At 51.2% G+C, this 48,002-nt stretch carries 40 protein-coding genes and 6 tRNA genes (1 of these 46 running past the window's edge); 37 read left to right on the top strand and 9 right to left on the bottom strand.

Annotated features, from left to right (window positions below):
• Positions 1-341 precede the first annotated feature (341 nt).
• Together pgm and seqA are read right to left on the bottom strand one after the other, a co-directional pair.
• Positions 342-1,985, bottom strand: coding sequence for a phosphoglucomutase (alpha-D-glucose-1,6-bisphosphate-dependent) (gene pgm / locus ACQKDS_RS02810; protein ID WP_399665530.1), 1,644 nt, complete (start codon positions 1,983-1,985; stop codon positions 342-344).
• Positions 1,986-2,061: 76 nt separating this feature from the next.
• The gene (gene seqA / locus ACQKDS_RS02805; protein WP_399665527.1) at positions 2,062-2,598 is read right to left on the bottom strand and encodes a replication initiation negative regulator SeqA; all 537 of its coding nucleotides are present in this window, start codon (positions 2,596-2,598) and stop codon (positions 2,062-2,064) included.
• A gap of 274 nt (positions 2,599-2,872) precedes the next feature.
• Between seqA and ybfF the strand changes: the two genes are divergently transcribed.
• The 4 genes from ybfF (at position 2,873) to fur (ending at position 5,736) form a co-directional block, all read left to right on the top strand.
• On the top strand, positions 2,873-3,655 hold the full coding sequence (gene ybfF, locus ACQKDS_RS02800) for an esterase (protein WP_399666219.1): 783 nt from the start codon (positions 2,873-2,875) through the stop codon (positions 3,653-3,655).
• A gap of 250 nt (positions 3,656-3,905) precedes the next feature.
• Entirely contained in the window at positions 3,906-4,193 is a 288-nt protein-coding gene (gene ybfE / locus ACQKDS_RS02795) for a LexA regulated protein (protein WP_399665524.1), read from the top strand.
• Between the two features lie 228 nt (positions 4,194-4,421).
• Positions 4,422-4,961, top strand: a complete 540-nt coding sequence (fldA, locus tag ACQKDS_RS02790) for a flavodoxin FldA (protein WP_399665521.1) — start codon at positions 4,422-4,424, stop codon at positions 4,959-4,961.
• Between the two features lie 328 nt (positions 4,962-5,289).
• Entirely contained in the window at positions 5,290-5,736 is a 447-nt protein-coding gene (fur, locus tag ACQKDS_RS02785; protein WP_399665518.1) for a ferric iron uptake transcriptional regulator, read from the top strand.
• Between the two features lie 199 nt (positions 5,737-5,935).
• Here the strand turns inward: fur and ACQKDS_RS02780 are convergent, their stop codons facing one another.
• From ACQKDS_RS02780 to nagE, 5 genes are all read right to left on the bottom strand, one after another.
• Positions 5,936-8,599 carry a beta-N-acetylhexosaminidase gene (locus ACQKDS_RS02780; protein ID WP_399665515.1) on the bottom strand — a complete coding sequence of 888 codons (2,664 nt, stop codon included), beginning with the start codon at positions 8,597-8,599 and terminating at the stop codon, positions 5,936-5,938.
• An 18-nt stretch (positions 8,600-8,617) separates the two neighbouring features.
• Positions 8,618-8,944, bottom strand: a complete 327-nt coding sequence (chiQ, locus tag ACQKDS_RS02775) for a ChiQ/YbfN family lipoprotein (protein WP_399665512.1) — start codon at positions 8,942-8,944, stop codon at positions 8,618-8,620.
• A gap of 47 nt (positions 8,945-8,991) precedes the next feature.
• Positions 8,992-10,398 (bottom strand): chitoporin ChiP, encoded by a 1,407-nt coding sequence (chiP, locus tag ACQKDS_RS02770; RefSeq protein WP_399665509.1) that lies wholly within the window; start codon positions 10,396-10,398, stop codon positions 8,992-8,994.
• A gap of 737 nt (positions 10,399-11,135) precedes the next feature.
• Positions 11,136-12,803 carry a glutamine--tRNA ligase gene (gene glnS, locus ACQKDS_RS02765; protein WP_399665506.1) on the bottom strand — a complete coding sequence of 556 codons (1,668 nt, stop codon included), beginning with the start codon at positions 12,801-12,803 and terminating at the stop codon, positions 11,136-11,138.
• A gap of 248 nt (positions 12,804-13,051) precedes the next feature.
• Positions 13,052-15,088 (bottom strand): N-acetylglucosamine-specific PTS transporter subunit IIBC, encoded by a 2,037-nt coding sequence (nagE, locus tag ACQKDS_RS02760; RefSeq protein WP_399665503.1) that lies wholly within the window; start codon positions 15,086-15,088, stop codon positions 13,052-13,054.
• A gap of 333 nt (positions 15,089-15,421) precedes the next feature.
• Between nagE and nagB the strand changes: the two genes are divergently transcribed.
• The 12 genes from nagB (at position 15,422) to ACQKDS_RS02700 (ending at position 24,001) form a co-directional block, all read left to right on the top strand.
• Positions 15,422-16,222 carry a glucosamine-6-phosphate deaminase gene (gene nagB, locus ACQKDS_RS02755; protein ID WP_399666216.1) on the top strand — a complete coding sequence of 267 codons (801 nt, stop codon included), beginning with the start codon at positions 15,422-15,424 and terminating at the stop codon, positions 16,220-16,222.
• 17 nt (positions 16,223-16,239) lie between these two features.
• Entirely contained in the window at positions 16,240-17,379 is a 1,140-nt protein-coding gene (gene nagA / locus ACQKDS_RS02750) for an N-acetylglucosamine-6-phosphate deacetylase (RefSeq protein ID WP_399665500.1), read from the top strand.
• Between the two features lie 26 nt (positions 17,380-17,405).
• Positions 17,406-18,626 carry a DNA-binding transcriptional regulator NagC gene (nagC, locus tag ACQKDS_RS02745; RefSeq protein WP_399665497.1) on the top strand — a complete coding sequence of 407 codons (1,221 nt, stop codon included), beginning with the start codon at positions 17,406-17,408 and terminating at the stop codon, positions 18,624-18,626.
• 62 nt (positions 18,627-18,688) lie between these two features.
• Complete coding sequence (locus ACQKDS_RS02740) at positions 18,689-19,441, top strand: HAD-IIA family hydrolase (protein WP_399665494.1); 753 nt, start codon at positions 18,689-18,691, stop codon at positions 19,439-19,441.
• A gap of 324 nt (positions 19,442-19,765) precedes the next feature.
• Positions 19,766-21,211: a carbohydrate-binding protein gene (locus tag ACQKDS_RS02735; protein WP_399665491.1), complete on the top strand. Its 1,446-nt coding sequence runs from the start codon at positions 19,766-19,768 to the stop codon at positions 21,209-21,211.
• A gap of 303 nt (positions 21,212-21,514) precedes the next feature.
• A complete protein-coding gene (asnB, locus tag ACQKDS_RS02730; protein ID WP_399665488.1) occupies positions 21,515-23,179 on the top strand; it encodes an asparagine synthase B in 1,665 nt (554 codons plus the stop codon).
• A 219-nt stretch (positions 23,180-23,398) separates the two neighbouring features.
• Positions 23,399-23,475: transfer RNA gene (locus ACQKDS_RS02725), tRNA-Met, on the top strand.
• 11 nt (positions 23,476-23,486) lie between these two features.
• Positions 23,487-23,571, top strand: a tRNA-Leu gene (locus ACQKDS_RS02720).
• Positions 23,572-23,599: 28 nt separating this feature from the next.
• A tRNA-Gln gene (locus ACQKDS_RS02715) sits at positions 23,600-23,674 on the top strand.
• Positions 23,675-23,720: 46 nt separating this feature from the next.
• A tRNA-Gln gene (locus ACQKDS_RS02710) sits at positions 23,721-23,795 on the top strand.
• Between the two features lie 38 nt (positions 23,796-23,833).
• Positions 23,834-23,910 (top strand) — tRNA-Met (locus ACQKDS_RS02705).
• Between the two features lie 16 nt (positions 23,911-23,926).
• A tRNA-Gln gene (locus ACQKDS_RS02700) sits at positions 23,927-24,001 on the top strand.
• A 102-nt stretch (positions 24,002-24,103) separates the two neighbouring features.
• On the opposite strand, the gene ubiF is transcribed toward ACQKDS_RS02700, so the two are convergent.
• Complete coding sequence (gene ubiF, locus ACQKDS_RS02695) at positions 24,104-25,285, bottom strand: 3-demethoxyubiquinol 3-hydroxylase (RefSeq protein WP_399665485.1); 1,182 nt, start codon at positions 25,283-25,285, stop codon at positions 24,104-24,106.
• Positions 25,286-25,482: 197 nt separating this feature from the next.
• Here ubiF and miaB point away from each other — a divergent pair, with 197 nt between their 5' ends.
• From miaB to rihA, 11 genes are all read left to right on the top strand, one after another.
• Positions 25,483-26,919 carry a tRNA (N6-isopentenyl adenosine(37)-C2)-methylthiotransferase MiaB gene (gene miaB, locus ACQKDS_RS02690; protein WP_399665482.1) on the top strand — a complete coding sequence of 479 codons (1,437 nt, stop codon included), beginning with the start codon at positions 25,483-25,485 and terminating at the stop codon, positions 26,917-26,919.
• A gap of 94 nt (positions 26,920-27,013) precedes the next feature.
• Positions 27,014-27,349 carry a zinc ribbon domain-containing protein YjdM gene (locus ACQKDS_RS02685; RefSeq protein ID WP_399665479.1) on the top strand — a complete coding sequence of 112 codons (336 nt, stop codon included), beginning with the start codon at positions 27,014-27,016 and terminating at the stop codon, positions 27,347-27,349.
• A gap of 451 nt (positions 27,350-27,800) precedes the next feature.
• Positions 27,801-28,856, top strand: a complete 1,056-nt coding sequence (locus tag ACQKDS_RS02680) for a PhoH family protein (protein ID WP_399665476.1) — start codon at positions 27,801-27,803, stop codon at positions 28,854-28,856.
• Positions 28,853-29,326, top strand: coding sequence for an rRNA maturation RNase YbeY (ybeY, locus tag ACQKDS_RS02675; protein WP_399665473.1), 474 nt, complete (start codon positions 28,853-28,855; stop codon positions 29,324-29,326). Before ACQKDS_RS02680 ends, ybeY begins: the two co-directional genes overlap by 4 nt.
• Before the next feature lie 90 nt (positions 29,327-29,416).
• A complete protein-coding gene (gene corC / locus ACQKDS_RS02670; protein ID WP_399665470.1) occupies positions 29,417-30,295 on the top strand; it encodes a CNNM family magnesium/cobalt transport protein CorC in 879 nt (292 codons plus the stop codon).
• 7 nt (positions 30,296-30,302) lie between these two features.
• A complete protein-coding gene (lnt, locus tag ACQKDS_RS02665; protein ID WP_399665467.1) occupies positions 30,303-31,832 on the top strand; it encodes an apolipoprotein N-acyltransferase in 1,530 nt (509 codons plus the stop codon).
• Between the two features lie 371 nt (positions 31,833-32,203).
• Positions 32,204-33,100 (top strand): amino acid ABC transporter substrate-binding protein, encoded by an 897-nt coding sequence (locus ACQKDS_RS02660; protein WP_399665464.1) that lies wholly within the window; start codon positions 32,204-32,206, stop codon positions 33,098-33,100.
• Between the two features lie 343 nt (positions 33,101-33,443).
• Complete coding sequence (locus ACQKDS_RS02655; RefSeq protein ID WP_399665461.1) at positions 33,444-34,184, top strand: amino acid ABC transporter permease; 741 nt, start codon at positions 33,444-33,446, stop codon at positions 34,182-34,184.
• The gene (gene gltK, locus ACQKDS_RS02650) at positions 34,184-34,858 is read left to right on the top strand and encodes a glutamate/aspartate ABC transporter permease GltK (protein WP_399665458.1); all 675 of its coding nucleotides are present in this window, start codon (positions 34,184-34,186) and stop codon (positions 34,856-34,858) included. The genes ACQKDS_RS02655 and gltK overlap by 1 nt, the downstream gene beginning before the upstream one ends.
• Complete coding sequence (locus tag ACQKDS_RS02645) at positions 34,858-35,583, top strand: amino acid ABC transporter ATP-binding protein (protein ID WP_399665455.1); 726 nt, start codon at positions 34,858-34,860, stop codon at positions 35,581-35,583. The genes gltK and ACQKDS_RS02645 overlap by 1 nt, the downstream gene beginning before the upstream one ends.
• Positions 35,584-35,683: 100 nt before the next feature.
• Entirely contained in the window at positions 35,684-36,616 is a 933-nt protein-coding gene (gene rihA / locus ACQKDS_RS02640) for a pyrimidine-specific ribonucleoside hydrolase RihA (RefSeq protein WP_399665452.1), read from the top strand.
• Between the two features lie 88 nt (positions 36,617-36,704).
• On the opposite strand, the gene ACQKDS_RS02635 is transcribed toward rihA, so the two are convergent.
• Positions 36,705-37,187, bottom strand: coding sequence for a zinc ribbon-containing protein (locus tag ACQKDS_RS02635; RefSeq protein ID WP_399665449.1), 483 nt, complete (start codon positions 37,185-37,187; stop codon positions 36,705-36,707).
• Between the two features lie 453 nt (positions 37,188-37,640).
• Between ACQKDS_RS02635 and leuS the strand changes: the two genes are divergently transcribed.
• The 10 genes from leuS to dacA all read left to right on the top strand — a co-directional run.
• Positions 37,641-40,223 carry a leucine--tRNA ligase gene (leuS, locus tag ACQKDS_RS02630; protein WP_399666213.1) on the top strand — a complete coding sequence of 861 codons (2,583 nt, stop codon included), beginning with the start codon at positions 37,641-37,643 and terminating at the stop codon, positions 40,221-40,223.
• Between the two features lie 14 nt (positions 40,224-40,237).
• A complete protein-coding gene (gene lptE / locus ACQKDS_RS02625) occupies positions 40,238-40,798 on the top strand; it encodes an LPS assembly lipoprotein LptE (protein ID WP_399665446.1) in 561 nt (186 codons plus the stop codon).
• The gene (gene holA, locus ACQKDS_RS02620) at positions 40,795-41,829 is read left to right on the top strand and encodes a DNA polymerase III subunit delta (protein WP_399665443.1); all 1,035 of its coding nucleotides are present in this window, start codon (positions 40,795-40,797) and stop codon (positions 41,827-41,829) included. Before lptE ends, holA begins: the two co-directional genes overlap by 4 nt.
• Positions 41,819-42,481 carry a nicotinate-nucleotide adenylyltransferase gene (nadD, locus tag ACQKDS_RS02615; protein WP_399665440.1) on the top strand — a complete coding sequence of 221 codons (663 nt, stop codon included), beginning with the start codon at positions 41,819-41,821 and terminating at the stop codon, positions 42,479-42,481. The genes holA and nadD overlap by 11 nt, the downstream gene beginning before the upstream one ends.
• 83 nt (positions 42,482-42,564) lie before the next feature.
• Positions 42,565-42,882 (top strand): ribosome silencing factor, encoded by a 318-nt coding sequence (gene rsfS, locus ACQKDS_RS02610; protein WP_399665437.1) that lies wholly within the window; start codon positions 42,565-42,567, stop codon positions 42,880-42,882.
• A gap of 3 nt (positions 42,883-42,885) precedes the next feature.
• The gene (gene rlmH, locus ACQKDS_RS02605; protein ID WP_399665435.1) at positions 42,886-43,356 is read left to right on the top strand and encodes a 23S rRNA (pseudouridine(1915)-N(3))-methyltransferase RlmH; all 471 of its coding nucleotides are present in this window, start codon (positions 42,886-42,888) and stop codon (positions 43,354-43,356) included.
• Between the two features lie 36 nt (positions 43,357-43,392).
• Positions 43,393-45,288 (top strand): peptidoglycan DD-transpeptidase MrdA, encoded by a 1,896-nt coding sequence (gene mrdA, locus ACQKDS_RS02600; protein WP_399665432.1) that lies wholly within the window; start codon positions 43,393-43,395, stop codon positions 45,286-45,288.
• Between the two features lie 6 nt (positions 45,289-45,294).
• Complete coding sequence (gene mrdB / locus ACQKDS_RS02595; RefSeq protein ID WP_399665429.1) at positions 45,295-46,407, top strand: peptidoglycan glycosyltransferase MrdB; 1,113 nt, start codon at positions 45,295-45,297, stop codon at positions 46,405-46,407.
• A 13-nt stretch (positions 46,408-46,420) separates the two neighbouring features.
• Positions 46,421-47,485 (top strand): endolytic peptidoglycan transglycosylase RlpA, encoded by a 1,065-nt coding sequence (gene rlpA, locus ACQKDS_RS02590; protein ID WP_399666210.1) that lies wholly within the window; start codon positions 46,421-46,423, stop codon positions 47,483-47,485.
• Between the two features lie 167 nt (positions 47,486-47,652).
• Positions 47,653-48,002, top strand: partial view of a D-alanyl-D-alanine carboxypeptidase DacA gene (gene dacA / locus ACQKDS_RS02585; protein ID WP_399665426.1) — the 5' portion only. Its footprint extends 862 nt past the window's final position; only the first 350 of its 1,212 coding nucleotides appear in the window; its start codon is at positions 47,653-47,655; its stop codon lies beyond the right edge, outside the window.

Raw genomic sequence — 48,002 nt, 5'->3', positions numbered from 1 at the left:
CTTAATGTATAACGCTAAGACGGCGTGATCATCAACCGCAGATCAGGCATGCCTGACCCCTACGACATCAGCCAATGTTGACGTAATCAGTGCCCGTCGTTTCCTACTGACGGTTGGAGCAAAAGCAGGCTGAATGTATAACGCTAAGACGGCGTGATCATCAACCCTAGGTCAGGCATGCCTGACCACTACGGCGTCAGCCAATGTTGACGTAATCAGTGCCCGTCGTTTCCTACTGGCGGTTGGAGCAAGAGCAGACTGAATGGATAACGCTAAGACGTTGTGATCATCACCCTCAAGCGCTGCAAAAAACAGCGCTTGAGGGGTAGCCGGTCAGTGTATTATTTCGCTGAGGCTAACACTTCACTGACGATCTCAACCGCCTCTTGCTCGATCTTGGCGCGGTGTTCCGCCCCCAAGAAGCTCTCGCAATAAATCTTATAGGCTTCTTCGGTACCCGAAGGACGCGCGGCGAACCAACCATTGTCGGTCATGACTTTCAACCCGCCGATCGAAGCACCATTGCCCGGCGCGGCGGTTAGACGCGCGGTAATCTCATCCCCCGCTAGCGTGCTGGCTTTGACCATTTCTGGCGACAACTTAGCTAACGCCGCTTTTTGCGCATGTGTCGCCGGCGCCTGAATACGGTTGTAACTTGGCGCTCCGAAACGTGCGGCTAACTCATCATAATGGTGCTGCGGATTTTCGCCGGTCACGGCCGTGATTTCCGCCGCTAACAGGCACATGATGATGCCATCTTTATCCGTAGACCACGGCTGACCGTCGAAACGCAGGAACGAGGCACCCGCGCTTTCTTCCCCGCCAAAACCGAAGCTGCCATCGTACAAACCGTCAACAAACCATTTGAACCCGACCGGCACTTCCACCAGCTTGCGCCCCAAATCGGCCACAACGCGGTCAATCATCGCGCTAGAAACTAATGTTTTACCCACGGCGACGTCAGCCCCCCATTGTGGACGATGCTGGAACAGGTAGTTGATCGCCACCGCCAGATAATGGTTGGGGTTCATTAGGCCTTTCGGCGTGACAATACCATGTCGGTCGTAGTCGGGGTCGTTAGCAAAGGCCAGATCAAACTTGTCACGAAGTGCCAGTAATCCCGCCATGGCAGATTCTGACGAGCAATCCATACGGATAATGCCATCATGATCCAAATGCATAAAACGGAAGGTTTGATCGATAGCATCGTTAACCAGCGTCAAATCCAGCTTGTAGTGCTCGCCAATACGCTGCCAATAGGCGATACCGGAACCGCCGAGCGGATCCACGCCCAGTTTCAGCCCCGCACGTTGAATAGCAGGCATATCGACGATCTCCGCCAGCCCCTCAACATACGGTTGCACCAAATCCTGCGCATGCAGATGGCCGCTGTTCCGGGCTTTATCCAGTGACTGACGTTGTACCCCTTGCAACTGAACAGCCAGTAACGCATTAGCGCGCTTTTCAATTACTGATGTCAGGTTAGTATCTGCCGGGCCGCCGTTAGGTGGATTGTATTTGATACCACCGTCTTCTGGCGGATTATGCGAAGGCGTGATGACAATGCCATCGGCTTGCGCGCCGCCTTTGCGGTTGTAGGTGAGGATCGCGTGCGAAATGGCCGGGGTCGGAGTGAAACCGTTGTTTTCTTGAATAACCACATCGACACCGTTCGCCGTCAACACCTCCAAGACGGAAATGAAGGCAGGCTCAGACAGCGCGTGAGTATCTTTACCAACGTAACATGGGCCCGTGGTGCCCTGTTGCTGGCGCACTTCTGCAATCGCCTGGGCGATGGCCAGAATATGTGCTTCATTGAAACTGTGGCGCAAAGCGCTGCCTCGGTGGCCTGAGGTACCGAATTTCACCGCATGGGCGGCATTGCCCGTTTCCGGTTGCAACACATAGTACTGCGACGTTAACTGCGCCACATTAATCAAATCACTTTGCTGAGCCCGTTGCCCGGCACGTGGATTATTCGCCATCAACCTATCTCCCTTTCCCCGATCTAGGACCGGGCGATAGATAGCGCACGGCCACAGTAACGGGCTGTTCGCTAAATCAGATAGTACCGCAGACTTTTTCAGTCAGTTCCGTCGGGAACTGCATAGCCAGCATGATATGTTCGATCATGCTGCGTTTGCGGCCAGTATTGGTATTGGTGATCACCCAATAAGGGGTGCCCGGAACGTGTTTCGGTTTAGTATGCGTGCCGTTTGCCAACAGAGTTTGTTGGTCGCCAGCAAAATACGTGCGGGTACGGCCGTGTAATGCCTCGGTCGCGGCAGCAAATGCCGATGCATCCAAGGTATACAGCGTGGAAAGTACCAGCATAAAACGATTTACGGCTTTGTTCTGCTCAGCGTACTCATCCGAAAGCAGCAGTTCACGCATGGCGCGTACGCGATCGCGCGGGCGTGGCGCGGCGGCCTTTTCCGGCTCCACGCTAGAGGCGGCGGAGCTCACTGCGGCACGCAACGGCTGGCCCGCGGTAAACTTCAACATACGCCGTAAAATATCGGACGCACTTTCCCCAATATGTTGCGTGTGGCTGGCAATATAACGGTAAAGTTCTTCGTCGACTTCAATAGTTTTCATCTTTATCCAGTACTGTATTTTTCTACGTAGAACCTGAAACCAGGCTCTGCATTCAAGCCATGGGATTATAAGGTTAAAGTGTCAAGGCTGACATAACAATGTGCCTTAACATGGCAAAAGCAGACTAATTCCCTTTCGCTGGCACACGTCAAACGATACCGGCGCACCGTTGTTGGTTGCCCAGCCCATGATTAACACATTTTATTTGGCTAACGCAGCGGCACTCACCCATCATCCGAATGTGTATGATACCCTAACAGAATGTCTCTCGGTCATGAACTTCGCCATGAAATTACATTATCAAATGTCAGCCGCACCGGCTGAACACTCGACCGCCCTGCCTATCGTGCTGATCCACGGTTTATTCGGCAATCTGGACAACCTTGGCGTGTTGGCGCGCGATTTGAGTCTGCAACATCCGCTAATCAAAGTAGATCTGCGCAACCACGGCCTGTCGCCACACTCGCCGGAAATGAATTATCCGGCAATGGCGCAGGACTTGCTGACGTTGCTGAACGATCTGAAGATTAAAAAAGCGCTTGTCATTGGGCATTCGATGGGCGGCAAAGCCGCGATGGCGTTAACCGCGATAGCGCCATCGCGTATTGAAAAGCTGGTGGTGATTGATATAGCGCCGGTGAATTACACAACCCGCCGCCACGATAGAATTTTTGCCGCGCTCAACGCGGTCAGCGCCGCAGGTATCATACAGCGTCAACAGGCAGCCGAGCTGATGCGGAACACGCTGGATGAAGAAGGGGTGATCCAATTTTTACTGAAATCATTCCACCAGGGAGAATGGCGTTTCAACCTGCCGGTCCTCATTGAGCATTATGAAACCATTCTTGGCTGGCAAGAGGTGCCTGCTTGGCCACATCCGATTCTGTTTATCCGCGGCGGGCTTTCGCCTTATGTGCAGAACAGCTATCGCGATGCTATCGCCCGCCAGTTCCCACTGGCGCGTGCACACGAAATTGCGGGCACCGGTCATTGGGTACATGCGGAAAAACCGCAGGCCGTACTGCGCGCTATTCATCGTTTTCTTAACGACGTCTGAGCATCAATTGGTGGAAAATCGCGCTTAAGAGCGCAGCTTAGCCCCTTTGCACCGCAGTTAAGCATTGTCGTTGCTCTACCTGCTGGGGTAATATGGCGCGCTATAATTTTGCCGCCATACCCAGCGTGCTGTCAGACGCTAGGTTGGGGGTGAATTTGGGTTAGGTTGTATCGACCTGAACTGTATTAACCGAACCGTCCTGAAGCGTGAAACGCTTTTTGATGCAAACTCCCTTGCAGTACCGCTACCTATGGCAAAAGAACAAACGGATCGCACGACGCTAGATCTGTTCGCAGATGAACGCCGTCCGGGGCGCCCGAAAACCAATCCGTTATCCCGCGATGAACAGCTTAGAATCAATAAGCGGAATCAATTACGGCGCGATAAAGTACGTGGATTGCGGCGTGTGGAACTGAAAATCAACGCGGATGCGGTGGACGCTCTGAACAAACTGGCGGAACAGCGTAATATCAGCCGCAGCGAGCTTATCGAGCAAATGCTGCTGGCGAAGCTGGCCGAAGAACAGCCAGAACTTTGATCTTATGAGCCGCACACGCGGCATGGCGTTAAGGATGACGCCGGATCATCTCCGCATCATTCTCTTCGGGCATCGCATAAACGCGATAAAACCCCAGAGTATATTTCTGGCATGATACGCCTTTATTGATAAGACTTGGGTCTTTATCATACGGTTGTTTTAAACAGTATCGGTGCAAGCGTCAGGCATCAAAATTGTAATTAATTGAATTTAAAGGTTATATTCGATATGGCTAACGTAGGCATTTTCTTTGGCAGCGACACCGGCAATACCGAAAACATTGCAAAGATGATCCAAAAAATTCTTCGCCAGCAGTTTGGTGACGATGTGGCTGAAGTTCACGATATTGCCAAAAGCAGCAAAGAAGATCTGGACGCATTCGACATTCTGCTCCTCGGTATTCCAACTTGGTATTACGGTGAAGCACAATGTGACTGGGACGATTTTTTCCCAACTTTGGAAGAGATAGACTTCAACGGCAAACTGGTGGCGCTATTCGGCTGTGGCGATCAGGAAGATTACGCAGAGTACTTCTGTGATGCAATGGGCACCATTCGTGACATCATTGAGCCGCGCGGTGCCGCGATCGTTGGCCACTGGCCAACTAAAGGCTATCACTTTGAAGCCTCGAAAGGTTTGGCAGACGATAACCACTTTATCGGTTTAGCCATTGACGAAGATCGTCAGCCAGAATTGACCGACGAACGCGTAAGCGCTTGGGTCAAACAGATTAGTGAAGAACTGAGCCTGGCTGATATCATCGGCTAAACCGCTTTGTAACCAAAACGGTTTTATCCAGGCCCTGCAAACGCATCACGAGCGCAGGGCCGTTATCGGCATCGCAAACTGAAGCAATAGAAGCTACAAAATTGTAACTTCTTCCCTCATCAAGGTAGACTAGCGTTACGGTTTATCCCGCCCATCAAGATGTTGCATGTGTGACATGTAACGGTGTGAATATATCTTTGTTAACAACCGGCGGTTTCTATTTAGCTCAACCGGTTCTATAATGAGACGCAATTAATTCTTTGTGCCGACCGATGCCATAGGCAAAAATGCCTCAACTTGATTAGCATAGTAACAGGACTGAATCCGCATGACTGACAACAACACCGCGTTAAAGAAGGCCGGCTTAAAAGTCACGCTTCCGCGACTCAAAATCCTGGAAGTACTGCAAGATCCGACTTGCCATCACGTCAGCGCGGAAGATTTGTATAAAAAACTGATAGATATGGGTGAAGAAATTGGTCTTGCGACAGTTTATCGCGTACTGAACCAATTCGACGACGCAGGAATTGTGACACGCCATAACTTTGAAGGTGGAAAATCCGTCTTCGAACTGACACAACAGCATCACCACGATCACCTGATTTGCCTGGATTGTGGCAAAGTTATCGAATTTAGTGATGAGTCAATCGAAGCGCGTCAGCGAGACATTGCCAAGCAACACGGCATCAAACTCACCAACCATAGCCTATACCTCTACGGCCACTGCGCTATTGGGGATTGCCGTGAAGACGACACGCTGCACAACATAAAATAACGCTAATTTATCTATCGCAAGGAACCGCCCAACGGCGGTTTTTTTATGTCTTTTTTTGGGTAAAAAAATCCCCGGACGCGCCGGGGGAAATCATGTCAAAAGATAACAATTGCAGCGACACTTCGACCCATACGGCCTTACTGCTCTCACTCACCACACTCCGCCCCACCCGCCGACACGCTGGTGAGGCGTTACTCACTTACGCCTTCACTGACTCTATCCGGCTGAATCGCTTGCCATCAGGGCTGACCGCACGAATGTGTACTTCACCGGCCACGGCTGGCTTGGCACTGTTGTCATAACGCAACCACTGCTGCCCCCCGTCGGTGGAATACTCGATAGCCAATCCAGGCAGGGCAATATTGGCCTCCAATGTGCCATCTACAATACGTGCGCCAGGCACCGGTAAACGATAACTCACACCGCCTTTATCCAACTTGGCCAACTCACGTTGCCCCAATAGGTTGGCGAAATGCAGCCAATCCCGATCCAGTTTTTTCGTATCGACAAGCTGAGTTTCCCCACCTTTATACTCGCGACCGGCCTTATAATCCTGTTCCCAACTGGCGCGGTGCCAGGCGCGTTCAGCTACCGACAACGTACGCGGGAAGATCATGTATTCCATTTGTGTATCGGTACGCACGATCTCACTCCACAGCTGGATGGAAACACCATACGCACCCGGCCATGGTTTATCGCTCTTGGCAGTAAAATAGTTACCATCACGATCGACAGACGTTTCGGCGTTTTGCGGCATGTTATCCGGCGCGAAGCTGAACATTTTACGCTCATCGCTGAATCGAGTCCCCCAGTAGTAGCCACTCTCGTTTGGATTCACTTCATACGGGAAATCTAAATACACGTAGTCCGGGTTTGAAACCACGACTTCATATCCCTTGTTTGCCCAATCATTCACCGAATCGAAACCGCCCCAATAGAGGGTATCCCAGAAGTTGACGCCGACGCGCGAAGTGGCAAAGGATTTGGCACTCTCAGCATCTTTCAGACCATCCTGCCAAGCCTGCATTCTGTCAATGCCGTGGGCTTTAACCAGCTTGCTGACTTCCTGACCAAAGTAGCTTGGCAAGTGTTCCAAATCGGCAACCTTGCCTTCCTTAATGATGTTTTGGCAAACCTGCGATTTTGCCCACGGTTTATCTTCTTTACTTTGATCGAGAATGCCTTTGCCCGGCTCTGGGTTCTTAACGTCGGTATAGCCTGCCCCCAAACGGATATTCTTCGCTTCGTCACCACCGAAATGCCAGGTTTTCAGCGGTTGACCCGCCTCTTTGTGCATCTGCGCGATTTCGCCAATCACTTTATCAACGAAACGGTTGGAGGAATCCAAGCAAGGATTCAAGTAGCTCTGGCGATTAAAGAACTGTACCGACGTGGTGTTTGAGGTATCCGTTGGATCAACCAAACGGAACTCCTCGGCTTCTTTCTCTTTACCCTGCGCATGTAATTTCTTATAGCGTGCCTCCATCGATACTACAGCGGCACGAGCATGAGCAGGCATATCGATCTCTGGGATCACTTCTATCTGGCGCGCCTGCGCATATTTAATGATATCGATGTAATCTTGACGTGAGAAGAAACCGCCGTACACATCCGGCCCCTGACCATACTGTGGCAACAAACAGGTGGTTTCGCTTAGGTCGTGACAACGTTGGCTCCCGACCTCCGTCAGCTCGGGTAAACCTGGGATTTCAATTCGCCAACCTTCATCATCCGTTAGGTGGAAATGGAATTTGTTCAGCTTGTAGGCAGCCATCTGATCTAACAGACGCAACACGGCATCTTTCTGATGGAAGTTACGTGCAACATCGAGGAACACCCCGCGATACTGGAAGCGCGGCGCATCTTTGGCTTCAAGCGTAGCGATATTTTTACTACCGTCACTCGGTATCAGCGACAGAATGGATTGCAGACCGTAAAACACTCCGCTCTGATCAAAACCGGTAATGACCGCCTGCTTAGGTCCTATTTTCAACTCATAGGCTCCCGGCACCGCCAGTTTATCTTTAAATACATTCGGCTTGATATCCGTCTTGATGCGGTAGCCGCCTTCAGCCTCAGCAACGCCAAGTAAGGCGAACCGGGCGCTAACCACGTCAGCGACCGGTTTACTTAACGCACTCAGATCCAATGCAACGCCTTTGCTCAAATCGGCGTCTTGCTGATGAATTTTAACCTCCAGCGGCGTAGGGATGATTTGCCCACGTAACGCGCTAGCCGGTAAGGTTTCTAACTCGGCGTTCTTAACAAAACGTGACGCGGGCGTCATCAGGATATTTTTATCATCCTTGGTACGCTTCCACTGGTCACCGGTAAAAGGAGCGACAAACTGATCCAGATCTTCGGTATCCGTATTGGCCAGCATCTTAGGTTGCGCATCACCCGATGTCGCATACCAGCGTGGCAAAAAGTCCGTTTTGAACAATTGCCAATATTCAGCGACGATCGGTATTTCAACCGCTTTGTTGGCCGGGAAACCGCTAAAACTGTCGGTTGGCTCCAGCTTATACAAATCGCCGGTCAAGTGTGTAATGGTGAACTGCTCGTTATCTACTTTTAGCGTCTGGCGCGGGCTGTGAAAGAAAATAGCCCAGTCTTTACCCGTAATATCTTGCCCATCATTCGCCAGCGTAATCAAAACTTTATTACACGATGCCCAATCAGCACCCAGTTTGGCACAATCGACACCGTTATCCGCCGCGCGGTTATCCAGCATTTTAATATTCAACGTTAACTGGCTCAGTTGATCGACCAACTGTTGATCGGCCATCGCACTGCCAATACTGCCTAACATGCCGACTGTTGCCGTCAGTGCGGCAAGCGCACTCATCTTAAATTTGTTCATCTACAACCTCATCCGTAATCAGTGATTATTTGCGCGAATTTCCTGCCAGACCTTGCCACACTTAGCTTCGTACGCCTGGCCATCGCCAGTGTGTACCGCTTGTATGCAACGCTGATAGTCCAGTACGCGGACCGTTTCCTGTTCGGCGAACTGCTGATGCTGTTTCTCTTGTTTCAAGACCGCCAATACCGCCTGGCAAGCGTGCAGCTTGTCTGGTGAACCTTCAGCGGTATTGATACAAGCGCTATAGGCTTGACGTAGTTTGGCGTCTTCTGGTGGCGTTTGCGGTTGTACGCAACCGCTCAGTACGATCAGCGCCCCCGCCACTAACATTAATTTTTTCATCGTGTAATTCCGTTTATGTTTCCCCGGTGTCACCACCGGGAGAAGCATTAGAAGATAGTGAAGGGAGCAATAACGATAAATTTAACGTCGCGTTCATCCTGGAAGATATTGCCGTAACCACCACCCCAGCTAGGGATATCGGTGTGGTTGTCATATTGGGTGAAGTGCAGCTTGAACAACGTGCCCTTGGCTCGCCCTTCCTGAACGGTGTACATTGCATCCAGGCTGTAGGCACTTTCTTTCAGACGTTGATTTTGGTCATAAATTGGATTGGTGCTCGGTTTAGCATCCCAACCATAGACATAAGACGCCCCAACGGCCCATCCCGGCAAATTCCAATTACTGAGGTCATAAGTCGCACCGGCGAATACCGCTTTCTCGCCATTGGCGTTAAAGTCAGAACGGTTATCCCACCAAATATCCAAGCGACCGTTGGATGAAGCATAGGTTGGCGTCATACGCTGCAAGAAGAACCCTTGGTTACCTTCTGCTTTCACCCACGTCCCTTCAAGGCGCAAATCCACTTGGCCAATTTTATAGCCGAATGTTAATGCCTGTAGCCAAGCCATGCCGTCGTAGAGATCACTGGTGCTAGATGGGTTAACATCTTTCGCATCGTGGATGCGATCGCGTGCGCCATAGAATTGATAGGTGGCACTTAACGGGCTACCCGCCACATCAAATTTATAGGAACCTTTAGCAAAATATTGATCCATATAACCTTGAGACTGGCCGAATGCGGCCTCCAGAACTAAATCGTTCTTAAAGTCATATTTTGCGCCAATCGAATGTAAGTAAGAAACGCCGGTTTTTTTATCCCCTTGGCGAAACTTATCCATTTCCAGGTTCCATGGAGACTTATATTTGTTAGTCCACATATAAGAGAAACTTAAAGCTCCGGCGTCACCGTAATCAAAATTAGCGCCGGCTTCAGCCCCTTGGTAAGTTCCCGGCATAAAACTCCAGTGCGGAGCCAATAACGTTTGCCCGGATGGTTGGAGCCACCCCGCACGCGCCCAGACCGGGCCAGACTTAAATTTACCCGCCGCTTTGTAAACGCTTATGCCACTTTTATCGCCAGACCAGTCTTCATCATAGGCGTGATTGGAGTGTGAAAAGGCAATTTCATTTGGGTGGCCACTTTCGCTCGACTCTGCCATTTCAATAGCAGTAAAGGCCGCCAGATCGATACCGAACATATCTGCGGCATAGCCGGAAGAAAAGTCCAGATTGGCATTCCAGGTCGAGTGAGAAAGGTTAGTTTTGTATTTATCACCATCAGTTACGTCTTTACGGTCACGTTCACGTTGCCAATAATAAACACCGCCGGTCAGTGTAGAATCATCGATAAACCCTGCCGCTTGCGCTTCGGGGGCCATAACAAAACCCGTGCCTAACAGTGCACCCGCAACCGCGAGCGCCAGCGATTTACGCTGAGCACCGTACGTAGCCATAATGAAATTCCTCTTTGACGTAACATAAAAGTTGCGGCCGCCTGTGTTCAACACTGCCCTGCACAACCGCTAATAAAACCCAATCGGGTAAAAAGTTTTTGCGATGAGGAGAAAACCTCACAGCATTTATTGCTACAGCTAGACTATTTTTCGCGACGCGAATTATCAAATGAAAACTGCGATGAGTTTGTCAAAGTATGACAAAGAGCACATATCTATGATTAATTGTTACATTGATCGAAAAACAGCGTTTTGAATAAAAAATTCAATAAAATCAGAATAAATGGCAATACAGAAAAGAATTAAAATTAATTGAATGGTTTCAGCCAATTTAAAACAAACACTTATAAACAATAAAAAAGCGCTCGCCAAATGACATTAATTTGCATCACGAATATATAAGCAAGAATTATGAAATGGCTTTTTACATCAAAAAAGTATGAAAGACATAGTGAGTCAGGGTCAATCTGGTTAACCACGGGGGAATAAATCGAACTGCGGGGAAGGTTTTGCCGAGTAGTTGCTTTAAAAAATAAAAAAAGCGCAACCATCGTTGCGCTCAGACTGCTGACAAAGCGAGTTATTAGGGAAAGCGTGGCTGTGGGGTCGTAGTGGCGTAAGCCGCCGGAGCGCCCCTCGCTACGCTAGGCTCGGGTATCTCGGGCCATCAGCCGACTTCATCATCAAGCTCAGCGCAACTGTCGTTACGCTTTTAGCCATTTTATTCCGTTAAACGCTTATGCGCCCACTTTCGCCCAGGTATCACGTAAACCGACCGTCCGGTTGAACACCAGATGCTCTGCCGTCGAATAACGGCTGTCAGCACAGAAATAACCTTCGCGCTCGAATTGATAAGCCTTTTCCGGCTGTGCCGCCACCAGACTGGGCTCAACAAAGCCACGCTTAATGACCAGCGACTCAGGGTTGATGGTAGACAGGAAATCGTCAGCCGCCCCAGGATTAGCTACGCTGAACAAGCGATCGTACAGACGAATTTCTGCAGGCAATGCATGCGCGGCAGAAACCCAGTGGATCACGCCTTTCACTTTACGGCCATCAGCAGGATCTTTGCTCAATGTGTCAGGATCGTAGCTGCAGAAAATAGTGGTAATTTCACCGTCTGCGTCCTTCTCCACTCGCTCAGCTTTAATGACATAAGCATTGCGCAAACGCACTTCCTTACCCAACACCAAACGCTTGTACTGCTTGTTAGCTTCTTCGCGGAAATCAGCACGGTCGATGTAGACTTCGCGGCTGAACGGTACCTGACGGCTGCCCATTTCCGGCTTGCTCGGATGGTTCGGCATCGTGACCATTTCTACCGCGTCTTCCGGCAGGTTCTCAATCACGACTTTAACCGGATCCAGCACCGCCATTGCACGCGGTGCGTTTTCGTTAAGATCGTCGCGAATGCATGATTCCAGCGCCATCATTTCAACATTGTTGTCCTGCTTAGTCACACCGATACGCTGGCAGAATTCGCGGATCGACGCCGCGGTATAGCCGCGACGGCGCAACCCAGAAACGGTCGGCATACGCGGGTCATCCCACCCCTCAACAATCTTCTCGGTAACCAACTGGTTCAGCTTACGCTTAGACATAATGGCGTATTCAAGATTGAGACGCGAGAACTCGTACTGACGCGGATGGCATGGAATCGTGATGTTATCCAAAACCCAGTCATACAAACGACGGTTATCTTGGAATTCCAACGTACACAGCGAATGCGTAATCCCTTCCAAGGCATCGGAAATGCAGTGGGTGAAGTCATACATTGGGTAGATGCACCAAGTATCACCGGTCTGGTGGTGCTCAGCAAACTTCACGCGGTATAACACCGGGTCACGCATCACGATAAACGGTGAGGCCATGTCGATTTTGGCTCGTAAACACGCCGTGCCCTCGGCAAACTCACCGTTACGCATTTTTTCAAACAGCGCCAGATTCTCTTCCACCGAACGATCGCGGAATGGGCTGTTTTTACCCGGCGCTGTTAACGTGCCGCGATATTCACGGATTTGTTCCGGCGACAGCTCGTCAACATAGGCCAAGCCTTTGTTGATCAGCTCAACGGCATACTGATGCAGTTGATCGAAGTAATCCGAGGAATAACGGACATTGCCACTCCAATGGAACCCCAACCACTCAACATCGCGCTTAATTGACTCAACGAATTCGATGTCTTCTTTTACCGGGTTAGTGTCATCGAAACGCAGGTTACACTGGCCTTGATAATCCTTGGCAATACCAAAGTTCAGACAAATGGACTTCGCATGACCAATGTGCAGATAGCCATTAGGCTCAGGCGGAAAGCGGGTATGAACCGCTGAATGTTTACCTGACGCCAGATCTTCGTCGATGATCTGACGGATAAAATTGGTTGGGCGGGCTTCTGCCTCACTCATGTCACTGTTCCTCAAATGCCAAAATGCTTCACATAACCGCCTATAATCCAATAAGCCAAGCGCGGAAACAACCGTTAGTTGCATCAAAAGGGATAAGGTTATACGCCATCCTGCTCCCCCTCACCTTAATAAGCCATTTCCACGCGCCCAGCAAAAAAAGCGGGAAGAGATCGCTCTCCTCCCGCCAACGTCAGGTGCATCACGTCATGACTCGCTAACACCCGGGGTACTACTCAGGTAAAACAAACTTATTTTTGAATCTCGTACAGTGTGGTTTCACCGGCAACCACGTTGCCACTCGCCAATGCCGCCAAACCTGCGTAATCATCAGCATTACTCACCACCACTGGGCTTATCATTGAGCGTGCATTGGCGTTCAAGAATGCCAAATCCATCTCGAGAATTGGCTGCCCTGCTTTCACTTCAGCCCCTTCTTCAACCAGACGTTTAAAGCCCTGCCCTTCTAACGCCACGGTATCGATCCCCATGTGCACCACAATTTCCGCCCCTTTGTCTGTTTCCAGACAGAAAGCATGATTGGTGTTGAAGATTTTCACCACGGTGCCATCAGCAGGCGCAACAACGATATTGTCGGTCGGGCGAATCGCTAGGCCGTCACCCACCGCTTTACTCGCAAAGGCTTCATCCGGTACTTGATCCAAGGCAATCACTTCACCGCTGACCGGCGCAACCAACGCCTCCAACACGGCTTTAGGGGCATTTGCCACCGCCTGCGGTTTGGTTTCCGTCGCTACTGCCGCTGCTGGTGCCGCCGCAGCGGGTACTGGACCAGCAGCCACAACCTTGCGCATTGCGCTGGCGATCAGCTCAGCACGGGTACCAACGATGACCTGTACACTTTGTTTGTTAAGGCGAATCACACCGGATGCCCCCAAACGTTTCGCAACGGCATCATTAACCAGCGCAGAGTCTTTCACATTCAGACGCAAGCGGGTGATACATGCATCAATACCAGTCAGGTTATCAGAGCCCCCGATAGCACCGACATAACGGCGCGCTACGGTCGTCGTTTCATCCTCATCCTTACCTGCAGAGGCATCAACATTGACGTCATAACCGTCTGTTTCGTCACCGGCAACCGCCAATTCACGACCTGGGGTCATCAAATTAAATTTGTTGATAGTGAAGCGGAACACCACGTAGTAAATAACAAAGAAGACTAAACCTTGTGGGATCAGCATGTACCAGTGAGTTGCTAACGGGTTACGCGATGACAGCACCATATCGACCAAGCCGGCGCTGAAACCGAAACCGGCAATCCAATGCATGCTCGCCGCGATGAAGACCGAAATACCGGTCAACACAGCGTGAATGACATACAACACCGGCGCCACGAACATGAAGGAGAATTCCAGCGGTTCGGTGATACCGGTGAAGAAGGCCGCGAAAGCCGCAGCCATCATAATACCGGCCACTTTGGCTTTATTCTCTGGGCGGGCACAGTGATAAATAGCCAATGCCGCCCCCGGCAAACCAAACATCATGATCGGGAAGAAGCCAGCCTGATAACGGCCGGTAATACCGACCACCGCTTTACCTGCTTCGATAGATTGCTGGCCACCAAGGAAGTTAGGAATATCATTGATACCCGCGACATCGAACCAGAATACGGAGTTCAACGCATGGTGCAGACCTACTGGGATCAACAGACGGTTGAAGAATGCATAAATACCGGCACCCACCGATCCCATTTTCTGGATGTGCTCACCAAAGTTCACCAGACCGTTAAAGATGACCGGCCAGATATACATCAGAATGAAGGCAACCAGAATCATCAGGAAGGAGATGAGAATAGGAACCAAACGGCGACCGCTGAAGAACGACAGCGCTTTTGGCAGCTCAACGCTGCTGAAACGGTTATAGATCTCGGCGGAAATAATACCGACCAGAATACCAACGAACTGGTTTTCAATTTTGCCAAAAGCGGCAGGAACCTGATCGAGTGGGATTTTTTGGATCATCGACACAGCGGCCGGTGAACAGAGGGTGGTCAAAACCAGGAAGCCGACGAAACCGGTCAGCGCAGCAGCACCGTCTTTATCTTTCGACATCCCATAAGCGACACCAATGGCAAACAGCACCGACATATTATCGATGATGGCTGAACCAGATTTAATAAAGAAAGCAGCCAGAGCGTTATCACCGCCCCAACCAACAGGGTCAATCCAATACCCGACGCCCATCAAAATTGCTGCGGCAGGTAGCGTGGCGACCGGAACCATCAAGGCCCGCCCCACTTTTTGTAAATAACTAAGAATGTTCACCTTTTCCCCCTATTCGTCCGCAGACGGACCCTTTAGTAGTTTATTGAGACAAGCTCACTACCTTTTAGAAATAACGTATTGCATGTGTCACTCATGCGGAGTGTAAAAAAATTATTTCGTATCGCAAATTAAAACCTCATTTTTTGTGATAAATATCACCAAAAAGGTGTCTTAAGTTGCCAGATTGCTAGCCATCACACAAAACTTATTTTATCATTCAAAAAATCAACTTAACCGGCTTTTAGCGCGGAGAACATAAAGCTGAATTACGCTTAATGCATCTGCTAAAGCGCGTACAGTATAGCCATAATTTACTTACCCAAGAGGTGTATGATGAGACTTATCCCACTGAAAGATAATGCACAAGTTGGCAAATGGGCCGCCCGCCATATCGTGCAGCGTATCAATGCGTTCAAACCAACGGCAGATCGCCCGTTCGTACTGGGCTTGCCAACCGGTGGTACACCGCTTGAAGCATACAAACATCTGATTGCGATGCACAAAGCAGGTGAAGTAAGCTTTAAGCATGTTGTCACCTTCAACATGGATGAATACGTTGGCCTGCCGCAGGAACACCCGGAAAGCTATCATACCTTCATGTATCGCAATTTCTTTGATCATGTTGATATTCCAAGTGAAAACATTAACTTATTGAACGGAAATGCGCCGGATGTCGACGCTGAATGCCGTCAGTACGAAGAAAAAATCAAGTCTTACGGTAAAATCCACCTGTTTATGGGCGGCGTAGGCATTGATGGCCATATCGCATTTAACGAACCGGCATCTTCTCTGGCTTCACGTACCCGTATCAAAACGCTAACTGAAGATACCCGTATTGCTAACTCACGCTTCTTCGGCGGCGATGTCAGCCAGGTACCTAAATATGCATTAACCGTTGGCGTAGGCACATTGCTGGATGCAGAAGAAGTAATGATTTTGGTCACCGGCCACGGCAAGGCGCAAGCGCTGGAAGCGGCGGTGGAAGGCAACATCAACCACCTGTGGACCATCAGTTGCCTGCAACTCCACGCAAAAGCAGTGGTGGTGTGTGATGAACCGTCCACAATGGAGCTAAAAGTCAAAACCGTTAAATATTTCCGCGAGTTAGAAGCGGAAAATATGAAGAATCTTTAATTTTTTCAGGGGGCTACATGTTCGCTTTAACCCACAGCCGCATTTATACCGGCCACGACGTGCTTGATGACCATGCGGTAATCATTGCCGATGGTCTGATTGAACGAGTTTGCCCGATGGCAGAATTACCCGCGGGCATCGAAACGCGCGATCTGGGTGGCGCCATGTTAGCCCCCGGTTTTATTGATATTCAATTAAATGGTTGCGGCGGCGTGCAGTTTAACGACTCATTAGACGCCATTTCAGAGCAAACGCTGGAGATCATGCAGCGTGCCAATGAAAAATCGGGCTGCACCAGCTATTTACCGACGCTGATCACCAGCAGCGATGAATTTATGAAGCACAGCATCAACGTGATGCGCGCTTATCTGGAAAAACACGCCAATCAGGCGCTGGGGCTGCATTTGGAGGGGCCGTATCTCAGCCCGGTTAAAAAAGGCACCCACAACCCAGAATTTATCCGAAAAGCAGACCGCGAGATGGTCGATTATCTGTGTGCAAACGCCGATGTGATCGCCAAGGTGACACTTGCGCCAGAAATGGTAGAGCCCCACTTTATCAAGCAGCTTCGTGACGCCGGGATTGTGGTCTCTGCGGGCCACTCTAATGCGACCTACGAGCAGGCACGCACCGGTTTTGCCGCCGGTATTAGCTTCGCCACTCACCTGTATAACGCCATGCCTTATATTACCGGACGTGAGCCGGGTCTGATGGGCGCAATTTTCGATACACCTGAAGTGTATAGCGGCATTATCGCCGACGGCCATCATGTCGCCTGGGCGAGTATCCGTAACGCTAAACGCATTAAAGGTGATAAATTAGTTCTGGTTACCGATGCCACGGCGCCAGCAGGTGCAGATATTGACCAATTTATTTTCGCTGGTAAAACCATATACTATCGTGATGGGTTGTGCGTAGATGAGAAGGGTACATTAAGCGGCTCGGCACTGACGATGATTGAAGCGGTACAAAACAGCGTCGAGCATGTCGGTATTGCCTTGGACGAAGCGCTGCGTATGGCAACGCTCTATCCAGCACGCGCCATCGGGGTAGACCAACAGTTAGGCAGTATCGAAGCCGGTAAAGTGGCAAACCTGACCGCATTCGACCGCGATTTCTGCATCACCCAAACTCTCGTTAACGGTAACGAGGTTTAATCAATGAACAGCGAGTAAATTTATTAATGAGCACTGGCGGGCAGGCACAGATAGGCAATGTTGATTTAGTTAAACAACTTAACGGCGCAGCAGTTTATCGCCTTATTGACCAACAAGGGCCGATTTCGCGGATTCAAATTGCTGAACTGAGCCAGCTTGCGCCTGCCAGCGTAACTAAAATTACTCGCCAGCTGTTGGAGCGCGGGTTGATTAAAGAAGTTGATCAACAAGCCTCCACCGGTGGCCGCCGCGCTATTTCCATTGTCAGTGAAACTCGCCATTTCCACACCGTCGCCGTACGGCTTGGCCGCCACGATGCCACTATCACACTGTATGACATGAGCGGCAAATCGCTTGGCGAAGAACATTATCCCCTGCCAGAGCGTACACAAGAAACGCTGGAAAATGCGTTGTTCAACGCCATTGCACAATTTATTGAGGGTTATCAGCGCAAGTTGCGCGAACTGATTGCCATTTCCGTCATTCTGCCCGGGCTGGTTGATCCCGCCCTGGGGGTTGTGCGTTACATGCCACACATCAGCGTCAACAATTGGGCATTGGTCGATAACTTACAGCAGCGTTTCAACGTGACCAGCTTTGTCGGCCACGATATTCGCAGCCTGGCACTGGCGGAACACTACTTCGGTGCCACCCGCGATTGTGAAGATTCCATTTTAGTTCGCTTGCACCGTGGCACTGGTGCGGGAATTATCGTTAACAGCCAAATTTTCCTTGGTAACAACGGTAACGTAGGCGAGATCGGCCATATCCAAATCGATCCGCTTGGCGAACGTTGCCACTGCGGCAATTTCGGCTGCCTGGAAACCGTTGCCGCCAACGCGGCGATTGAGCAGCGCGTACGCCAATTGCTCACGCAGGGTTACCCCAGTAAACTCACTCTCGATGACTGCGGCATTAATGCTATCTGCAAAGCCGCTAATCGCGGCGATCTGCTGGCTGTAGAAGTGATTGAACACGTTGGTCGCTATCTCGGGAAAGCGGTGGCTATCGCTATTAACCTATTTAATCCACAAAAAGTGGTCATCGCCGGTGAAATTACCGAAGCAAAAAAAGTTCTGTTACCGGCCATTCAAAGCTGCATCAACAACCAGGTGCTGAAAGATTTCCGCAAAAACCTGCCGATCGTGACGTCTGAGCTCAATCATCGTTCAGCGATTGGTGCTTTTGCGCTGGCAAAACGCGCCATGCTTAACGGCGTGTTGTTACAGCGGTTGTTAGAAAGCTAACTCACATCCCGGCGGGCTTTTCAGCGCCAATATTGCCCGCGTCATAATGAGACTCCGTAACAATGACCATTAAAAACGTTATCTGTGATATCGACGGCGTGCTGATGCATGACAATACCGCCGTTCCCGGCGCCGATCTGTTCCTGGCTCGAATTCAAGAGCAGAATATGCCGCTGGTAATGTTGACCAATTATCCGTCGCAAACCGCGCAGGATCTGGCCAACCGCTTTGCCGCCGCCGGGCTTGACGTACCTGAAAATGCTTTTTATACCTCCGCGATGGCCACTGCCGATTTCTTGCGCCGTCAGGAAGGCAAAAAAGCCTATGTGGTTGGCGAAGGCGCATTGATTCACGAACTTTATAAAGCAGGTTTTACCATTACTGACATCAATCCTGATTTTGTCATTGTCGGTGAGACGCGTTCATATAACTGGGACATGATCCATAAAGCCTCATACTTCGTGAATAACGGCGCGCGCTTTATTGCGACCAATCCCGATACCCATGGCCACGGTTTTGTCCCCGCCTGTGGTGCTTTATGCGCTCCCATCGAAAAAATCACCGGCCGCAAACCCTTTTACGTGGGTAAACCAAGCCCATGGATTATCCGCGCCGCACTGAATAAAATGCAGGCGCACTCAGAAGAAACGGTGATCGTCGGCGATAATCTGCGTACCGATATTCTGGCCGGTTTCCAAGCTGGGTTAGAAACCATCCTGGTGCTCTCCGGGGTATCGAAGCTGAACGATATAGAAAGTATGCCGTTCCGTCCGAGCTTTATCTTCCCTTCCGTAGCCGATATTAATATTTTCTAATCTTGATGGCGGTAAGTATGACCGCCATCAATTTTCTCACAGGTCTGCCGTAAGGTATCCGCCCCCCTTTAGAACCTTCACTTTGCATTGTGGCGACGAGCCAAGTCATTCCGATGAATGCTCTCCCATCAGTGATTTAGCCAACTCAATGTGACCAATAAAGATGTCGTTTGAAGTATAACGATCATAGTGAATTTTATTTATTTCAAGTCGCTAAATGTTTCACTCCGGTCTAGCCTAAATCAAGCATTATAAATATACGCTTAATTCGATAACCATTTCGGCAAGCGAATATTTATTTTACATAAACCAAACGAGGCTATAATGAATTCAAATACAGAAAATGTGCTGTTTAACGACGCGGCATCCAGCATGCCCGATATGTCGAATAAAAAAATCATGATGGGTTTTTGGCATAATTGGCAGGCGGGCACCAGCGACGGCTATCAACAGGGTCAGTTTATGAATATGGATCTGACCGATATTCCAGAAGATTACAATGTGGTCGCCGTCGCCTTTATGAAAGGCGAAGGGATCCCAACGTTTAAGCCGTATAATTTGAGCGATACCGAATTCCGCCGCCAGGTTGGCGTGCTGAACAGCCAAGGCCGTGCCGTGTTGATTTCCCTTGGCGGTGCCGATGCTCATATCGAACTTAAAAACGGCGATGAAGATAAACTGAAAGATGAAATTATTCGCTTGGTTGAAACATACGGTTTTGATGGTTTGGATATTGACCTTGAGCAAGCCGCCATTGGAGCAGCGGATAATAAAACCGTATTACCTGCCGCACTAAAAAGCGTGAAAGATCATTATGCTGCGCAGGGTAAAAACTTTATTATCAGCATGGCGCCTGAATTCCCCTACTTGCGTACTAATGGTACTTACCTCGATTATATTAGTGCCCTTGAAGGTTATTACGACTTTATCGCCCCGCAATATTATAATCAGGGTGGCGACGGTATTTGGGTTGATGAGATCAACAGCTGGATTACCCAAAACAATGACGCAATGAAAGAGGACTTTTTGTATTACCTGACTGAAAGTCTGGTTACCGGTACGCGTGGCTATACCCGCATTCCGGCGAATAAATTTGTCATTGGCCTGCCAAGTAACGTTGATGCCGCCGCCACCGGTTATGTGGTCGATCCTCAAGCGGTTTACAAGGCATTTAGCCGCCTTGATGCCAAGGGATTATCAATTAAAGGCCTAATGACGTGGTCAGTAAACTGGGATAACGGTAAAAGCAAAAGCGGCGTGGCCTACAATTGGGAATTCAGCAAACGCTATACTGCACTGATTCAAGGTGGCGTCATTCCGCCACAGCCGGAAAAACCTAACGCACCGACAGCGTTGACCGTCTCTAATCTGACCACCAACTCATTGGAATTGAGCTGGACGGCCGCCACTGGCCCTAACCCTATTGCCAGTTACAGCGTATTCCGTGACGGCAATGCCATTGGCCAAACCAGCGCGCTACGCCTGCAAGAAAACGGCCTGACGCCGAATACGCAATACAGTTATTTCGTGACCGCGACCGATGACAAAGGCAACCAATCCCTCCCGAGCAGCACGCTGGCAGTCAAAACCGCCGATGACGGCACGACACCGCCGGATCCCGGTGTAGCCGAATGGGAAAACAGCCATGCTTACAACGCGGGTGACGTGGTGACCTACAAAGGTAAAAAATATACCTGTATTCAGGCTCACACATCTAACCTAGGTTGGACGCCGGATGTCGCTTTCACCTTATGGCAACCGATCGCCTAATTTTGTAATAATCATCACTAATTAATATAACCCTTGCCTTGCCGCCTATAATTCTGGCGGTAAGGCTTATTTATTGCCGTTTCGATAATTTTAATGGCAAAAAATTGCACATTCTCTCGATTTCAATTCTAAGCAAACAACTATTTTTCGCTGATAGGTTAAAACACTTGCATCTCTCTCTACTTTTGACGCATTTTCATAAATACAGTGCAGCAAAGCCACGCCAATCTTGGCTGTCAGGCCTACTGCCCATAACAGCAAAGCAACATTACAGTCTATGAAACATCGTTTAGGAGAGTGGGTATGTGTTCTATTTTTGGTGTGCTCGATCTGAAGTCCGATCCGCAAGAATTGCGTAAAAAAGCGCTGGAAATGTCTCGGCTAATGCGTCATCGCGGCCCGGACTGGTCTGGTGTTTACGCCAGTGATAAAGCCATTCTGGCGCACGAGCGCTTATCTATTGTTGATGTGAACAACGGCGCTCAACCACTGTATAACGCGGCACACACCCACATACTGGCGGTTAATGGGGAAATCTATAACCATCAGGCGCTACGTCAAAAATTGAGTGACCGCTACGATTTCCAAACCGGTTCCGACTGTGAAGTCATCTTGGCGTTGTATCAGGAAAAAGGCGCTGATTTCCTTGACGATCTACAAGGTATGTTCGCTTTCGCACTGTATGATACAGAAAAAGACGCCTACCTGATTGGCCGTGACCATTTGGGCATCATCCCGCTGTACATGGGTCACGATGAACACGGCAACCTGTTTGTTGCATCAGAAATGAAAGCGTTAGTGCCCGTTTGCCGCACCATTAAAGAATTCCCTGCCGGTAGCTACTTATCGAGCCAAGACGGCGAAATTCGCGAATATTACCAACGCGACTGGTTCGATTTCGAAAACGTGCAAGATAACGTCACCGACGCTAACGCCCTGCGCAATGCACTGGAAGATGCAGTAAAAAGTCACCTAATGTCTGATGTCCCTTACGGTGTACTGCTGTCTGGCGGGTTGGATTCCTCGGTTATTTCTGCTGTCACCAAAAAATACGCAGCGCGCCGTGTCGAAGACAATGAGCGCAGCGAAGCCTGGTGGCCACAGCTGCACTCTTTCGCTGTCGGCTTACAAGGCTCACCCGATCTGCGGGCAGCACAAGAGGTGGCTAACCATCTGGGCACCGTACACCATGAGATTCACTTCACCGTGCAAGAAGGGCTGGATGCCATTCGCGATGTGATTTATCACATTGAAACCTACGACGTGACCACCATCCGCGCCTCAACGCCGATGTACCTGATGTCACGAAAAATCAAAGCAATGGGGATCAAAATGGTGTTGTCCGGTGAAGGTGCCGATGAGGTCTTCGGCGGCTACCTGTACTTCCACAAGGCCCCCAATGCGCAACAGTTCCACGAAGAGACCGTGCGTAAACTGCTGGCGCTACACATGTACGACTGCGCACGTGCCAACAAAGCCATGTCCGCTTGGGGGGTGGAAGCCCGCGTGCCGTTCCTGGATAAAAACTTCCTTGATGTCGCGATGCGTATCAACCCGAAAGACAAAATGTGCGGCCAAGGTAAAATGGAGAAACATATCATCCGTGAATGTTTTGAATCTTATCTGCCGGCAAGCGTGGCCTGGCGTCAAAAAGAACAGTTCTCAGACGGTGTTGGCTACAGCTGGATTGATACGCTAAAAGAGGTGGCAGCGCAGCAAATCAGCGATCAACAACTCGAAACCGCCAGTTTCCGCTTCCCGTACAATACGCCAACGTCCAAAGAAGGTTATTTGTACCGCGAGATCTTTGAAGAACTCTTCCCGCTACCGAGCGCAGCAGAATGTGTGCCCGGCGGGCCTTCAGTCGCCTGCTCTTCAGCTAAGGCCATCGAATGGGATGAATCCTTCAAAACGATGGATGATCCATCTGGTCGTGCCGTCGGCGTACACCAATCGGCTTACCAATAAGCAATAAGGCTTTTCATCATCGGCGGGTCAGAAGGCCCGCCCTTTTGTTGATGTTTTCAACCATTAATTGCCCGAACTGGCTATTTTATCACCATACTGTTCACAACCCAGACAAACGGCACTTTCCTGCGCTTTTTTGGGAAAAAACTTGTTGACGCAAAACGGCCATATACGCATAATGCGCCCCGCAACGCAGATGAAGGCGAAGCAAAAAAAGAGGGCTACGTAGCTCAGTTGGTTAGAGCACATCACTCATAATGATGGGGTCACAGGTTCGAATCCCGTCGTAGCCACCATCTTTTTTTTTGCGGGAGTGGCGAAATTGGTAGACGCACCAGATTTAGGTTCTGGCGCCGCAAGGTGTGCGAGTTCAAGTCTCGCCTCCCGCACCATTCGCTTCCATCTACGTAACTCTGCAAATGGGGTATCGCCAAGCGGTAAGGCACCGGTTTTTGATACCGGCATTCCCTGGTTCGAATCCAGGTACCCCAGCCATTTTCATCAGGAAAATGCGTATAAAGCAGAAGATTTGTTAAGTTGGTGGGGTATCGCCAAGCGGTAAGGCACCGGTTTTTGATACCGGCATTCCCTGGTTCGAATCCAGGTACCCCAGCCATACAACAGCTTGCAAATCCATACGGTAAAAATCACCCTGGCTACGTAGCTCAGCTGGTTAGAGCACATCACTCATAATGATGGGGTCACAGGTTCAAATCCCGTCGTAGCCACCATTTTTACTGACACTTTTGGGGTGTCGCCAAGCGGTAAGGCTCTGGTTTCTGATACCAGCATACCCAGGTTCGAATCCTGGCACCCCAGCCATATTTAGAAAAGCCCACTTCGGTGGGCTTTTCGCATTTCTACGTTTGGTTACGTGGTCTTAATGTGGGCGCGCCATGCGAGCCCCACAAAAAATCGCTGCGGCTACAGCCCAAGCGCATATTTCAAGGCTTTTTGTTTCAGGATACCCGCTCGCTCGGCAGCCATTAGCGCCAAATTGCGCACCACGCTCAGCGGGGCCAGGTTATTGCTGAATGCGGTATAGAACAGATCCATACCGCTTTGCATTATCCTATTGTCGGTACGGCGCTGCCGCTGGTATCGTAACAGTACTTCTTCACTAGACCATGACTCACCCAATTCACGCGCCGAAATTAAAACCGTCAGCAACGCGTCTACGTCGCGATATCCTAGATTTACCCCCTGCCCAGCTAACGGATTGATGGTGTGTGCCGCATCGCCCACTAAAGCTAACCCAGGTTGCACATAACGTTGCGCATGCCGACGCACCAGCGGGAAAGAGCCAGCCGCATGCGCCTTTACCGCGCCAAGCCGCGTTGGGAAGGCTTGAGCAATCTCCTGCTCCAATTGCGCCATGGATAAACCCTGTAACTGACGAATGCGCTGTGGGCTGTCATACCACACCAACGACGCCCAATCATCGTACAACGGCAGAAAAGCACGCGGGCCAGACGGGAAGAACTGCTGCCAGGTCACATCCTGTTGCGGTGCCGCCGTTTGCACCGTTATCAGCATGCAGGACTGGCGATACTGCCAACCACTGGTGCCGATCGCGGCCCATTGACGCACCTGCGATTTTGCCCCATCGGCACCAATCACCAGGTCCGCCGCTAATACTTCGCCGCAGTCCAGTGTCACCAACCAACCTTCCCCCTCGCGCTGCAAGGCGTGTAATTTAGCGGGGCAACGTAAGGTTAAATTGGCACACTGCGCCAATTGCTGCCACAGAGCCAATTGCAGAATGCGGTTTTCTACCATAAACCCTAGCTCTGGCAAACCTAACTCTGCCGCGTCAAATGCCACTCGCGCGGATTGCCACTCCCAGGTTTCCAAGCGTCGATAGGGTGCCGAGCGCATCTGTTGTACCGCCGCCCAAGCGCCCATCTGCTTTAGCAAGGCGACCGAGGCACAACCAATGGCCGAAATACGCAAATCGGGCGCACTCTGTGGCTCGAACGCTGCTGGCGGCTGATGCTCCAGCATCGTTACCGAAAAACCCGCCTGTGCCAGCCCCAGCGCGGCTGCCGCCCCCACCATTCCCCCGCCGATTACCACGACGTCACTGCGTTTTTGAGAAGTCTTCATGTTTGGTTATGCTTATGAGTTATTTGCCGCCGCCCCACCCGAAACGGCATTTTGTGCCAGTGTACCGGATTTTATCGCGGGCTTCAGGTCACACCGCGTTTTCCCCACGCTGGTCACAACCGCATCAAGTGTTTACAATAAGCGCCCTGCAATGTCGCTAATGCACCTTTTGCACCGCACTGATTAATGGCTATTCAATGATGAAGAAACTACATATCAAAACCTGGGGCTGCCAGATGAACGAATACGATTCATCAAAAATGGCAGATTTACTGGGAAGCACGCACGGTTATCAATGGACCGACAACCCTGAAGACGCGGATGTGTTGCTGCTGAATACCTGCTCGATCCGTGAAAAAGCACAGGAAAAAGTTTTCGGCATGTTGGGCCGCTGGAAGTTGCTGAAAGAAAAGAATCCCGATCTGATTATCGGCGTTGGCGGCTGCGTCGCCTCACAAGAAGGCGAACATATTCGCCAGCGAGCGCCCTGCGTAGACGTAATTTTTGGGCCACAAACCCTACATCGCCTGCCAGAGATGATTAATCACGTCCAAGGCACCCGTAGCCCGATTGTCGATATCAGCTTCCCGGAAATCGAGAAGTTTGATCGCCTGCCCGAGCCACGAGCCGAAGGCCCAACCGCCTATGTCTCCATAATGGAAGGCTGTAATAAATACTGTACGTTCTGCGTGGTGCCCTATACCCGTGGCGAAGAAGTCAGCCGCCCAAGCGACGATGTGTTGTTTGAAATCGCCCAGTTGGCCGCACAAGGCGTGCGCGAGGTTAACCTGCTGGGGCAAAACGTGAATGCGTATCGCGGCGCCACCTATGACGGCGATATCTGTTCGTTCGCCGAGCTGTTGCGGCTGGTTTCCGCCATTGACGGCATCGATCGCATTCGCTTCACCACCAGCCATCCGATTGAATTCACCGATGATATCATCGAGGTCTATCAAGATACGCCTGAGTTGGTCAGCTTCCTGCACCTTCCCGTGCAAAGCGGCTCCGATCGCGTATTGACCATGATGAAACGTGCGCACACGGCACTGGAATATAAAGCTATCATCCGTAAACTGCGCAAAGCGCGGCCGAACATTCAGATCAGTTCCGACTTTATCATTGGCTTCCCGGGGGAAACCCAAGCCGATTTTGAACAAACGATGAATTTGATCGCCGAAGTCAACTTCGATACCAGTTACAGTTTTATCTATTCGTCTCGCCCGGGTACACCAGCGGCAGACATGGTGGATGACGTCACCGAAGATGAGAAAAAACAGCGTCTGTATATCTTGCAGGAGCGTATTCTGCAACAGGCCATGCGCTTCAGCCGCCAAATGCTTGGCACGGTGCAGCGGGTATTGGTCGAAGGCACCTCGCGTAAAAACGTGATGGAGCTCGCCGGGCGCACCGAATGTAACCGCATGGTGAACTTTGAAGGCACACCCGACATGATCGGTCAATTTGTCGATCTGGAAATTACAGAGGTACGGACTAACTCACTGCGTGGTGTCGTCGTGCGTACCGAACAGCAGATGGATCTGCGCGTACATGAATCCCCGCACTCGGTGATTGCCCGTACCCGCAAAGAAGATGCGCTCGGTGTCGGCACTTACCAACCTACGCCTCAAACTTAACGCAGCACTCTAGCGTAAAACTCATTATTTCTCCGCCGGGCTTGCATGTCCGGCGATGTTCTTGTTTGTTTTTTTATTAAGAGGCAACAGCATTATGCAACTCCCACACTGCCCGAAGTGTCATTCTGAATATACTTATCAAGACGGCGACATGTATGTATGCCCGGAGTGCGCTCACGAATGGAACGACCACAGCACGGCACAGGAAGACGATGTACTGGTGGTGAAAGATGCCAACGGTAACCTGCTGGCGGATGGCGATGCCGTCACCGTTATCAAGGATTTGAAGGTCAAAGGCAGTTCTTCGATGCTGAAAATCGGTACCAAAGTCAAAAATATTCGTCTGGTCGAAGGCGATCACAATATTGATTGCAAAATTGACGGTTTTGGCCCGATGAAGCTGAAATCCGAGTTTGTGAAGAAAAACTAATCCCGCTGATTTTCGCAAGTAACGGGCTCACCGTGCCGAATGCCGTTCAGTTAATCCTGACCGGCATTTTTTACAACCTGATGCCCTGTCCTTGAGCCGGACGTTAGTTAGCGCCGTACAGGGTAATGCGTGGCATAAGCCTGTTATCCTGAAGCTGCCACATACGCGCTTAAGGCCTAGACTCTACCGCGGTATTTCATGTTCGAGCGATAACCCGCGGATCATGCCCAGCGCTACGCGCTATCACTAACGGAGCGCCATCACGCCATGTTTTTCATGCTCAGCCCTTGAATTTCCAGGCCAGCGCACAGATAGAGAAGAGGTAAACTTGCGCGCTGGCCGTACACCATGAATAATTCATCGTATACGGCTCAGATTTGCTCTGAACGCGCGCATCGTGAGCACGTAACTTTGACATCAACCAGGCCCGATAGGAGCCTTGAGGATTCGTTTGAACGTCGCAACACAAGAAATTTTGTTAGAGCCCGCAGACAACAAGCGCTTGCTCAGCCTGTGCGGCCCATTTGATGACAACATCAAACAGCTTGAACGTCGATTAGGCATTGAAATTAACCGGCGTGACAACCGCTTTAAACTGGTCGGCAAGAACCCGTGCGTGGTGGCCGCCGCAGATATTCTGCGCCATCTGTATGTGGATACCGCCCCGATTCGCGGCATCATACCGGACATCGACCCGGAACAGATTCATCTGGCTATCAAAGAAAGCCGCGTGCTGGAGCAGGTTGCCGACAGCGTGCCCGACTATGGTAAAGCGGTCAATATCAAAACCAAGCGTGGCATGGTTAAACCGCGCACGCCAAATCAGGCGCAGTACATCGCCAATATTCTTGATCATGATATTACCTTTGGTATCGGCCCGGCCGGTACCGGTAAGACCTATCTGGCGGTGGCCGCGGCGGTTGACGCACTGGAACGTCAGGATGTTCGCCGTATTTTACTGACGCGTCCAGCGGTTGAGGCCGGTGAAAAGCTCGGCTTCCTGCCGGGCGATCTCAGCCAAAAGGTCGATCCGTACCTGCGCCCGCTGTATGACGCACTGTTTGAAATGTTGGGCTTTGAACGCGTTGAAAAACTCATCGAACGCAATGTGATCGAGGTTGCGCCGCTGGCCTATATGCGTGGCCGTACGCTGAATGATGCCTTTATCATTTTGGACGAGAGCCAAAATACCACCATCGAACAGATGAAAATGTTCCTGACACGTATTGGCTTCAACTCCAAGGCGGTGATCACCGGTGACGTAACGCAGATTGACCTGCCACGCAATCAGAAATCCGGCCTGCGCCATGCCGTAGAAGTGTTGTCTGAAGTGGAAGAGATCAGTTTTAACTTCTTCCACAGCGAAGACGTAGTGCGCCACCCGGTAGTCGCACGCGTTGTTATCGCTTATGAAGCCTGGGAAGCCGCCGAGCAGAAGCGCAAAGACGCCATTGCGGAGCAGCGTAAACGCGAGGCGCAAACCGCCTCTGAGCAGGAGGCACCGTGAGCCAGGTCATCCTAGACTTACAAATTGCCTGTGAAGACAATAGTGGTTTGCCCGATGAAAAAACCTTCCAACGCTGGCTTGAAGGCGTATTGCCACAGTTTCAAGAAGAAGCCGAGGTCACCATACGCCTGGTCGATGAGGTTGAAAGCAACACACTAAACTTGACCTATCGCGGCAAAGATAAACCAACCAATGTGTTATCGTTTCCGTTTGAAGCGCCCCCCGGCGTGGAGCTCCCTCTGCTTGGCGATCTGATCATTTGTCGGCAGGTCGTTGAACAGGAAGCGGTTGAACAAGCCAAAACGCTGGAAGCACACTGGGCGCATATGGTTGTCCACGGCAGCCTTCATCTGCTAGGGTATGACCACATCGAAGACGATGAAGCCGAAGAAATGGAGTCTTTGGAAACCGAGATTATGCAGGATCTGGGCTACCCAGACCCATACCTTGCGGAAAAAGACCCCACTTAAACGTCAGCCGTTTACCCCACAGCTTGGCTTAATCGCCAGGCTGTCGCTGACATCGATAACTCTTACATGAGTGATATTAACTAAAACGCCATGAGCGACGACCATTCACAAAGCAATGATAGCCCCAGTCCCAAGAAAGGGTTCTTTACTCTTCTCCTTAACCAGCTATTCCACGGCGAACCGAAAAACCGTGACGACCTGGTCGAGCTGATCCGTGATTCCGAGCAAAACGATCTGATCGATCCCGATACCCGTGACATGCTGGAAGGCGTGATGGATATCGCCGAACAGCGCGTACGCGACATCATGATCCCTCGCTCCCAAATGGTGACGCTCAAGCGTAACCAGACGTTGGAAGAGTGTCTGGACGCGATTATCGACTCATCCCACTCGCGCTTCCCGGTGATCAGTGAAGATAAAGATCACATCGAAGGCATTCTGATGGCTAAGGATCTGTTACCGTTTATGCGCGCAGATTCAGAGCCGTTCAGCATCGATAAGGTGTTACGCCCTGCGGTGGTAGTACCGGAAAGCAAGCGGGTTGACCGGATGCTGAAAGAGTTTCGCTCTCAGCGTTATCACATGGCGATTGTCATTGACGAGTTCGGCGGTGTCTCCGGTCTGGTCACCATCGAAGACATTCTGGAGTTGATTGTCGGTGAAATTGAAGACGAATATGATGATGAAGAAGATTGTGATATCCGTCAGCTCAGCCGCCACATGTACACCGTGCGTGCCCTGACGCCAATCGAAGATTTCAACGAAGCCTTCGAAACCAACTTCAGCGATGATGAGGTCGACACCATCGGTGGCCTGATCATGCAAGCTTTCGGCCATTTACCTGCTCGCGGTGAAACCATTGAAATCGAAGGTTACCTGTTTAAAGTTGCCATGGCCGACAGTCGACGTATCATCCAGGTTCATGTAAAAATTCCGGACGACGCTCCGCAACCGAAACTGGAAGACTAAATTTCACATGGCTAAAGCCTCTTTGCTCGAACGCCAGCGGGTACGTGCCCTGCTGGCGCTGTTTTTCGGTGCCAGTGGAACGCTGGCATTTTCTCCTTATGACTTATGGCCCGCGGCTATTGTCTCTCTTTTTGGCCTGTTAGCTGTCACCCTTAACCGCACAACTAAACAGTCGGCCTTACTCGGTTTCCTCTGGGGAATGGGGCTATTCGGTAGTGGTGTCAATTGGGTCTACGTGAGCATCGCCGACTTCGGCGGTATGCCGTTCGCGGTTAATATTTTCTTAGTGCTGCTGCTGGCGGCCTACCTGTCGCTGTACTGCGGGTTGTTCGCCGGGCTACTCACGCGCCTATGGCCGAAAACCAACTGGCTGCGACTGGCAATCGCCGCACCTGTGCTGTGGCAAATAACCGAGTTCCTACGCGGTTGGGTGTTGACGGGCTTCCCATGGCTACAGTTTGGTTACAGCCAGATTGACGGCCCGCTCAAAGGCATTGCGCCGCTGTTTGGCGTTGAGACCATCACCTTCATTCTCATGTCACTCAGCGGCTTGCTGGTTTACGCCGTCAATCAACGACGCATTACCCCTGCGCTGATTGCCATAGCGATGCTGCTATTGCCCTGGCCATTGCGTCAATGGCATTGGTTTACCCCTCAGCCAGAAAAAGCGGTCAATGTGGCGATGGTGCAAGGTAATATCGCCCAATCGATGAAGTGGGATCCGAAAGCGCTCATCAGCACATTGCAAACCTACCTTGACGCGACTCGCCCCTACGCCGGTAAAGCGCCGATCATTATCTGGCCAGAATCAGCCATTCCTGATGTGGAAAGTAACCAAAATGGTTTCTTGACCATGATGGATGATCTGATGCGCGCTAAAAATAGCAGCCTGATCACCGGCATTGTTGATGCTCGTGCAACGCCTCAAGGCACGCAATTCTTCAACAGTGTGATTGTGCTGGGTGAAAATGAGCCGTATCGCTACCCTGCGGCCGATCGCTACAATAAGCATCATCTGGTGCCATTCGGCGAGTTCGTCCCGCTGGAGACGCTGTTACGGCCACTCGCACCGTTCTTTGATCTGCCGATGTCATCGTTTAGCCGTGGCGACTACGTTCAGCCCCAGCTGAAAGTGCGCGGCTTAAACCTGACTGCCGCCATTTGCTATGAGATTGTGCTCGGCCAGCAGGTGCGAGATAACTTCCGGCCAGATACCAACTTCTTGCTCACTCTCTCCAATGACGCTTGGTTTGGCCATTCCATCGGGCCGTGGCAACACTTCCAAATGGCGCGCATGCGGGCGCTGGAGTTAGGGCGGCCATTGCTGCGCAGCACCAATAATGGCGTGACGGCAGCGATAGGCCCGACCGGCGAGATTATTGCCGAAATACCGCAGTTCACCCGCCAGGTGTTGGACGTGAACGTGACCCCCACGACCGGTATTACCCCTTACGCGCGTTTTGGTGGCGTTCCGCTGTGGATTGTTACCGCGCTCTTGGGTGGCCTGGCTTTAATTCTGAGCCTACGCCGCAAATAATGCTTTGGGGCGCACGCGTTGCGCCCCGCCTCTACTGCCCTAAATTCTATTCAACCAGCGCATGGCTGGCATACTCCTTGCTTTAATCCTTCTGATATCCGGACAGATTTACTTTTGATGACATTGGTACGCCTTTGCGCACTACATGCGTGCATAACCCGCACCATGACGGTGCCTGGTTGTTTTATTGCCTCTGTTTGGTGCGCGTGATGTCTCAAACTATGAAACATTTTCGTTTCATTCTGTTCACAATCGGCTATTTTCTAACAGTCATCAGTACTCAGGCTATCTTTCGCCTATGATCAAGAAATAGCCATTTTATTCTTGGCACTCTTTGAGTGCCGAACACGACAACAGCGAGGAGTTGAACCATGCAAATGCGTAAACTGGCGTTATCGTTATTGCTTATCGGTATGGCAAGTAGCGTAGCCCATGCGGAAGCGTTGACCGGTACGCTGAAGAAAATTAAAGACAACGACGTGATCGTGGTGGGACACCGTGAGTCCTCCGTGCCCTTTTCCTACTACAATAATCAACAGAAAGTGGTGGGGTACTCACAAGACTATTCCAATCAGATCGTAGATGCGATCAAGAAAAAATTAAATGCGCCGAATCTGCAAGTCAAAATGCTCCCAATCACCTCGCAAAACCGTATTCCATTGCTGCAAAATGGGACGTTTGATTTCGAGTGTGGCTCCACCACCAATAACCTCGAACGTCAGAAACAGGCCGCATTCTCCGATACGATTTTCATCGTCGGCACTCGCCTGCTGGTGAAGAAAGGTTCAGATATTAAAGATTTTAAAGACTTAGCCGATCAGACCGTGGTAGTGACGTCGGGTACCACCTCTGAAGTGTTACTGCACAACCTAAACGATAAAGACAAGATGAAAATGCGCATTATTAGCGCAAAAGATCACGGTGACTCTTTCCGCACGCTAGAAAGTGGGCGCGCAGTGGCATTTATGATGGATGATGCCTTACTGGCGGGTGAACGAGCAAAAGCCAAGAAACCTGACCAATGGGATATCGTTGGTATGCCGCAATCCAAAGAGGCCTATGGCTGTATGTTGCGTAAAGACGATCCTGAGTTCAAAAAGCTGGTTGACGACACTATCGCTCAGGCACAAACCTCTGGTGAAGCCGCTAAATGGTTTGATAAGTGGTTCAATCAACCTATCCCACCGAAAAATTTGAATATGCACTTCGCGTTGTCTGACGACATGAAGCAATTATTCAAACAACCAAACGATAAGGCACTGAACTAATAACAATAGAGCGGGAATGGCTAATGCCACCCGCCCGTTGATGGCACGAGTTTGCGACAACAGGCGTAATTGATGCAGCCCGTTCGAATTCGCGCTGGGCAAAAACCAAAGGTACGCAGAGACGTGAGGTTTTTCAGCGCCAAGCCGATAAGAATGATCAGCAAAATGCCCTGTAGAACCAATTCGGGACAGACAGGTAATCCATGCGGAAGGCCGTTCCCCTTCCGCATCGCTTCCCATGTCGCCTCCGCAGCGCTAAACCAAAACCACTGGCAGCGTAGCGATCGGCGTCACTCCGCCATCAATATTTAAGGCGCATTGCGCTAGTTTATTGGAGTTTTTTATGTCAATAGATTGGAACTGGGGTATCTTTTTAGAACAAGCGCCGTTTGGTAATACCACCTATCTCGGTTGGATTTGGTCCGGCTTCCAGGTAACGATTGCCCTCTCCGTCTGCGCATGGATTATCGCTTTCTTTGTCGGTTCTCTGTTCGGGATTTTGCGTACCGTCCCCAACCGTTTTCTGTCCACCCTTGGTACCGTTTACGTCGAACTATTTCGTAATGTGCCACTGATCGTACAGTTTTTTACCTGGTATCTCGTAGTTCCAGAACTGCTCCCCTCAGATATCGGTATGTGGTTTAAGGCTGAATTGGATCCCAATATTCAATTCTTCGTTTCCTCAATGCTCTGTCTTGGGCTGTTTACCGCCGCTCGCGTCTGCGAACAGGTGCGCGCCGCCATTCAATCGCTACCGCGCGGTCAACAGGCTGCCGGATTGGCAATGGGGTTGACGCTGCCGCAAACCTACCGCTACGTGCTATTGCCGAATGCCTACCGGGTTATTGTACCGCCGATGACCTCAGAAATGCTCAACCTGGTTAAAAACTCCGCCATCGCTTCAACCATAGGCTTGGTCGATATGGCGGCCCAGGCCGGCAAACTGTTGGATTACTCTGCGCATGCCTATGAATCATTCACCGCAATTACGCTCGCATATATCGGCATCAACGCCGTCATTATGTTGTTGATGCGTATGGTCGAACGCAAGGTGCAGTTACCCGGCAATATGGGGAGTAAATAATGTACGAATTTGACTGGGGATCGATTATCCCGAACATCCCTTATTTACTGCAAGGCATGGTCATTACGTTGAAGATCACCGTGACGGCGGTCATCTTCGGCATTATCTGGGGCACACTGTTAGCGGTGATGCGCCTATCGTCGTTCAAACCGATCAGTTGGTTCGCCACCCTATACGTTAACCTGTTCCGCTCCGTGCCGCTGGTTATGGTGCTGCTGTGGTTCTATCTGGTCGTGCCCAGCTTATTGCAACAGGTGCTCGGACTCTCACCGAAAACCGATATTCGCCTCATCTCGGCGATGGTCGCCTTTTCGCTGTTTGAAGCTGCGTATTACTCGGAAATCATTCGCGCCGGGATTCTCAGCGTATCACGCGGCCAATCCTCCGCAGCGTTAGCATTGGGCATGACGCAATGGCAGTCCATGAGGTTAGTGATCCTGCCACAAGCGTTCCGTGCCATGGTACCGCTGTTACTGACGCAAGGTATTGTGCTGTTTCAGGATACCTCGCTGGTTTACGTATTAAGCTTGGCTGACTTCTTCCGTACCGCCTCAAGCATCGGCGAGCGCGATGGCACGCAGGTTGAAATGATCTTGTTTGCCGGTTTTGTCTACTTTGTTATCAGTATTGCCGCTTCGGCGCTGGTTAGCTATTTGAAGAAAAGGACGGTTTGATGATTTCCCTGAAAAATGTTTCGAAGTGGTACGGTCACTTTCAGGTGCTGGCCGATTGCTCCACAGAAGTCAAAAAAGGTGAAGTAGTTGTGGTCTGCGGCCCCTCTGGCTCAGGTAAGTCGACGTTGATCAAAATTGTTAACGGTCTGGAACCGATCCAGAAAGGTGAAATTGTGGTCAACGGCACGCACGTTAATGACAAAAAAACCAATCTGGCGCAGTTACGCGCTAAAGTCGGCATGGTGTTCCAGCATTTTGAACTGTTCCCTCACCTTTCCATTATCGAAAACCTAATCCTGGCTCAGGTCAAAGTGCTCAAGCGAGACAAAGCGGCCGCCCGTGAGAAAGGCCTGGCGTTACTCAAACGTGTAGGGCTAACCGCACACGCCGATAAATATCCGGCACAACTTTCCGGCGGTCAGCAGCAGCGTGTCGCGATCGCTCGCGCGTTGTGCATGGATCCGATCGCGATGCTGTTTGACGAACCGACCTCGGCGCTGGATCCAGAAATGATCAATGAAGTGCTGGACGTTATGGTTGAGCTGGCGCAGGAAGGCATGACGATGATGGTGGTCACGCACGAAATGGGGTTCGCCCGTAAAGTGGCACACCGCGTAATCTTCATGGATGAGGGAAAGATTGTTGAAGATCGTAAAAAAGACGATTTCTTCAACAATCCAGAGTCTGAGCGTGCCAAAGATTTTCTGGCGAAAATTCTGCATTAATCCTTCCAATGCGCCCGCACAGGGCGCATTAAAAGTCCTTGTTTATTATCGGGTTTGATCCGATGCTCGTAGCAAAATTAACGAGCAAAGGAGAGAACACATGCCAAAACCAATAATTATTGATTGCGACCCGGGCCTGGATGATGCGATTGCTCTGGCAATGGCGCTGCGCGCACCAGAGTTAGATGTCAAAGCCATCACCGTGTCTGCCGGTAACCAAACGCCGGAGAAAACCTTGCATAATACTCTTGCACTGCTAACGCTGATGCAACGCGAGGACATTCCGGTCGCGGCCGGTGCCGCTAAACCCTTACTGCGCGAATTGGTTATTGCCGACTATATGCACGGCCAAACGGGTATGGGCAACACGCAGCTGCCCGCACCGCAGATCAAGCCTGTCAAACAAACCGCCGTCGAACTGATCGCCGAATTACTGCGTACCTGCCCACAACCCATCACTCTGGTCGTCATTGGGCCAATGACCAACATTGCGTTACTGCTGGCACAACACCCTGAATTGAAATCTAACATTGAACGCATCGTCTTTATGGGCGGCGCGATGAATCTGGGCAATATTACGCCGGTCGCTGAGTTCAACATCTACGTGGATCCAGAGGCGGCGGAAATGGTGCTGCAATCTGGCGTACCGCTAACCATGGCGGGTTTAAACGTTACCCATCAGGCACTGATGTTGCCACAAGACGTCGAACGCATTCGCGCAATCGGCAACCCCATTGCCACAGCCGTCGGTGAAATGCTCGATTTTTATCTGCCGCTTTATCTCAGCCATCCACGTAAACTCCCCGGCGCGGCGATGCATGACCCTTGCGTCATTGCCTGGTTGCTAGCGCCACAGCTGTTCGAAAGCCATCAACGCTGGGTGGGGGTCGAGACTAAAGGCAACTATACCCTTGGGCAAACGGTGGTGGACGAGTTCCAGCAAACCGGAAGACCGGCTAACGTAGAGGTGTTGACCGGCATCGAACGCCAAGGATTTGTCGATTTATTAGCAACCTGCGTCGCCCGCTATTAACAGTAAGCGTTGACGAAACCAGCAGCATCTGATGAAACCGGCTCTCCACATGATTCAGCGTGGAGAGCCGTGGCAACCAATAGATAAATTACGGTTCAAATGGCCGACGCTGGAACTGATCGTGCCCGCATTTTGGGCAGCGCGGCAGCACTTCCGGCGTATAAAATGCCAGGTGATGATGGCATTTCTCACAGACTAAATTCCCAAGCCCCACCACCTCACCGCTGTGGTATACCCCATGGTGACTGACGTCTTTCAGCACTTCACGCCATTCCAACTGGGTTTTATCGGTAATATCCGCCAGCTCCTGCCAGAGGCTCTCTTTTATCACCCGCATGAATACGCTATCGGTGAAATCTTCGCGGTTTTCTTCATAGCTACGGGCAAACTCTTCCAGATCGCGCCGCACCGCCAGTTTTAGCTGCGCCACTTCATCACGGGTTAAATCCCCCATTTCATCTAACCGCCGTTCAGCGCTGGCGACTAATTCTTCAATGTCACGCTCCCCCTTGTTCACACGTTCGGTCAGTGATGCCAGCAATTCGCGATAATACTGAGCAACCTTGTTCATAATTTCTCCTCGATGAACGGATGTGGCAGGACGTCCTGTTAAACTACCTCTTATCATTTTAGCCGTAAATTACTGATGTCACGTGGCAAGCGATGGGATTATCAAGATGTGAAGCGCATCATACCGGGCTTTTTTTTAAATACGCGGGCACAAAGCCGCTTGGTGTTGTTGCAAGGAGGCCTTATCAGCTATGCTATGCGGATCTAAATACTATCTCCTTCATATTGGCGTTGCCGAGGTGTTGGCTTTCCCGCAACGCGCATTATCTTGGGGATGACACAAAATGCTACGGATGCATACCTGAGCCATTTCAAGGTGTAGGAAAGCGTCTGGCGAACGGCTCATGAAGCACTGGTGAACCAACCGGTCTGAGGTGAGAAAACATCGCTAGCGCGCCTGTAACGCGAAATAGGAAGGGTAAGCTGTTTGACACCTATAGGACCACCAGCCGCCATGCAAGAGCAATATCGCCCCGAAGAGATAGAAACGAACGTACAGCGTCACTGGCAAGAGAAGCAGACTTTTAAAGTGACTGAAGATACCAGTAAAGAGAAATACTACTGCCTCTCTATGCTGCCATACCCTTCCGGCCGTCTACACATGGGCCATGTGCGCAACTACACCATCGGCGACGTGATCTCCCGCTATCAACGCATGTTGGGTAAAAACGTTCTGCAACCTATTGGTTGGGATGCTTTCGGCCTGCCGGCCGAGGGGGCTGCGGTGAAAAACAACACGGCTCCAGCGCCGTGGACCTACGACAATATTGAATACATGAAAAACCAGCTGAAACTGCTGGGCTTTGGTTACGATTGGGATCGTGAAATCGCCACCTGTAAACCGGATTACTACCGTTGGGAACAATGGTTCTTCACTAAGCTGTATGAAAAAGGTCTGGTCTACAAAAAGACGTCTGCCGTTAACTGGTGCCCGCACGATCTGACCGTGCTGGCGAACGAGCAAGTGATCGACGGCTGCTGCTGGCGCTGTGACACCAAGGTTGAGCGTAAAGAAATCCCACAGTGGTTCATCAAAATTACCGATTATGCCGATCAGTTGCTGAACGATTTGGACACGCTTGAAAGCTGGCCAGAGCAGGTTAAAACCATGCAACGCAACTGGATTGGCCGCTCAGAAGGCGTGGAAATCACCTTCGACGTTGCCGATAGCGATGAAAAAGTTACGGTTTATACCACCCGCCCGGACACCTTTATGGGGGCGACCTATCTCGCCGTTGCCGCTGGCCACCCGCTGGCGCAGCAAGGCGCGGTTAACAACCCTGCATTAGCCGATTTCATCGAAGAGTGCCGCAACACCAAGGTTGCCGAAGCAGAAATGGCCACCATGGAGAAGAAAGGCATGGCGACCGGCCTGTTTGCCATTCATCCACTCAGCGGCGAAAAATTACCCATCTGGGTTGCCAACTTCGTCTTGATGGAATACGGCACCGGTGCGGTGATGGCGGTTCCAGCTCACGACCAGCGCGACTGGGAGTTCGCCACTAAGTATGCCCTGCACATCAAACCGGTGATTTTGAACCTTGATGGTAGCCAGCCAGACATCAGCACCGAGGCAATGACCGAAAAAGGCGCACTCTATCATTCCGGTGAGTTCGACGGTTTAGATCACGAAGCCGGTTTTAACGCCATCGCGGATAAACTGGTCGCCAAAGGCGTAGGTCAACGTAAGGTCAATTATCGTCTGCGTGACTGGGGCGTATCGCGTCAACGTTACTGGGGCGCACCTATTCCTATGGTGACGCTGGAAGACGGTACGGTCATGCCAACGCCAGAAGATCAACTGCCGGTCATTCTGCCAGAAGATGTAGTGATGGACGGCATTACCAGCCCAATAAAGGCCGATCCGACGTGGGCGAAAACCACCGTTAACGGTCACCCCGCACTGCGTGAAACCGATACCTTCGATACCTTTATGGAATCGTCATGGTATTACGCGCGCTACACCTGCCCGCAGTACGATCAAGGCATGTTGGATCCCGCAGCCGCCAACTACTGGCTCCCGGTTGATCAGTACATCGGCGGTATTGAGCACGCTATCATGCACCTGATGTATTTCCGCTTCTTCCATAAACTGATGCGTGATGCAGGTTTGGTCGACTCCGACGAACCGGCAAAACGCCTATTGTGCCAAGGTATGGTGCTGGCGGATGCGTTCTATTACCTCGGCAACAGCGGCGAGCGCGTCTGGGTTTCCCCAGTCGACGCCACCGTTGAGCGCGATGAAAAAGGCCGCATTATCAAAGCCACCGATCCGCAAGGCCGCGAACTGGTCTATGCTGGCATGAGCAAAATGTCGAAGTCGAAGAATAACGGCATCGATCCGCAAGAGATGGTAGAGAAATACGGTGCCGACACCGTGCGCCTGTTCATGATGTTCGCTTCGCCAGCGGAAATGACCTTGGAATGGCAGGAGTCCGGGGTTGAAGGGGCTAATCGCTTCCTGAAACGCGTTTGGAAACTGGCTTACGACCACGTGCAGAAAGGTGCGGTACAACCACTGGATGTCGCTGCGCTGAATGAAGATCAGAAATCGCTTCGCCGTGATGTTCACAAAACCATCGCTAAAGTGACCGATGACATTGGTCGCCGTCAAACCTTTAACACCGCGATTGCCGCCGTGATGGAGTTGATGAACAAACTGAGCCGTGCGCCACAAGACAGCGAGCAAGATCGTGCGCTGTTACAAGAAGCGCTGCTGGCGGTGGTACGTATGCTGTATCCTTTCACACCGCACGCATGCTTTAGCCTGTGGCAATCACTGGGTGGTTCAGGTGATATCGATGTCGCACCATGGCCCGTAGCCGATGAGCGCGCGATGGTCGAAGACTCCAAATTGGTGGTTGTCCAGGTCAATGGTAAAGTACGCGCTAAAATTACCGTGCCAGCCGATGCAACCGAAGAGCAGGTGCGTACATGCGCCACTGAGGAGCATTTGGTGGCTAAATATCTGGAAGGGGTCACCGTGCGTAAAGTGATCTATATTCCTGGCAAATTGCTTAACCTGGTTGTGGGTTAACACAAGGAGGCGTTGTGCGACTTCGTATTATGACGTTGTTGCTGGGGCTGGTGGTGCTCGTCACCGCCGGCTGCGGTTTTCACCTGCGTGGAACCACGCAGGTTCCTTCAGAAATGAAAACGCTGGTGCTGGACAGCTATGATCCCTATGGGCCGCTGACTCGCGCCGTGCGCGAACAGTTGCGCCTAAATGGTGTGACTATCGTCAAAGACGCCAAACGCCAGGATGTGCCTTCCTTGCGTATTGTCAGCTCTGGCCAAAACCAGGATACCGTCTCGATCTTCCAGGACGGTAAAACGGCAGAGTATCAAATGGTGATGAACGTACAGGCACAGGTGTTGATCCCGGGGCACGATATTTACCCGCTGAACGCTAAAGTGTTCCGTTCGTTCTTCGATAACCCATTGACTGTATTGGCGAAAGACTCTGAACAGGAGATTATCCTGCAGGAGATGCGCCAACAAGCGGCACAGCAGTTAGTCCGTAAGTTGCTAAGCGTGCATGCTGCTGAAGAAGAGGCGCAACAAAAAGCCGCCATCGCAGACGAAAGGTCGGAAACTCTCCCAGCGCAATGATTCGCCTTTATCCTGAACAACTTGCCGCGCAGCTCCGTGAGGGACTGCGCGCTTGTTATTTACTGAGTGGGAATGAGCCACTGTTATTGCAGGAAAGCCAGGATCTGATCCGGCAAGCCGCGCAACAACAGCAATTCAGCGAACACTACAGTATTTCTCTCGACGCTCATACCGACTGGGATGCCATCTTCAGCATCTGCCAGGCGATGAGCCTATTTGCCAGCCGCCAAACCTTACTGTTGATCTTCCCGGAAAACGGCCTCACCGCACCGATGGGTGAGCAATTGTTGAAGCTGGCAGCCTTGCTGCACAACGATATTCTGCTGATGCTACGCGGGCCACGGCTAACTAAAGCGCAGGAAAACAGCGCTTGGTTCAAGGCATTGAGCGCAAACGGTGTTTACGTCACCTGCCAGACGCCTGAACACGCGCAACTGCCGCGTTGGGTCACCAGCCGTGCCAAAACCATGCAGTTAGCATTGGATGATGCCGCTAATCAGTTGCTGTGTTATTGCTACGAAGGCAATCTGCTGGCGCTGTCGCAAGCGCTGGAACGGCTGTCGCTGCTGCATCCTGATGGCAAACTGACGCTGCCACGCGTCGAGCAAGCAGTGAACGATGCCGCACACTTCTCGCCTTATCATTGGCTAGATGCATTGCTCGCCGGCAAAAGTAAACGTGCTTGGCACATTTTGCAGCAATTACGGCAGGAAGACGTCGAACCGGTGATTCTCTTGCGCACGCTTCAACGTGAGTTGCTGATGTTGTTAACGCTACAACGCCGTATGCCATCAGCGCCATTGCGTACCTTATTCGATCAGCATAAAGTTTGGCAGAACCGTCGCAGCTTGATAACCCAAGCGTTACAACGTTTATCCGCCACCCAATTACAACAGGCTGTACACCTGCTAGCGCAGCTTGAAATCACGCTAAAGCAAGATTATGGCCAATCGGTATGGCCACAACTGGAAAGCCTGTCAATGCTATTGTGTGGGAAACCTTTGGCCACGAGCTTACCCTATGCCCACTAATCCTCCGCGAGCAGCGGCACTGCATGCCCTGTTTGGCGGCACGTTCGATCCTATTCACTACGGCCATTTACGACCCGTAGAAGTATTGGCTAATGAAGTCGGCTTGAATCAGATCATGCTGCTGCCAAATCATGTCCCGCCGCACCGGCCACAGCCAGAAGCCAATGCACAACAACGCTTGAAAATGCTCGAATTGGCGATCGCCGATAAGCCACTGTTTGCCGTTGACGATCGCGAACTGCATCGCACCTCGCCGTCCTATACGATCGAAACGCTGGAAACCATTCGTCAAGAGCGTGGTAACCAACAGCCACTGGCGTTTATTATTGGGCAAGATTCGTTGTTAAGCTTACACAAATGGCACCGTTGGCAGGATTTGCTGGGTGTTTGCCACCTACTGGTACTGGCACGGCCGGGTTATGATAATCGCATGGAAACGCCAGCACTGCAGCGCTGGTTAGAGTCGCATCGCGTTACCGACGCCGCGCAGTTGAGCAATCAACCACATGGTTTTATCTATTTGGCAGACACCCCGCTATTGGAGATTTCCGCCACCGAGATCCGCGAACGTCGTCATCGTGGGGTGAGTTGTGATGATCTGCTACCGCGTTCGGTGCAACGTTATATCGTGCTTCAGGGTTTATACCGCTAGGTCGTGTGCTATACTGCGCCGCTATTTTTCAGGTATCCGCCTGCATTAATCAACTGACCCAGAACATACCCGAGGGGGAACCTTTGCAAGGTAAAGCGCTCCAAGATTTCGTTGTCGATAAAATCGATGACCTGAAAGGCCAAGACATTATCGCTCTGGATGTCCAAGGTAAATCCAGCATCACCGATTGCATGATTATTTGCACTGGCACCTCCACGCGCCATGTGATGTCAATCGCCAACCATGTTGTGCAGGAAGCGCGCGAATTAGGTATGGAACTGTATGGTATGAAGGGCCAGGAAGCATCCGATTGGATCGTGGTCGATCTGGGCGAAGTGATCGTGCATGTGATGCAAGAAGAAAGCCGTCGCCTGTACGAACTGGAAAAACTCTGGAGCTAAGCGGTGAAACTGCAACTGGTCGCCGTGGGCACCAAAATGCCGGACTGGGTTCAGACCGGCTTTATGGATTACCTGCACCGTTTTCCTAAAGACATGCCGTTTGAGCTGATCGAGATCCCGGCAGGTAAGCGCGGTAAAAATGCCGATATCAAACGCATTTTGGAAAAGGAAGGCGAGCAAATGCTGGCGGCAGTCGGCAAAGGCAACCGGATTGTCACGTTGGACATCCCCGGCAGCAAGTGGGATACCCCGCAGTTGGCACAGCAGTTGGAACGTTGGAAGCAGGATGGCCGTAACGTCAGCCTGCTGATTGGCGGCCCTGAAGGGCTGGCTCCGGCCTGTAAAGCCGCCGGTGAGCAGTGCTGGTCACTTTCGCCACTGACCTTGCCACATCCTTTGGTACGCGTTCTGGTCGCGGAAAGCCTTTACCGTGCCTGGAGTATCACCACCAATCATCCTTATCATCGGGAATGACCGGCGATGACAGCGAGAGTGAAATAAAACAACGGGATGAAAATAGAACGTAACCCTTTTCGCGACTATACGGCTGAATCGGCCTTGTTTGTACGCCGTGCCATGGTGGCGTTTCTGTTCATTTTGCTGCTGACCAGCATCCTGATTGTCAATCTGTACCATTTACAAATCGAGCGCTTTGAGGATTACCGCACCCGTTCAAACGAAAACCGCATCAAGCTCGTCCCCATTCCCCCTAGCCGCGGCATCATCTACGATCGCAACGGCACAGCGTTAGCGCTTAATCGCACAATTTATCAGCTCGAGTTGATGCCCGAAAAAATTGATGATCTGAAGGCGACGCTGCAAGCGCTGCGTTCGGTAGTCGATCTTACCGATGAAGACATCGCTAACTTTGAAAAAGAGCGTAAACGCTCGCGCCGCTTTGTGTCTATTCCGGTGAAAAATGCACTCACTGAGGTGCAGGTTGCCCGCTTTGCGGTCAACCAATTCCGCTTTCCTGGGGTTGAGGTCAAAGGCTACCAACGCCGTTATTATCCCTACGGCTCTGCCCTTACCCACGTCATTGGCTATGTGTCTAAAATTAACGATCGTGATGTTGAACGGCTCAATAAAGACAATAAGATGCCGAACTACGCGGCGACCCACGATATTGGCAAACTGGGCATCGAACGCTATTACGAAGATACCTTGCACGGCAAAACCGGTTATGAGGAAGTGGAGGTCAATAACCGTGGCCGGGTGATTCGTCAATTGCACGAGCAGCCCCCTTCCGCGGGGCAAGATATTTATCTGACGCTCGATCTCAATCTACAACGTTACATTGAACAATTGCTGGTCGGCAGCCGCGCCGCCGTCGTGGTGAGCGACCCGCGTACTGGCGGCATCTTGGCGATGGTTTCTAACCCCAGTTACGATCCCAACCTGTTTGTTGACGGTATCTCCAGCAAAGATTATCAAGGGTTGTTAAACGATCCTAACCGTCCTTTGATCAACCGCGCAACGCAAGGTGTCTACCCGCCGGCCTCGACGGTAAAACCTTATATCGCCGTTTCCGCCCTCAGCGCTGGCGTGGTCACCAAGAATACTATCGTCTTCGATCCCGGTTGGTGGCAGCTGCCTGGTTCAGAAAAACGCTACCGTGACTGGAAAAAGTGGGGCCATGGTCGTCTGAATGTGACCAAGGCCATTGAAGAATCTGCCGATACTTATTTCTATCAGGTCGCCTATGATATGGGCATCGACCGGCTCTCCGCCTGGATGAGCAAATTCGGTTATGGTGAATATACCGGTGTCGACCTGTCAGAAGAGCGTTCTGGCCTGATGCCAACGCGCGAATGGAAGTTCAAACGTTACAAAAAACCTTGGTATCAAGGTGATACGATTCCAGTCGGAATCGGCCAAGGTTACTGGATGTCGACACCGATTCAGATGTCGAAAGCACTGAACACATTAATTAATGATGGTAACGTCAAAACGCCGCATTTGTTGGAAAGCACCAAGATAAATGGGGTGCGGGTTCCTTTCCGTCAGCAAGAAAGCGTACAAATTGGCGATATTCATTCTGGCTTCTGGGAAATTGCCAAAGACGGCATGTACGGCGTCGCCAACCGCGCTAACGGTACGGCACGCAAGTTCTTTAACGGAACACCGTATAAAGCTGCGGCAAAATCAGGTACCGCGCAGGTATTCGGTTACGAAACCTATAACGCCCACAAACTCGCAGAGCATCTTCGCGATCATAAATTGATGACGGCATTTGCACCCTACGAGAATCCCACCGTCGCAGTGACCATTATTCTGGAAAACGGCGGCGCGGGTCCGGCAGTTGGCACCATCACACGCCAGATCCTCGATCACATTTTGCTGGGCGACAACAATACGCAATTACCCGACGCCCCACCGGCGGCGCCGGGTTCAGAAGGTGATTAACAGACTATGACCGAAAGCCAACAAAAAGGCTCGATCTGGACCAAAATCCACATTGACCCCACATTCCTGTTCTTCATTCTGGCCCTGTTGGTATACAGCGCATTCGTTATGTGGAGTGCCAGCGGCCAAGATATCGGCATGATGGAACGTAAAATAGGCCAGATTGTGATGGGGCTGATTGTCATGGGGGTGATGGCGCAAATTCCGCCGCGTGTCTATGAAAGTTGGGCACCCTATTTGTACATTTTCTGCGTCATTTTGCTGATACTGGTCGACGCGTTTGGCCAAATCAGTAAAGGGGCCCAGCGCTGGCTGGATCTGGGCTTCGTGCGCTTTCAACCCTCAGAAATTGCAAAGATTGCCGTGCCATTGATGGTGGCGCGCTTTATGAATCGTGACGTTTGCCCACCTTCGCTAAAAAATACCGGCATCGCACTGGTGCTGATCTTCTTACCCACGCTACTGGTCGCGGCTCAGCCAGACCTCGGCACCTCCATTCTGATTGCCGCGTCTGGCCTGTTTGTGCTATTCCTGTCCGGCATGAGTTGGAAGCTGATCGCCATCGCCGCCCTGCTGGTCGCCGCGTTCATTCCGATACTGTGGTTCTTCCTTATGCATGACTATCAGCGCGCGCGGGTAATGATGCTGCTGGACCCAGAAAGCGATCCCCTTGGAGCCGGTTATCATATTATCCAATCCAAAATCGCTATTGGTTCAGGTGGTCTTTCGGGTAAAGGTTGGCTGCATGGCACCCAGTCTCAGTTGGAATTTTTGCCGGAACGCCACACCGACTTCATCTTTGCGGTATTGGCAGAAGAATTGGGGTTGATCGGCGTCTTGGTTTTGCTGGCGCTCTACTTGCTGGTCATTATCCGTGGGCTAATGATCGCCGCAAAAGCACAAACCACCTTTGGCCGCGTAATGGTCGGCGGGCTGATGCTAATTTTATTCGTTTATGTGTTTGTTAACATCGGTATGGTCAGTGGCATTTTACCGGTCGTTGGCGTACCGTTGCCTCTGGTCAGTTACGGTGGTTCGGCATTGATCGTGCTTATGGCGGGGTTTGGTATCGTGATGTCGATCCATACGCATCGGAAAATGCTATCAAAGAGTTTATAAGAGGTGAGTAATGATGCGTAAGCAATGGCTTTGGATTAGCGCGGTTACGATTGCCGCATTGCTTTCCGGCTGCACGATCCCAACGGCTGAACAGCCGACAGCACAGCAACCGCCATATAACGGGCCAATAGTGGAAATCGCGGGTGTAGAGCCACAATACGAAGCCTATAATCCGGGAACATCACAAGATTATAAGGTGAATGGTGACACCTATCGTATCGTTAAAAATCCGCAGAACTTCTCGCAAACCGGGCTAGCCAGTTGGTATGGCGAAGAAGCCAGCGGCAATACGACCGCTATCGGTGAAACGTTCGATCCTCATTCCCTCACAGCGGCACATCCAACGCTACCCATTCCAAGCTATGTGCGCGTCACTAACCTGGCTAACGGTCGTCAGTTAGTTGTGCGCGTTAACGATCGCGGCCCCTACGTCAAAGGACGGATCATCGATCTATCAAAAGCCGCTGCCGATCGCTTGAACTTGTCGAACAACACTAAAGTGAAAGTTGATTTCATTAATGTTGCGCCAGATGGCACGCTCAGCGGCCCTGGCACCATCGGCACCATCGTAGCGAAACAAAGCTACGCCTTGCCGGCACGTCCGAACCTGAGCACCGGCAGCCTGGGTACACCAATCCAGCAAGATGCGCCGGCGGTTAACGGTAGCGACATTCGCCCAATTGATAATAGCCGGCTGGGCAACGTTACAACCGCGGCGGCGAGCAATAACAGCGGCGGATTAATCGGTACCCCGAGCGCATTACCCGCTGGCGTACTCGAAACTGCCGAGCCTGAAACCGCAACATTATCCACCACCGCCAGCTCGACGCCGAGCACCGCGGCCCAAACCACCGCCGGTTTTATGGTGCAAGTCGGTGCCTTAAGCAATGCCGAACGTGCGCAGGAATGGCAGCAAAAACTCAGCCAGCAGTTTGGCGTACCCGGCAAAGTATCTGCCGGCAGCAATGTTTATCGCGTACAACTGGGTCCCTTTAGCGATCGCCAACAAGCAGCACAACTGCAACAACGGCTCGCAACAGAAGCCCAACAACAGTCATTCGTCACTGCTACACCTTAACTTCGCGGCCAACAAGTACCTATCAAGGTTTAGCTGAAACATTTTCTTGCAGCTAAACCGGTGTAAAGCGTTATCAATCAGATGAATGGCTAATGCCTATCAAGATCCCATCTGTTATAGTGTGGCTCGTTTTTTAACTTACTTTCACGGATTTTGTAGTCCAGATCATGAAACATTTAACTTCTTTTCGCTTAATCAAGAGCATAGCGCTCGGCACCGTTATCGCGATGAGCGCAACCCACAGCGCACATGCCGATGATGCTAATATCAAAACCATGATCCCAGGTGTTCCGCAAATTGATGCGGAATCTTACATCCTGATTGATTACAACTCCGGTAAAGTTCTGGCCGAATCCAATGCGGATGCGCGCCGTGATCCCGCTAGCCTGACCAAAATGATGACCAGCTACGCCATCGGGCAAGCGCTAAAATCCGGCAAGATTGGTCAGGATGATCTGGTTACCGTCGGTCAGGATGCATGGGCTACCGGCAACCCGGTGTTTAAAGGCTCTTCACT

This window comes from Serratia sp. NPDC078593 (assembly GCF_050268245.1).
In the GTDB taxonomy this organism is placed as follows: domain Bacteria; phylum Pseudomonadota; class Gammaproteobacteria; order Enterobacterales; family Enterobacteriaceae; genus JBNNGK01.
Note: the sequence above shows the minus strand (reverse complement) of the source record. Positions and strands in the feature narration are given on the sequence as shown.

Excerpts from the sequence above, each read along its gene's own strand:
- pgm (WP_399665530.1), bottom strand. The coding sequence starts at position 1,985 with ATGGCGAATAATCCACGTGCCGGGCAACGGGCTCAGCAAAGTGATTTG.
- seqA (WP_399665527.1), bottom strand. The coding sequence starts at position 2,598 with ATGAAAACTATTGAAGTCGACGAAGAACTTTACCGTTATATTGCCAGC.
- ybfF (WP_399666219.1), top strand. The coding sequence starts at position 2,873 with ATGAACTTCGCCATGAAATTACATTATCAAATGTCAGCCGCACCGGCT.
- ybfE (WP_399665524.1), top strand. The coding sequence starts at position 3,906 with ATGGCAAAAGAACAAACGGATCGCACGACGCTAGATCTGTTCGCAGAT.
- fldA (WP_399665521.1), top strand. The coding sequence starts at position 4,422 with ATGGCTAACGTAGGCATTTTCTTTGGCAGCGACACCGGCAATACCGAA.
- fur (WP_399665518.1), top strand. The coding sequence starts at position 5,290 with ATGACTGACAACAACACCGCGTTAAAGAAGGCCGGCTTAAAAGTCACG.
- ACQKDS_RS02780 (WP_399665515.1), bottom strand. The coding sequence starts at position 8,599 with ATGAACAAATTTAAGATGAGTGCGCTTGCCGCACTGACGGCAACAGTC.
- chiQ (WP_399665512.1), bottom strand. The coding sequence starts at position 8,944 with ATGAAAAAATTAATGTTAGTGGCGGGGGCGCTGATCGTACTGAGCGGT.
- chiP (WP_399665509.1), bottom strand. The coding sequence starts at position 10,398 with ATGGCTACGTACGGTGCTCAGCGTAAATCGCTGGCGCTCGCGGTTGCG.
- glnS (WP_399665506.1), bottom strand. The coding sequence starts at position 12,803 with ATGAGTGAGGCAGAAGCCCGCCCAACCAATTTTATCCGTCAGATCATC.
- nagB (WP_399666216.1), top strand. The coding sequence starts at position 15,422 with ATGAGACTTATCCCACTGAAAGATAATGCACAAGTTGGCAAATGGGCC.
- nagA (WP_399665500.1), top strand. The coding sequence starts at position 16,240 with ATGTTCGCTTTAACCCACAGCCGCATTTATACCGGCCACGACGTGCTT.
- nagC (WP_399665497.1), top strand. The coding sequence starts at position 17,406 with ATGAGCACTGGCGGGCAGGCACAGATAGGCAATGTTGATTTAGTTAAA.
- ACQKDS_RS02740 (WP_399665494.1), top strand. The coding sequence starts at position 18,689 with ATGACCATTAAAAACGTTATCTGTGATATCGACGGCGTGCTGATGCAT.
- ACQKDS_RS02735 (WP_399665491.1), top strand. The coding sequence starts at position 19,766 with ATGAATTCAAATACAGAAAATGTGCTGTTTAACGACGCGGCATCCAGC.
- asnB (WP_399665488.1), top strand. The coding sequence starts at position 21,515 with ATGTGTTCTATTTTTGGTGTGCTCGATCTGAAGTCCGATCCGCAAGAA.
- ubiF (WP_399665485.1), bottom strand. The coding sequence starts at position 25,285 with ATGAAGACTTCTCAAAAACGCAGTGACGTCGTGGTAATCGGCGGGGGA.
- miaB (WP_399665482.1), top strand. The coding sequence starts at position 25,483 with ATGATGAAGAAACTACATATCAAAACCTGGGGCTGCCAGATGAACGAA.
- ACQKDS_RS02685 (WP_399665479.1), top strand. The coding sequence starts at position 27,014 with ATGCAACTCCCACACTGCCCGAAGTGTCATTCTGAATATACTTATCAA.
- corC (WP_399665470.1), top strand. The coding sequence starts at position 29,417 with ATGAGCGACGACCATTCACAAAGCAATGATAGCCCCAGTCCCAAGAAA.
- lnt (WP_399665467.1), top strand. The coding sequence starts at position 30,303 with ATGGCTAAAGCCTCTTTGCTCGAACGCCAGCGGGTACGTGCCCTGCTG.
- ACQKDS_RS02660 (WP_399665464.1), top strand. The coding sequence starts at position 32,204 with ATGCAAATGCGTAAACTGGCGTTATCGTTATTGCTTATCGGTATGGCA.
- ACQKDS_RS02655 (WP_399665461.1), top strand. The coding sequence starts at position 33,444 with ATGTCAATAGATTGGAACTGGGGTATCTTTTTAGAACAAGCGCCGTTT.
- gltK (WP_399665458.1), top strand. The coding sequence starts at position 34,184 with ATGTACGAATTTGACTGGGGATCGATTATCCCGAACATCCCTTATTTA.
- ACQKDS_RS02645 (WP_399665455.1), top strand. The coding sequence starts at position 34,858 with ATGATTTCCCTGAAAAATGTTTCGAAGTGGTACGGTCACTTTCAGGTG.
- rihA (WP_399665452.1), top strand. The coding sequence starts at position 35,684 with ATGCCAAAACCAATAATTATTGATTGCGACCCGGGCCTGGATGATGCG.
- ACQKDS_RS02635 (WP_399665449.1), bottom strand. The coding sequence starts at position 37,187 with ATGAACAAGGTTGCTCAGTATTATCGCGAATTGCTGGCATCACTGACC.
- leuS (WP_399666213.1), top strand. The coding sequence starts at position 37,641 with ATGCAAGAGCAATATCGCCCCGAAGAGATAGAAACGAACGTACAGCGT.
- holA (WP_399665443.1), top strand. The coding sequence starts at position 40,795 with ATGATTCGCCTTTATCCTGAACAACTTGCCGCGCAGCTCCGTGAGGGA.
- nadD (WP_399665440.1), top strand. The coding sequence starts at position 41,819 with ATGCCCACTAATCCTCCGCGAGCAGCGGCACTGCATGCCCTGTTTGGC.
- mrdA (WP_399665432.1), top strand. The coding sequence starts at position 43,393 with ATGAAAATAGAACGTAACCCTTTTCGCGACTATACGGCTGAATCGGCC.
- mrdB (WP_399665429.1), top strand. The coding sequence starts at position 45,295 with ATGACCGAAAGCCAACAAAAAGGCTCGATCTGGACCAAAATCCACATT.
- rlpA (WP_399666210.1), top strand. The coding sequence starts at position 46,421 with ATGCGTAAGCAATGGCTTTGGATTAGCGCGGTTACGATTGCCGCATTG.